At 27.3% G+C, this 47,887-nt stretch carries 44 protein-coding genes, 1 riboswitch and 1 other annotated feature; of the genes, 6 read left to right on the top strand and 38 right to left on the bottom strand.

Annotation, left to right across the window (positions count from 1 at the left end):
- Positions 1 to 175: 175 nt before the first annotated feature.
- The 7 genes from RDX53_RS03930 to RDX53_RS03900 form a co-directional block, all read right to left on the bottom strand.
- Complete coding sequence (locus RDX53_RS03930; protein ID WP_307993740.1) at positions 176 to 1,438, bottom strand: AAA family ATPase; 1,263 nt, start codon at positions 1,436 to 1,438, stop codon at positions 176 to 178.
- Positions 1,439 to 1,569: 131 nt separating this feature from the next.
- Positions 1,570 to 3,798 (bottom strand): AAA family ATPase, encoded by a 2,229-nt coding sequence (locus RDX53_RS03925; protein WP_307993739.1) that lies wholly within the window; start codon positions 3,796 to 3,798, stop codon positions 1,570 to 1,572.
- Positions 3,799 to 3,882: 84 nt separating this feature from the next.
- Positions 3,883 to 5,073, bottom strand: coding sequence for a restriction endonuclease subunit S (locus RDX53_RS03920; RefSeq protein ID WP_307993738.1), 1,191 nt, complete (start codon positions 5,071 to 5,073; stop codon positions 3,883 to 3,885).
- Entirely contained in the window at positions 5,063 to 6,724 is a 1,662-nt protein-coding gene (locus RDX53_RS03915; protein ID WP_307993737.1) for an N-6 DNA methylase, read from the bottom strand. The genes RDX53_RS03920 and RDX53_RS03915 overlap by 11 nt, the downstream gene beginning before the upstream one ends.
- A 32-nt stretch (positions 6,725 to 6,756) precedes the next feature.
- Positions 6,757 to 9,798: a DEAD/DEAH box helicase family protein gene (locus tag RDX53_RS03910; protein WP_307993736.1), complete on the bottom strand. Its 3,042-nt coding sequence runs from the start codon at positions 9,796 to 9,798 to the stop codon at positions 6,757 to 6,759.
- 267 nt (positions 9,799 to 10,065) lie between these two features.
- Positions 10,066 to 11,763 (bottom strand): phospho-sugar mutase, encoded by a 1,698-nt coding sequence (locus RDX53_RS03905; RefSeq protein WP_307993735.1) that lies wholly within the window; start codon positions 11,761 to 11,763, stop codon positions 10,066 to 10,068.
- Positions 11,764 to 12,255: 492 nt separating this feature from the next.
- On the bottom strand, positions 12,256 to 12,432 hold the full coding sequence (locus RDX53_RS03900) for a hypothetical protein (protein WP_195931214.1): 177 nt from the start codon (positions 12,430 to 12,432) through the stop codon (positions 12,256 to 12,258).
- Positions 12,433 to 13,541: 1,109 nt separating this feature from the next.
- Here RDX53_RS03900 and RDX53_RS03895 point away from each other — a divergent pair.
- Entirely contained in the window at positions 13,542 to 14,720 is a 1,179-nt protein-coding gene (locus RDX53_RS03895; RefSeq protein WP_307993734.1) for an IS1595 family transposase, read from the top strand.
- A gap of 291 nt (positions 14,721 to 15,011) precedes the next feature.
- On the opposite strand, the gene ilvB is transcribed toward RDX53_RS03895, so the two are convergent.
- From ilvB to RDX53_RS03770, 25 genes are all read right to left on the bottom strand, one after another.
- Complete coding sequence (ilvB, locus tag RDX53_RS03890; protein ID WP_307993733.1) at positions 15,012 to 16,694, bottom strand: biosynthetic-type acetolactate synthase large subunit; 1,683 nt, start codon at positions 16,692 to 16,694, stop codon at positions 15,012 to 15,014.
- Positions 16,695 to 17,391: 697 nt separating this feature from the next.
- On the bottom strand, positions 17,392 to 18,375 hold the full coding sequence (gene ilvC / locus RDX53_RS03885) for a ketol-acid reductoisomerase (RefSeq protein WP_334307470.1): 984 nt from the start codon (positions 18,373 to 18,375) through the stop codon (positions 17,392 to 17,394).
- 315 nt (positions 18,376 to 18,690) lie between these two features.
- A complete protein-coding gene (locus RDX53_RS03880; RefSeq protein WP_295572122.1) occupies positions 18,691 to 18,909 on the bottom strand; it encodes an ACT domain-containing protein in 219 nt (72 codons plus the stop codon).
- A gap of 120 nt (positions 18,910 to 19,029) precedes the next feature.
- Positions 19,030 to 19,285, bottom strand: a binding site (T-box leader).
- Positions 19,286 to 19,478: 193 nt separating this feature from the next.
- Positions 19,479 to 20,225: a SprT family zinc-dependent metalloprotease gene (locus tag RDX53_RS03875; RefSeq protein ID WP_307993731.1), complete on the bottom strand. Its 747-nt coding sequence runs from the start codon at positions 20,223 to 20,225 to the stop codon at positions 19,479 to 19,481.
- A gap of 150 nt (positions 20,226 to 20,375) precedes the next feature.
- Positions 20,376 to 21,716, bottom strand: coding sequence for a sodium-dependent transporter (locus RDX53_RS03870; RefSeq protein WP_307993730.1), 1,341 nt, complete (start codon positions 21,714 to 21,716; stop codon positions 20,376 to 20,378).
- Positions 21,717 to 21,890: 174 nt separating this feature from the next.
- Positions 21,891 to 22,463, bottom strand: a complete 573-nt coding sequence (locus RDX53_RS03865) for a hypothetical protein (protein ID WP_295676936.1) — start codon at positions 22,461 to 22,463, stop codon at positions 21,891 to 21,893.
- 153 nt (positions 22,464 to 22,616) lie between these two features.
- Entirely contained in the window at positions 22,617 to 23,147 is a 531-nt protein-coding gene (locus RDX53_RS03860; protein WP_331606689.1) for an SDR family oxidoreductase, read from the bottom strand.
- 9 nt (positions 23,148 to 23,156) lie between these two features.
- On the bottom strand, positions 23,157 to 23,726 hold the full coding sequence (locus tag RDX53_RS03855) for an HDIG domain-containing metalloprotein (RefSeq protein WP_195931565.1): 570 nt from the start codon (positions 23,724 to 23,726) through the stop codon (positions 23,157 to 23,159).
- 437 nt (positions 23,727 to 24,163) lie between these two features.
- Positions 24,164 to 25,126, bottom strand: a complete 963-nt coding sequence (locus tag RDX53_RS03850; protein ID WP_307993729.1) for a peptidylprolyl isomerase — start codon at positions 25,124 to 25,126, stop codon at positions 24,164 to 24,166.
- 6 nt (positions 25,127 to 25,132) lie between these two features.
- Positions 25,133 to 25,927, bottom strand: a complete 795-nt coding sequence (locus RDX53_RS03845; RefSeq protein WP_243269623.1) for a polysaccharide deacetylase family protein — start codon at positions 25,925 to 25,927, stop codon at positions 25,133 to 25,135.
- A gap of 197 nt (positions 25,928 to 26,124) precedes the next feature.
- A complete protein-coding gene (gene hisIE, locus RDX53_RS03840) occupies positions 26,125 to 26,790 on the bottom strand; it encodes a bifunctional phosphoribosyl-AMP cyclohydrolase/phosphoribosyl-ATP diphosphatase HisIE (RefSeq protein WP_307993728.1) in 666 nt (221 codons plus the stop codon).
- Positions 26,791 to 26,957: 167 nt separating this feature from the next.
- The gene (hisF, locus tag RDX53_RS03835; RefSeq protein ID WP_307993727.1) at positions 26,958 to 27,716 is read right to left on the bottom strand and encodes an imidazole glycerol phosphate synthase subunit HisF; all 759 of its coding nucleotides are present in this window, start codon (positions 27,714 to 27,716) and stop codon (positions 26,958 to 26,960) included.
- Positions 27,710 to 28,423 carry a 1-(5-phosphoribosyl)-5-[(5-phosphoribosylamino)methylideneamino]imidazole-4-carboxamide isomerase gene (gene hisA, locus RDX53_RS03830; RefSeq protein ID WP_195931449.1) on the bottom strand — a complete coding sequence of 238 codons (714 nt, stop codon included), beginning with the start codon at positions 28,421 to 28,423 and terminating at the stop codon, positions 27,710 to 27,712. The genes hisF and hisA overlap by 7 nt, the downstream gene beginning before the upstream one ends.
- On the bottom strand, positions 28,420 to 29,028 hold the full coding sequence (gene hisH / locus RDX53_RS03825) for an imidazole glycerol phosphate synthase subunit HisH (RefSeq protein WP_195931448.1): 609 nt from the start codon (positions 29,026 to 29,028) through the stop codon (positions 28,420 to 28,422). The genes hisA and hisH overlap by 4 nt, the downstream gene beginning before the upstream one ends.
- Complete coding sequence (gene hisB, locus RDX53_RS03820) at positions 29,028 to 29,606, bottom strand: imidazoleglycerol-phosphate dehydratase HisB (RefSeq protein ID WP_295778877.1); 579 nt, start codon at positions 29,604 to 29,606, stop codon at positions 29,028 to 29,030. Before hisB ends, hisH begins: the two co-directional genes overlap by 1 nt.
- Before the next feature lie 115 nt (positions 29,607 to 29,721).
- On the bottom strand, positions 29,722 to 30,753 hold the full coding sequence (hisC, locus tag RDX53_RS03815; RefSeq protein ID WP_295734344.1) for a histidinol-phosphate transaminase: 1,032 nt from the start codon (positions 30,751 to 30,753) through the stop codon (positions 29,722 to 29,724).
- A 33-nt stretch (positions 30,754 to 30,786) separates the two neighbouring features.
- A complete protein-coding gene (gene hisG, locus RDX53_RS03810) occupies positions 30,787 to 31,437 on the bottom strand; it encodes an ATP phosphoribosyltransferase (protein WP_295676949.1) in 651 nt (216 codons plus the stop codon).
- Positions 31,438 to 31,448: 11 nt separating this feature from the next.
- Positions 31,449 to 32,396 (bottom strand): ATP phosphoribosyltransferase regulatory subunit, encoded by a 948-nt coding sequence (locus RDX53_RS03805; protein WP_195931444.1) that lies wholly within the window; start codon positions 32,394 to 32,396, stop codon positions 31,449 to 31,451.
- A gap of 359 nt (positions 32,397 to 32,755) precedes the next feature.
- The gene (locus RDX53_RS03800; RefSeq protein ID WP_295676950.1) at positions 32,756 to 33,808 is read right to left on the bottom strand and encodes a Fic family protein; all 1,053 of its coding nucleotides are present in this window, start codon (positions 33,806 to 33,808) and stop codon (positions 32,756 to 32,758) included.
- Positions 33,809 to 34,140: 332 nt separating this feature from the next.
- Positions 34,141 to 35,358, bottom strand: coding sequence for a VanW family protein (locus RDX53_RS03795; protein ID WP_295572144.1), 1,218 nt, complete (start codon positions 35,356 to 35,358; stop codon positions 34,141 to 34,143).
- Between the two features lie 147 nt (positions 35,359 to 35,505).
- A complete protein-coding gene (locus tag RDX53_RS03790; protein WP_307993726.1) occupies positions 35,506 to 35,838 on the bottom strand; it encodes a hypothetical protein in 333 nt (110 codons plus the stop codon).
- A gap of 152 nt (positions 35,839 to 35,990) precedes the next feature.
- Positions 35,991 to 37,259: a dihydroorotase gene (locus tag RDX53_RS03785; protein WP_295676952.1), complete on the bottom strand. Its 1,269-nt coding sequence runs from the start codon at positions 37,257 to 37,259 to the stop codon at positions 35,991 to 35,993.
- 111 nt (positions 37,260 to 37,370) lie between these two features.
- On the bottom strand, positions 37,371 to 38,519 hold the full coding sequence (locus RDX53_RS03780) for a DUF362 domain-containing protein (RefSeq protein WP_307993725.1): 1,149 nt from the start codon (positions 38,517 to 38,519) through the stop codon (positions 37,371 to 37,373).
- An 81-nt stretch (positions 38,520 to 38,600) separates the two neighbouring features.
- On the bottom strand, positions 38,601 to 39,317 hold the full coding sequence (locus RDX53_RS03775) for a hypothetical protein (RefSeq protein WP_307993724.1): 717 nt from the start codon (positions 39,315 to 39,317) through the stop codon (positions 38,601 to 38,603).
- 98 nt (positions 39,318 to 39,415) lie between these two features.
- Positions 39,416 to 40,258 (bottom strand): putative ABC transporter permease, encoded by an 843-nt coding sequence (locus RDX53_RS03770; protein WP_307993723.1) that lies wholly within the window; start codon positions 40,256 to 40,258, stop codon positions 39,416 to 39,418.
- A gap of 324 nt (positions 40,259 to 40,582) precedes the next feature.
- Positions 40,583 to 40,684, top strand: a riboswitch (SAM riboswitch).
- Between the two features lie 111 nt (positions 40,685 to 40,795).
- Between RDX53_RS03770 and RDX53_RS03765 the strand changes: the two genes are divergently transcribed.
- The 3 genes from RDX53_RS03765 to RDX53_RS14020 all read left to right on the top strand — a co-directional run bounded on the left by RDX53_RS03765 (position 40,796) and on the right by RDX53_RS14020 (position 42,204).
- Entirely contained in the window at positions 40,796 to 41,605 is an 810-nt protein-coding gene (locus RDX53_RS03765) for a MetQ/NlpA family ABC transporter substrate-binding protein (RefSeq protein ID WP_195931558.1), read from the top strand.
- A gap of 228 nt (positions 41,606 to 41,833) precedes the next feature.
- Positions 41,834 to 42,025 (top strand): DUF1697 domain-containing protein, encoded by a 192-nt coding sequence (locus RDX53_RS14025; protein WP_330605605.1) that lies wholly within the window; start codon positions 41,834 to 41,836, stop codon positions 42,023 to 42,025.
- Between the two features lie 5 nt (positions 42,026 to 42,030).
- A complete protein-coding gene (locus RDX53_RS14020; protein ID WP_331606674.1) occupies positions 42,031 to 42,204 on the top strand; it encodes a DUF1697 domain-containing protein in 174 nt (57 codons plus the stop codon).
- Positions 42,205 to 43,097: 893 nt separating this feature from the next.
- Here the strand turns inward: RDX53_RS14020 and RDX53_RS03755 are convergent.
- Both RDX53_RS03755 and RDX53_RS03750 read right to left on the bottom strand, forming a co-directional pair.
- Positions 43,098 to 43,850 carry a TIGR02206 family membrane protein gene (locus RDX53_RS03755; protein WP_307993722.1) on the bottom strand — a complete coding sequence of 251 codons (753 nt, stop codon included), beginning with the start codon at positions 43,848 to 43,850 and terminating at the stop codon, positions 43,098 to 43,100.
- 175 nt (positions 43,851 to 44,025) lie between these two features.
- Entirely contained in the window at positions 44,026 to 44,163 is a 138-nt protein-coding gene (locus tag RDX53_RS03750) for a hypothetical protein (protein WP_307993721.1), read from the bottom strand.
- Positions 44,164 to 44,484: 321 nt separating this feature from the next.
- Between RDX53_RS03750 and RDX53_RS03745 the strand changes: the two genes are divergently transcribed.
- Together RDX53_RS03745 and RDX53_RS03740 are read left to right on the top strand one after the other, a co-directional pair.
- Positions 44,485 to 44,703, top strand: a complete 219-nt coding sequence (locus RDX53_RS03745; protein ID WP_307993720.1) for a hypothetical protein — start codon at positions 44,485 to 44,487, stop codon at positions 44,701 to 44,703.
- Positions 44,704 to 44,868: 165 nt separating this feature from the next.
- On the top strand, positions 44,869 to 45,045 hold the full coding sequence (locus tag RDX53_RS03740) for a hypothetical protein (protein WP_307993719.1): 177 nt from the start codon (positions 44,869 to 44,871) through the stop codon (positions 45,043 to 45,045).
- A gap of 45 nt (positions 45,046 to 45,090) precedes the next feature.
- On the opposite strand, the gene RDX53_RS03735 is transcribed toward RDX53_RS03740, so the two are convergent.
- From RDX53_RS03735 to RDX53_RS03720, 4 genes are all read right to left on the bottom strand, one after another.
- On the bottom strand, positions 45,091 to 45,855 hold the full coding sequence (locus tag RDX53_RS03735) for a hypothetical protein (RefSeq protein WP_307993718.1): 765 nt from the start codon (positions 45,853 to 45,855) through the stop codon (positions 45,091 to 45,093).
- Entirely contained in the window at positions 45,848 to 46,732 is an 885-nt protein-coding gene (locus RDX53_RS03730; protein ID WP_195931552.1) for an ABC transporter ATP-binding protein, read from the bottom strand. The genes RDX53_RS03735 and RDX53_RS03730 overlap by 8 nt, the downstream gene beginning before the upstream one ends.
- A gap of 1 nt (position 46,733) precedes the next feature.
- Positions 46,734 to 47,102: a GntR family transcriptional regulator gene (locus RDX53_RS03725; protein ID WP_195931551.1), complete on the bottom strand. Its 369-nt coding sequence runs from the start codon at positions 47,100 to 47,102 to the stop codon at positions 46,734 to 46,736.
- Positions 47,103 to 47,283: 181 nt separating this feature from the next.
- Entirely contained in the window at positions 47,284 to 47,826 is a 543-nt protein-coding gene (locus RDX53_RS03720; RefSeq protein ID WP_295571793.1) for an NADH peroxidase, read from the bottom strand.
- Positions 47,827 to 47,887: the final 61 nt, after the last annotated feature.

The raw sequence follows: 47,887 nt of genomic DNA, 5'->3' as shown, positions 1-47,887 counted from the left end.
AAAATCAATTAAATATATTTTTATCTTTTTATAAACGTTTTATACGTGTTTCTTTTTTAATAAGTTATTCATTTGCTAAATATTTAGATAATTTGTTTTCCTTTCCTAAAGATTTAATTTGAAACTATAATATAAGCACAACATCAGGGTTAAAGAGTTGTCAAGATAAACAATTTTAAATGATATACATCTGAATAAAATTATATATAAAGTCAATGCCTTCTTCAATATATAAAAATGAATCACTATAGGATTGTATCTCTTCTTGATTTAATGCTGATGAATATCTTTGTTTATTTTTACAAAAGTCCTTATATGTTGAAAATATGTTAGATTCTAATTTTTTTAATGAACTAATATATTTATTATAAATTTCTATTCCCTGAGTAGTTCCTATACTACTTACTATTTTCTGATTAAAATTGCATATATTATTTATACTGTTTTTTAATTTTTTTTCATATTTAAAATAAATTTTAAATGCACCATCGATTTTAACTCTTTTTTCTTCTTGCAAAACAAATAGTGTATACTCTAATTCTTGATTTATGTTATTTATTTTTTTATTTATAATATTATCTATAGTGTCCTTATTTATTTTTTCAAAATCCAATCTTAAATCACCTAAATTTTTAAATAAACCTATTACTAGTCCTATATCTATTTTTTTTAAACTAACATCTTCATTTGAGATATCTTCATATTTACTATTATATTTTTCATAAATATCATCCAATATATTAGATGATGTAGTTACTGGTTTTACTACTACTTCCTTCATTCTACTTTCTAATATATTATCAAATTTGATTTTTAAATCTTCATCTATATCTAAAGAACTAAAGATTGAATAAAGTTCTGATACTATCATATTTAAATCTTGAATATCCTTTGGTATTTCACTCACCTTACGTTTATAACGATAGTATTGTTTCATATTATTAAAACCTATAAAACTATCTATTCCACTTAAATAGACTCTAAAATTATTATATAAACTATGTAGTTTTGCCAAACTCATCGGAATTTCATGCGTTTCATCTATTAAATCCTTCCAAATTATATCAAAATCTTCATTGGATATATATATGTCACTAAATAAATCTAATATCTCGCAAGTCTTTTCCCATAAATTATTTTTTATATTCTCTTTTACAATTGGCTCTAATCTATTTTTAATTCTATCTTTTTCATCAGTATCTAACTTAAACTTTAATTCTATACTTGGCTTTTCATCACGATATTTTTTGTTCACTTTATTTAAATCTCTATTAGATATTCCATTTAACAAATCTATCTTAGATAAAAGTTGTAATAAATTAGATTTTCCACTTTCATTTTTCCCCACTATTACAGTTATATCATCTTCTACTTGCAAGTTGTTTGAATCTTCCCCAAATGATTTGTAATAATTTATCTTTACATTATTTAACTTCATCTATTTCCTCCCTTATTGAAGATGGTATTGTCAAAAATACTTACTGTATTTTTGACTAAGACATTAATTTTTATCTAAAACTATATAGGTTGTAATTTTCTTAGTTAATATAAATAAATATATTTTTTATATTAATTTTCTTTATATTTCCAAGCCCTATCACTAGATGTCATTGCCTCATAATGTTTGATATGACCCATTTTTTCAAAAATTAATTTGAATACTCTTTTATAATTTTCTAAATTTTCATAGCATAATACATAATCATCACTAATAAAATGAGACCCATCATTTATATACGATAATAAAGATTTACAGATTAACTTGTCTTCTCCTTCAAATTTATTTACACATTCTTGATAATCATATCCACATAATACATTAAAATAATGTTCTAATATTCTCCTCATTGCATTTAATCCTGTGGATATGTCTAGAACATTATTTTCATTTGATATATCTTCTATATTGTCTAAAGTTCTCCATAAAGTTTCATAAGTTGTTAGTATAGGATTGTTTTCAAATCTTTGTATATTAGATATATTATTTAGCTTTTGAATAATCCAATATGATTCTATGTTTGCAGAAGCATGTTTTCTTGAGCCTTTATATGTAACTTCTTTATAAAAATAAATATTATGAGTAAAGATAAAAACTTGCTTAATATCATTTTTATTATTAATACATTCATCTATAAGATCTTTTATCAATGTACTAATAATAAATAATGTATTACTATCTAAGCTAGAAATAGGGTCATCTATTACAAGTATTTTATCTTTTCTAATATCTGTAGGCTCATCACTACCGTTAACTAAATAATAAAAATATAAAAATGTTATAAATCTATATTCTCCTTCACTTAAAGTATCTTTTGCATTTGTTCCATCACTTCTCACAATTTTATAAGTACCTTTTTCTTCTCCTAAAGCTAATTTAAAACTATTAAATCCAAAATTTTTTAATATATTATTTATATCATTTACCACACTCTCTACATTTGCAATTTTTAAGCTTTCCTCACTTATATTTTTTTCTTTTTCCTTAATATTTTTTTGAAGTCCAAAAATTCTTTTTTCTAATCCATATATAGCTTTATCTTTATTTTCTATATCTTTAAAATATTTTTTTATATACTCTTTTAAATTATTTATCATCATAATCCATATATCATTTATAACTTTATCTTTTTCCTTTTTTAAATTATCAATTCTGTCATTATTTACTTTCAAATTTTTATTTATTTCATCTATAATTAATCTTATTCCATTTATTTTTTCATATAAAGATTCTATTTCTATTATTTTACTTGGCATATATATTTTTTCTTGTATTAATCTGATATTAGACTTATAAATTAATTTTATTTCTTCTATTTTATTTTTTAACTCATCAAGGTTATTGATTTTATAACTTTCATAATCTATACTATCCAATGATCTTATAAGTGAATCAAAACATCCTTGATATTCATTTTTAAATAAATTCAATTTTTCACAATCATTTTTATAGCTTTCATCAAAATATTCTTCAATATTTTCTAATATACTGTTATTCAAGCTTTGTTGACAAAAAGGACATTTATTATCACTATTTTCTATAAAACTTAAACCTTTCTTTACCCAGTCGCTATTAGATAACTTAGATATTAATTTTCCTATTTCTAAATCTTCTTTTCCTATAATTATTTTACCTAATAAACTACATTCTTCCACTTTTTTAATATCTTTGATATCTAAAATAGGTAAGTATTTATATTTTTTCAATTCACTACTATATAAATCTTTATATCTATTTAATACTTCATCTTCTTCAACTTCTTTCAACTCTAAATTCTTATAATTACCTAATAATCTTTCAAAAAAATTATTCTTACTATTAGCAACACCTGTAAAAGCCTCTTTGCATTTACTATAGTATTTTGTTTTTTGTCCCCAACAAAAGTCTATTGCATCACGTTTAATTTTATTTTTTTCTTCTTTTATTTTCTCTAAACTTTCTTTAGTCTTGTTAAAATTTTTAGATTCTTTTTCTTTTTCTTCTTTTAAATGTTCAATTTTTTCTTTTATATCAACTGATTCTTTTCCTAATGTAAAGATACCTTTAATCTCTTTTTTTTGCGAAAAATTTTCTTGTACAAAATCTTTATTATAAACCAACGTATCTATCTCTGAGGAATTTTCCCATAAAATATTACATTTCTCAAATCTCTCATTTTTAGAATCTTTTAGAACATTTGCTAAAGTAGATTTTCCACTACCATTATTTCCATAAAAATAATTAATCTTTGTTGGTTTTATAAGTGTTCCATTTTCTTTAGTATATGTTGCTACATTATCTAATTTAATTTCTTTTATCATAATATTTTCCTTTCTAATAAATTTAATAATTCTATTTAAAACATTATCCTATAAATAATTTATACTAAGCAGAAATTATTACGATTACTCTGCCAATGCTACTTGCTTGAATCCAACTTGACCATTCATGAGTAATGGTAGAAGAAAATCTCGAAGAGAAGTCAGTTCTTGATTCTGTTCTTTATTTTTTACAATTTTATTTATACAACTTACTATGTTTTGTTGTAATTCAAATCGTAATTCAGCATCTTTTGGTAAACATATTTTAAAATTATTTATATAGTTTTTATTTGCATGTGGAACTGTTGAACCAGTATTAACTTTTTTAAAAATTGGTTCAAGTTTTTTCATAATTAAAAATAAAAAGTTATTATCAACATAATTATTTTTTATTTCTAATTTACAAAATGTAGACCCTATTACGCCAATATTTCCAACATAAACATCACTACTTGCTGCACCATCCATAACCATTAAAACCTCTCCTGATGTTGTAACCATGGATTCTTTTGAGCAGTATTGTATTGTTTCTGAATTAACTGCTTCAATAGTTAAATATTCTATGAGTTCATCATCCCTTTTATCAAATAATTTATCAGGAGTTTTTCCTTTTATAAAATCAAATACTTCATTAAGTTTTTTACATTCCCATCCTTCAGGAATTTCTCTCTTTAATACTTCATTCCAAACCATTTTTCCACCACTTGATTTATATGGTTTACCTTCTTCATTTGGAAATTCAAATTGTAAAAACCAATAATCATAAATCGTTTTTGCCATTGACTCAAGTTGTACATTGATTTTGTTGTTGTTTTCAATTTTATTATCAATATTTTTAAGAAGTTTTGTAACTTTAATTTTGGTATCATCTTGATCTGGAATAATCATTTCCATATTTTCTACTATATCTTTATTTACAGAATCATAAGTTGTTCCATTACTTTGTTTTTTTAGATTTTCAATATTATATTTCAATGCATAGAATAAAAAATCATTATTTCCATCTTTAGCAGTTATAGATGATAATCCACGACCTATACATAAATCGGTTGGAGCAAAATTTAAATCTCCAACAGGTGCTCTTACACTCATTAAAATATCACCCTTTTTAGCCATTTTTGTAACCTTAGTAGTATATGTATCTATTTCAGGATAAAATTGACCAAAAGTTCTATTTCCTTGTAAAAATGGTGTTCCTTCATTCTCTGTGTAATATTTTGATTGAGGTGATTGACCTGCTACAAAATTTGCAATTTCTTTAAATTTAATTTTCATAACTCAATTCCTCCAATCTCTCTTTAATTTCATCTTCAAGAGATCTTCCTTCAGAGAAAAGTCTATCTAAATTAGATTTAAAAGAATTCATCTTCTCCTCAAATTCTTCTGGAGTTAATTCAACAAACTCAATTTTAACTTCAAAATATTGACCTGCTGACAATGAATAATTCTTATCCTTAATCTCATCATAAGTAACTTGTACACTAAAATCATCCACTACTTCTTGATTAATAAATGTATTTTCAATCTTTTCAATCTCTTCATAACTTAAAACTGTCTTTTGGTTTTTACCATCTTTAACTTTTTTACCTAGTTTTGAAGCATCTACAAGCATTACTTTTCCATCTTGATTGGATTTATCTATAAATAATACAGATACATTTGTTCCTGTATTGGCAAATATATTAGAAGGCATAGAAATAACACCTTTTAGCCAGTGATTGTCTATTATCTTTTGTCTGACTTTCTTTTCAATTCCGCTTTGTGCTGTTATAAATCCAGTCGGTACTACTATTGCTGCTTTTCCATCTTCTTTTAATGAGTAAAGAATATGTTGGATAAAGCATAAGTAAATTGCCATTGAATCTTTTTTCTTGTTTGGTATTTTAGGAATACCAGCAAAGAACCTATCTGTTTCTGACCATTTTTGTTCTATCAAATTTCTTGTGCTTGAAAAGTCCATCTTAAAAGGAGGATTTGAAGTTATATAGTCAAATTTTTTAATTCCTGAACTTGCATCATGTGGAATATTGTAATGTGCTGGTGTAACTAGTGTGTCCCCTTCTATAATATTGTCTAAGCTATGAGTTAAACCGTTTAACATCATATTAATTCTTAAAAATCTCGATGATTTACCAGAAATATCTTGTGTATATACTTGTGCTTTTTCTCCAAATGAACCTTGTCCTAATTCATTTGCAAGGTGAAGTACTAATGAACCTGAACCTGCTGATGGGTCGTATATTTCATATAATTTGTCTTCAACTGGTGTCATGTTTACAAGTATTTTTGAAATAATATTACTGATTGCCTGTGGTGTAAAGTACTCTGCATATACCCCACTTGCTACATTGTAGTCTTTTATAAGATACTCAAATATTGTGCTATAAAAATCAAAATTATTTTTAAATGCATTTCCAAAGTCAAATTTTTCTTGGCTTATAATACCGAATATATTTTTAGCAAAATTGTTTCTCTTTGAAGCTTCAACATTTTCTGTTATTCTTGTAAACAGTGGTTTTCTTTCTCCATCTGCTGTTTCTATACTAAATTCTTTATTTTCTTCATAATTTGATATCCTTTCAAGAGCATCATCAAATAATGAATAGAAATTATCCAGTGAAACTTGTTTTATTAAGCTTTCAATAGTATCTTCATATTTAAAAGCTACGTTTTGAGGATATGAATCATAAAAAGCACTTAATTCATCATTTTCATCTTTTAAAATTTCTTCTGGTGTGATATCTATTTCTTGTGCAAATTCTTTTAAATTAGCCATAAATTTGTCATTTAAAAATTTATATAGGAAAACAGAAGTGATTACTACTTCCTCACTTGCTTGGTTTGATAGGCCGTTAGTTTGACACAACCCTTTTAATTCATCTATGATTTGTTTTATTTTACTTTCTAATGTAAATATTTCTGTCATATACCTTCCCCCTTTTGTATATACACTTTATATTATTTAAATAATTGTAGATTACTATATAGTTCATTAAGTAATGCTTCATAAAATGGCTTTATTTTAGAATAAAGTTTTTCTTTCAATAGTAATTTTGTAACTTTAGATTTTACAGAATCCACAAAGTTTTTTCTCCCCTGAACTATTATAATTTCTTTATCCAAAACATCTTTTATCGCACCATAAATCAGTACTAATGCACGTTCCATTTCCTTATTATCAATTTTGTATGTTATTATAGCATCTTGATAAGTTTTTACAAAAGAATAATTTCCCCCATAAATCTTTGATAATCTTTCATTTTCATAATTTATATCTCTTGCTCTTTTTAATGCATCTAATAATTCATCTGTTATTTCATCTATATTTTCTAAATCTGATATAGATAAGTCATTAAATATCTTTTGTAATAATTCATCTAACTTTCTAATTTTTATATCATCTTTATTTTTATTGTTTTTTATTTCATTTTGTATTTCTCTTATAACCTCAAAGAATCGTTGGAGTTTAGGATTGTTTTCTGCCATTTCGCCCAAATTCATAATAATGATTTTAGTTTTTATAAATTCATACAGTATTTCTACTATTTCTTCGTTTGAAATTACATCCATCATATTAACAGTATTTGTAGATAAATTGATAAAGTTAATTCTTTCTTGAGTTGTTCTAAGTAATTTTTTAACCTTATCATAGTCTATTTGTTCTACATAATCCATAGCTCTTGATAATATAAATTCTGTATAACATTCTTTAACTCCATTTAACAATCTTCTAATCTTAAGTAATGTGTCTTTGTTAAGATTGGTAAGTTGTTTTGAGAATCTTTCCAAATTATCAGTAGATATAATATCTTCTAAATCATTAACGTATTTATTATATTTTTTATTTATATCTTCTTTATCGACTATTAGACCGTTTAATGAGCCTTCATTTTCCCCATTTTCATTTAAATCAGCTTCTAGTTCTTTTATATAAGCTTCTATTGTTCTATCGTATTCTTTTTCAATATCTACAAAATCAACGATATATCCATACTTATAAGTCTTTCCACAAGGCGATTTATAAGGTCTATTTACTCTTGATATAGTTTGAAGTAAAGATTGTGCATGTGGGCCACGAAGCAAATACATTTTCTTTAATCTCTTAACATCATAACCTGTTGTCAACATATAATTGACTATTAGAATATCTGGTATAAAGTTATCTCTAAAATCAAGTTGATTATTTTTATTTATCTTTGCTTGTTTTGGGTCATCTACATCAGTAATTACTAAACCAGTATTTAATTTTGAATTTTGTTTGAACCATTCATGTACTTTTCTTGCTTGGAGATTACTTCTACATACAATCATTCCACCAATAGATGGATCGTTATTTTGTAGTCTAAAATTATCAAAATCCTTTTCTATAAATTCACCTAGTGCATTTACATAAGCATCAGATTCATAAATATCTTTATCTTCTAATTGGTGTTCCTCTATATCCAGATTCTTTTTTATCTCTTTTCTGGCAACAGTATCTATATTTTCTTTTTTAATCCTCAATGTATATCCATCTGCAATAGATTTATCATAGAAATACTTATGAATATAATCTCCAAATTTCAAATTAGAACGTTCCTTTTTAGAAAGCAAAGGAGTTCCTGTTAAAGCAATATAAACTGCATCTGTATCACATATCATAAGATTTTTAAAGAATTCACCTGTTGAAGAATAACTTCTATGTGCCTCATCTATAAAGAATATTCTCTGTACATTTGTGTTATAGTCATTTTTAGCCTCTGGCATCTTACCCTCAAATTTATGTATATTTACAACACAGATTTCACCTATAGATTTATCATTAATATTTGTTGATAATGTCTTATTCAGTTCTTTTGTGAATGCTTTTTTATCTTCACAATTAACTACAGTTAGCCCCCTGTTCCTAAATTCGAGACTAGCTTGTGTAAGAAGATCCAATCTATCGACTACAAAGAAAAATCTAGCATTGACACCTTTCTCAGCATAATAATCTCTAATAATTCTATTAGAAAAGGCTGCAAGCCCTGTTTTTCCACTACCTTGAGTGTGCCAAATGATGCCACCCTTTCCACCTGATTCTAGACGTTCAATTATTTTTCTTGTAGCAAAAAATTGAGGATATCTCATTATATGTTTTTGTGGTACTTTTCCATCTACAAACATGATTCCATATCTCATAAAATACAAGAATCTTTCTTTATCAAATACTGAGGTTATAAAACTGTTGCAAGGTGTATCAACTTTTAAATTTTCTTTAAATTCTGGTGTATCTGTTTCTTTTGGATTATAACCACAATCTTTCATAACGTATTTAACCCTATCTTTGTTAATATTTTTGTATTTATAATTAGTTAAATATTTTATATCATCTTCCCTAAAGAATGAAAAACTCGTATTCTTTCCATTAGGTGTAGTATAAAAAGACCCTGCTTTTATATCTTCTATATCATCATTTTCTTCTTCATATTCCATATTGTTTGAAAATGATACAAACTGAATTAAGTTAAAAAACTTCTTGTAATCAGGATTTTTTAGTCTTTTTTTAATCATTCTATCGAACTCTTTTTGAATTCCCCCCTCATTATTGGGCTTTTTAACTTCCAAAAATGCAAGCGGCATCCCATTAATCAAAATATTGATATCAGGTCTAAAAGAACCTTCTTGACTACCCTCTTGCCCATTAAAAGGAAGTTCATCGACTACTGCAAAATCGTTATTTTCAATATTGTCAAAGTCTATTAACTTCACCTTCTCCGTCGGATTTATAAGCCAATAATAAAACTCTTTTCCCAAATCATTGTTTCTTATTATATTGTTAATGTCAGTCAAAATACTTTTTATCTCATCAAATGTAAACTCTCTGTTATTAATCTTTTCCAATGCTGGTTTGAATCGATTTATAAATATCTTCGTATTAAAATCTACATCGGCGTCTTTTAATGATTGATAATTATATCCCAATCTTAAAAACTGGATAGTAGCAGGTATTTTCACTCTTGTATCTTCATTAAAAATCATCCCCCAGAAAACCCCTTTCATTTATTTATGATTTTAATTATAGAATATATATTCATTTTACCATTATTTGGTTGAAATTTGTTTAAAATTGCCGTTTTATCTATAATTTATGTATGTTTTTAAACCAAATAACGCCATTTAATTATTAAAAAAGCAGGAACCTAAATTAGTTCCTGCCTTTTATCAAATTATTATATTTTAAATAGTTATTCGATTTACATAAAATCTTTATCTTACATTAAATCAATATAATTCTCTCTCAATCAACTATTTAACATTCTCAATAATCTTATTGATATCAGCCTCAATATTAGCTATCTTATCTAAACACTTAGCTTCATCTTCGCCTTTAACAGCAACATAGAATTTAAGTTTTGGTTCAGTTCCTGATGGTCTTACTGCTATCCAAGAACCATCTTCTAAGAAGTATTTTAATACGTTAGCTTTTGGTAGACCATCTATACCTTTTTGGTAGTCTTTTAAGTCTACAACTTTTGTATTATTAAATTCTTCTATGTCGTTTTCTCTGAAGTAAGTTATTATTTCTTTTATTTTAGCTAGACCTTCTATACCTTTTAAAGTTAGTGAGATTGTTTTTTCTCTGAAGTATCCGTATTTTTTGTATAATTCTTGTAATCCTTCATATAAGCTCATGCCTTTGTCATAGTAGTAAGCTGCCATTTCTGATATTAATAATGATGCTACTACACCGTCTTTGTCTCTTGCATGAGTTCCTACTAAGTATCCGTAACTTTCTTCGTATCCGAATAAATAAGTTTTATCTCCACTTTCTTCAAAAGATTTTATTTTTTGACCTATAAATTTGAATCCAGTAAGTACGTTTATAACATCTAAGTTGTTTGCTCTTGCTATATCTGCACCGAATTCTGAAGTTACTATAGTTTTAACTAATGTAGCTTTAGGGTCTAGTTTATTTTCTTCTTTAGAACTTTCTATTATATAATTAGTTAACATTGCACCTATTTGGTTCCCAGTAAGAAGTGCGTATTCTCCAGTTGTTGTTTTAACAGCAACCCCTACTCTGTCGCAGTCTGGGTCAGTTGCTATAACTAAGTCAGCACCTTCAGCTTTTGCAAGAGCTATACCTCTTGTTAGAGCTTTGTGTTCTTCTGGGTTTGGATATTCAATTCCTGCAAAGTTTGGATCTGGGTTTTGTTCTTCTGGAACTACTATCACATTTTTGAATCCAACTTCTGATAATGCACGAGTTACAGGCACGTTTCCTGTTCCACAAAGTGGAGTGTAAACTATTTTGAATTCTTGTCCAACTTTTTTAACTAATTCTGTTTTTATTACTTGAGTTTTTACAGCTTCTATAAATGCAGTGTCTTGTTCTGCTCCTAACATAACAACTAAATCTTTTTGTTCTTCTTTTATAGTTGGTATTGTTGAATAATCTTTTATTGAATTAACTTCATCAGTTATTGCACTTGCTATTTCAGGCATAACTTGTGCCCCATCTTCCCAATATACTTTATATCCGTTGTATTCTGGTGGGTTGTGGCTAGCAGTTATTACTATACCTGCTATAGTGTGTAATTTTCTAACAGCAAAAGATAATTCTGGAGTTGTTCTTAATGAATCAAATATATATGCTTTTATACCACAAGCTGCTAATGTGTTTGCTGCCTCTAAACAAAACTCTCTAGACATATTTCTGTTGTCGTGAGCTATTACTACACCCCTATTTTTTTCTTCTTCTGTAGTATTTTTTATTATGTAGTTTGCAAGTCCAAAAGTAGCTCTTCTAACAGTATATATATTTATTCTGTTAGTCCCCGCTGCTATTATTCCTCTAAGTCCTGCTGTACCAAATTCTAAATCTGTATAAAATCTGTCTTCTATTTCTTTTTCATTTCCCTTAATATTTTCAAGTTCTTGTTTTGTTTCGGCATCGAAATAATCACTTTCAAGCCATTGATTGTAAATTTCCATGTAATTCATCTGCATTCCCTCTTTCAAAATTTAAAACTTTATAATTTTTTACAAATATTCCAGAAACCTATCCACATATATCTAAGATAAACTTCTTCATATCAATATATTTCTCTTTATGTATATTGTATATTGTTTTTGGGTGATAGTAAACATAAATATTTTTAAAATAACGTTTTCCGACTTATTTTTACATTTTATGGAAAACTTTTTTCTTTTTCAGATATTGCCTTTCTCTCAATATATATTGTATAACAAAAATATATTTATAATAAAAAGTATGCATAAACAAAATTTTTATTTTATGCATACCTTCTTTATTGCTCAATTATTCAGCCTTATTACTTAATTACTAGTCTTTATCACTATTCTTTATCACTACATTAATAATCTACATTACTGTTCTTTATTAATTATGTAAAATTTAATAACTTCCGAATAATTTCATTATGTAAATAATTTATATAAATTCAATTATATAAAATTATAATATTCTATAACTTATTTACATCCAGTTATCTTATTGTATATTTTCATATAAGTTTCTGCCACTTCTTCAGGAGAAACATCATTCATACTTTCTTTATTTACTACAGTAGTATAGTATAATTCAGTAAGCTCATATGCAACATCCTTTGCATTTCTTTGAGAAGATCCTGTTACCCTTTGTTCAGCCATAATTATTCTGCCTCCTTAATTTTTACAATATTAATTTAATATACATTCTCTCTATTAACTTAATATTAAATCAACATATAATATATTTTTTCTTTATAGCTATTATATATTATTTAGGCAATATATAAATCATTTTTTTATAATTATTAAAAAAATCTTTCGTAATATTATAATTTTCGCTCTCCTTATAACTCACTCACTCAATATTTTCCTTAATTTCATATATAAAACTCTCAGAATATGCCATTAAAATCAGAGATTTCGTCGCAATTATAAACTATCTGCCACCTTGATAAGCTCGTTTATTAACCTAAAATATCTCAACCTTATTCCTATCTAACCTAACACCCCTAATAAACTGATTTATCTTCATATCATTCACACTATCACCTCTTAATTTCCCATTTTATTATCCATACTATTATCCCTTAATTGTTCTTATAATCTATATTAATTAGAACTTAATAATTCTTCCTGTCATCCTACTGCTATTATACATTATTAAATATTTTTAACAAACTTTAACCTATAATTGATAAAAAAATATCTCCATTTTACCTTTAATAAAAAAAAACACGATAATTTAATTATCGTGCAAGGGTGGGTTAAATTATTTAAGCTATTGCTAAATTTACATTTATATAACAACATTTCTTACTTATAATAGTATATTATCTTACTAATTAAATCAATTCATTATAATACAAATTCATTCCATTTAAGAATCGATTTTTTAGAATCAATTCTAATTTATAATATATTCTAATCTTTTGATAATAAAATAATAATATGATTTGTTATCCGACTAATTTTATATTTCTTCTTTTTATATTGTATATAAAATAATCCATTATATTCTCCATCCTTTATTCCTTTATTCCTTTATTCCTTTATTCCTTTATTCCTTTATTCCTTTATTATGATTATATTTAACAAGTTTGTGATAATTGAATATAAAATCTTTAAGTTGGATATAATCTACTTACTTATAAAGAATATATTCTATATATGTATAGAATTCGTTTTAAACAGTTTAAAATACTGACTTCAAGCAATGATTTTTAATTTAAAAATATATAAAAATAAATTTTAAAAAGGAGTATGAAAATATGTTTACCAAAAAACAATCTGTTGTATTTGAAACAAAAAATTTAGAATCTATGACTAACTGTCTCAATAAAGACGAACTTGAATCTTTAGTACATATAATTCAATCTAAAATAAAAATGGCTTATTATAATAAAATAGATCTTGGTTCAGACCACGAATTTTTAGATAATTTCCCGAAAGGTCAAAAAAGAGACCTCGAAATTTTGCGAGGAAAGTTTAAAAATAGCTTAAAATGTCCAAAATGTGGTCATTTAGAACTTAATAAAAATGGAATTACTAATAATCGACAACGATATATTTGCAAAAATTGTAGAACTACATTTGATGAAAGAAGCTTTTCTCCGCTTTCTAATACTAAGCTAAGTCTTGATACATGGTTAAAATATTGTCGTTTTATGATAAAAGGTGGAACTATAAAGTATTGTGCACAACAAGTTTCAGTCAGTATTCCAACATCATTTTTTATGCGTCATAGAATCTTAGATGTTTTAAATTTATCATTGAGAAATCAAAGTTTTGAAGGTCTTGTATATGTCGATGAATACCATCTAAATGAATCTTTTAAAGGAAAAAGTAATAACAAATCTATAGAAGAAGACCGTTATTTTAAAAATTTTGAATATGAAAATTTACCTAGAAGTATAACTTTCACTTTTATGAATTCAAATATTTTTCTAAAAAATCCAGCTAAATATCTAAAACCTATACAAGTCAAAATTAATACAGCAATGGACAGAAATGGTCATATTCTAACAAGAATAATAGAAAATCCATATTTTAGGTCATATAATAAGAAAATTTGTCAGGATGAACTATATTTCTTTGAAGGCAAACTGAAAAAAAATGTAACATTATGTTCTTTTTTAAATTATCCATATAGAATGATTTCGAATAAATTTAAAGTTAATTTTAAAAAAGCTAAAAGTCGAATGAGCGCTCCAATTTATACAGTACATCATGTGCTTATGTATCATACAAAACTATCTAATTGGTTGGCTAACTTCCATGGTGTTGCTACTAAATATCTAAATAATTATTTAGCATGGTACTCTTTTTTATTTAAAGTTCAGAAATTAACTAAAATTAGTAAAATAAACGACTTATTTATGGAATTTGCGACAAAAAATTTATCTATAACTAAAAAAGAAATTCAAACTAGAAAAGTAGAATTTATTTAGACTTAAAAAATATATATGTTTAATATGAAGATTATTATTTATTTATAAATTTAATTTATATTTTTAATAATTTTAATTACTTAATTATTATATTTTCTCTATTCTGTATTTTATCTCCCATACACTTTATATATTATTTATCACAAAGTTGTTTAATATAATCATAATGTATTGAAGTAATAAGTAATAAGTAATATTTTATTTTATACCATCAATTTTTAACAAATAAAAAGGAGCAAGTACAAAAATATATTTTTATACTGCCCCATTTTACATTGATTTTTATTTAGATTAATTACATATTAAATTAAGCAAATTATCGTTTGGTGGAACGATTGGGAATACATTGATGTCGTGATCTATCTGACATTCTATAAGGACTGGTTTGTCTAGTGTTAAATTTTCTAGAATTTGATTTAATTCTTCTAAATTTTGCGCCTTATGTCCTTCTATTCCGTATGCATTTGCTAGCATTATGTAATTAGTTTTATCGTATATATCTGTTTCTGAATATCTCTTATGTGAGAATAAGTTTTGCCATTGTCTAACCATTCCTAGTGCATTGTTGTTAAATAGGAGTATTACTATAGGCAAATCTTGAGTTGCTACGGTTGCAAGTTCGTTGCAGTTCATTTTAAAACTTCCATCACCTGTAACTAGTAGGACGTTTTTTTGCGGTGTTCCTAATTTTGTTCCGATAGCTCCTCCTAGGCCAAATCCCATTGTGCCTAAGCCTCCTGAAGTTATGTAACTTCTTCCTTTTTCAAAACTCCAATATTGTGCGGTCCACATTTGATGTTGTCCGACATCTGTTACTACTGTTGTATTTTCGCTTCCTAATTTTTTATTAAATGCTTCTAATATATTTTTAGGATGGAAGGCATTTTTATCTATTATGTGTTCTGTATCTTTAAAAGTATCTATTTCAGATAACCACTCTGAATTATTTTTAGGTTCTACTATTTCTAAAATACCGTTAAGAACATCTGTTAAGTCACCTATTAATTCAATTTCTGCAGGTATATTTTTGCTCATTTCTGATGAATCAATATCTATTTGTATTATTTTTGCATTTTTTGCAAATTCATCTTTATTACCAATTACTCTATCACTAAAACGTGCTCCTATAGATATTACTAAGTCTGAGTTTGATATAGCTAGGTTTGCTTCTTTGCTTCCATGCATTCCTACAAGCCCTAATGAAAGTGTATCCTGTCTGTCTATTCCTCCAAGTCCCATAAGTGTATTTAATACTGGTGTATTGATTTTTTGTGCAAAGTTTTTTAATAAATCATATTGATCTACTGATTTTATTCCACCACCTGCATATATTACAGGCTTTTTAGATTCTTTTATTAAGTTTGCTACATCTTTAAGCTTATTTTTTGTTTCATTTTCTTCTCTTATTTCAAACTCATCTTTTATTTTGGAGTTTTGACATGATGGTATATAATTTTCCATATTATAATCTATGTCTGTAACTTGTAGATTTTTAGGTATATCAACTAAAACAGGTCCTTTTCTTCCTTCATTTGCAATTGTAAACGCTTGGCTTATTATTTTTGGAAGTTCTTCTAAGTTTCTAACTAAAAAATTGTGTTTTGTTATAGAATAGGTTACTCCTGTTATATCAATTTCTTGAAATGTATCTTTTCCTAATAAACTTGTTCCAACTTGTCCTGATATTACTACAAGAGGTGATGAATCCATATATGCAGTTGCTATTCCTGTAACTGCATTAGTAGCTCCTGGTCCCGAAGTTATAACGCATACACCTGTTTTTCCAGAAGTTCTAGCGTATCCATCAGCCGCATGAACTGCGCCTTGTTCATGAGATGTTCTTATATGTTTTATTTGGTCTGTATAATCATATAGTGCATCATATATTGGTATTACACTTCCTCCAGGATAACCAAACATAGTGGTTACGCTTTCTTTTATTAGACATTCTATTATAAGATTAGCACCTTGCATCTTGATTTGTCCCCCTTAAATATTTCTTTTGTCAATTTAATTAAACTTTGTAATTTTTATATAAAGTATTTTTTCTTAGTTTTTATTGTTTTATTTTAAGTTTTTTCATATACATAAAAAATTATATTGATCCAAAAATTTTAAAAGAATATAATTTCAAGTTTTAGAAGAATATAATTTGCTATGTATTTTAGTATTAAAAAATACTCATATTAACTTTTATTTTTCCCATTATTTTTGCCATTGTTATTTAAATATATTAATTATTTATCTTTATATTTTTTTATATTTTATGCATATATTATAAATTAGTTCTTTTTGCTTCTTTATAAGTATAGATTTTTATCTTTTTACTTTTTATATAATATAATTTAGCTCTTTATACATATTTCCCAGTTATTTTATATTAATTATTTACCATATTATTAAAATTCAATTTGTAAAATTGAAATAAAAATTAAATTATTAAATAATAAATCTATAGTTATTATCTCTCTTGATTTTAGTTTATATAAATCACATGAGATAATATTTAATTCCCAATTATTTTAAATAAGTTTATATTTTTTACATTTTATATTAGTGTTATATTTGTCTAATTTAGTTATAATTTATTGAAAATTAAACTAAGTAAAAAGTTTAATTTTCAATATAGATTTATAACTGTTGTGCTTTTTAAATTTATAATTTTATCTTCTTATTTTTTTAAGAAAGTCATCATGCTTCTTAATTGTCTACCTGTTTCAGATATTTGAGAGCTATATTGTTCTTCTCTCATAGCGTGGAATTTTTTGCATCCACTTTCATTTTCAGCTATGAAATCTCTAGCAAATTTACCACTTTGTATATCAGCTAGTATTTCTTTCATTGCAGCTTTTGAAGCTTCTCCTATAACTCTTTTACCTGATACGTATCCACCGTATTCAGCAGTTTCACTTACTGAATAGTTCATTCTTTCAAGTCCACCTTCATACATTAAGTCAACTATTAATTTCATTTCATGTAGACATTCAAAGTATGCTATTTCTGGTTGGTATCCAGCATCTACTAGAGTTTGGAAACCTGATTTTATTAATTCTTCGCATCCACCACAAAGAACTGCTTGTTCACCGAATAAATCTGTTTCTGTTTCTTCTTTAAATGTTGTTTCAAGTACACCAGCTCTAGTTCCACCTATACCTTTTGCATAAGCTAAAACTGTTTCTTCAGCTTTACCAGTGTAGTTTTGGTAAACTGCGAATAAATCTGGTACACCGCTTCCTTCTTTGTATACACTTCTTACTAAGTGACCTGGTCCTTTAGGTGCAACCATTATTACGTCTACATATTCTGGTGGTGTTATATATCCAAAATGTATATTAAATCCATGAGCAAATGCTAATGTTTGTCCTTCTCTTAAGTTATCTTTTATGCTTTCAGCGTATACTACCCTTTGAACTTCATCTGGTAATAAACACATTACTACATCTCCTGCTTTAGTAGCATCTGCTACACTTAATACTTCAAAACCATCTTCTTTAGCCCTAACTCCTGATTTTGCTCCTTCGTGTAATCCAACTACTACATCTACTCCACTGTCTCTTAAATTTTGTGCATGAGCATGGCCTTGACTACCATATCCTAGTATTGCAACTTTTTTCCCTTTTAAAGCATCCATGCTTACATCTTTGTCATAAAACATTCTCATTAGTGAAAATCCCCCTTGTTATTTATATATATTAATTATTTTTAGTGATAAAACTATAAAAATAGATTATCTTCTTAAGTATAAAACTATAATTCAATTTTCAGATAATAGTTTTAAGTTTTAAACTATAACTTAGTTTTTATTTTATATTTTAAAGCAATTAATTATTTTCATTTGTTTTTTACAAGTATTTTTTACTCTTTGCTTTTTTTAGAAGTATTATATATTGTATTTCCATTTTTTTCAATATTTTTCTTTGTTAATATTTTATTTTTCTTATCTTTTTAAATATTTTGATTATTCTCTTTATTATTGAACATGTAAATCAGTTACATCATATAATTTTCTCATATGGTTTACTACTTCTTCTAAAGATGTTTCATCTTCATTTATTGTAAGATACATTCCTGATTGTTCTCTATTCATACTTATTTCTTCTATAGATAGTTCTTTTCTTCTTAATGTCATGGCTACTCTTAAAAATGAATCCATACCTTGATTTAATTTTGCATATACGTTTCTTCTCATTGTTTTTACCCCCTATAAATTAATTCATTGAAATTTAAGTATTTTTTTCAAATCTGTGTGCTTTATAGGAATTTTTGCAATAAAAAAAACTTTCTCCTATATAAGCAACACTTTATTACTCATAAGGACGAAAGTTATATTCCGCGGTACCACCTTACTTATAGCCATACAATAAATGACTATCCCTCATTTTTCTAGTCAGAGCAAATCTTAACTATAGCTATGTAACGTTAGCAGACGTCCATATTTAATAAGTTACCTGTTCAATACGGAAGCTAGGAGTGATCATTATATGCTCAAATTAACACCGGCTCTCAGCAACACCGACTCTCTGTAATTAATCAACGAACATTTTTGTCTCCGTCAAAGCTTTTATTTTTTTCTCATTTATTATATTTATATTATATTTGTATTGGTATATTAAGTCAATCATTTTTTCTAAGTTTTTAGAAAATTTATCATATTCACAAAAAACTTAATTTTAATTAACTTAAAATTCACAATTTATAATTATATTTTTAATTTTTAAATTATATAAGTATATTTTCAAAAAACAAGAATAACAACTACTATAATACAAATTTATAATTATTTTCCTTAAGCCATAATACTATTTCTTTGTAATTAGGTATAATATTTTGAACTAATTTATAAAAATCCTTTGAGTGATTCATATAAATTATATGACAAAACTCATGCACAATTATATAATCAACCGCATCTAGTGGCAGCATTGATATTTTAGAATTTATATATATGTTCTTAGATGTATTACAACTGCCCCAAATTTTCTTTTGTTCTTTAACTTTTACTAAGTTGGGCTCAATTTTTCTAAAGTCATCACTTTTGCTTCTTAAATGGTCAATTCTATCCATTATTATCTCTTCACTTCTCAGTTTATACCACTTTTTTAGACTTTCTTTTATATAATCTTTTTCCCAATTATTTGTTCTAATTTCTATATTGTCGCCTTTTAACTCTATATAGTTATAGTTTTTATTATTTTTATTTTGTAAATTCATATCTTTTAATATTTTAAGTTTATATTGTTTGCCCATATAATAATATATTTCATCATCTTCATAATCTCTTTTTATAATAGTGTCATCAAAATGTTTAAATTTATTTAATTTAGATAGTATCCACTTTGAATTATCTTGTAGTACTTTTTTTAATAAATCTGAAGAAACTTTATGTGGTGCTATTATTTGTATATTTTCTTTTGGACTTACTTTTAAAGATATGTTTTTTCTTTTTCTATATATAATATCAACAGCCAACTCTCGCCCTTCATAATTAAAGCTTATTTTGTTCATCTTTTCACCTCATTTTTTACATACATATATATCAATTACACTTATCCATAATTTATAATGCTTATCTATAATTTTCTCTGTATTATAAAAATCCCTTCTAGATACTAGAGGGGATTTTTATATGATTTTATTTAATTATTTCTATTATATTTAGCCTATTCCTCCTAAAAGAATACCAGCTATAAGTACAAATACTGTTAAAAATACAAATACATATTTAGCACTTATTTCAAACAATTTTCCTAATTTTTTCTCTGAGCCACATTCTATTTCTGATTTTGCTTTTTTAATTCCTATAACCCAGAAGAACATAACACCTGATATAAATGCACCTAGTGGAATTATATAAATTGATACGAAGTCCATTAACATTCCTAATGCATCTCCATCTTCAGCAAATAATCCTAATAAGAATGCTGCTATCACTACTATTGCAACTGAAACTTTTCTATTTAATTTAAATGTACTTTGTACTGCTTCTATTGGTACTTCTAATAAATTCATTAAAGAAGTTATTGAGGCGAATAAAACAGATACAAAGAATATTATTCCGAAAAGTCTACCAAACGGCATTAATTTAAATACTGATGGTATTGTTATAAATAACAGTGGTGGTCCTGATGCTGGGTCTAAATTAAATGCAAAAACAGCTGGTATTATAACTAACCCTGCTAAAAATGCACCTAAAGTATCAAATATTACTGTATTTTTTGCACTAGATATAATATCTACATCTCTTTTTAGATAACTTCCATAAACTATCATCCCAGATCCCGCTAGAGAAAGTGAGAAAAATGCCTGTCCTAATGCATAAATCCATGTTTTAGGTTCTGCTAAAGAAGCCCAATCTGGCACAACTAAATATTTAAGTCCATCAATCGCTCCATCTAACATAAATACTCTTACCATAACTATTATAAATAATATATAAAATGCCGGCATCATTATCTTATTCATTATCTCGATACCTTTTGCTACACCTGAAACAAGTATTATAGATACTATAATAAGAGCAATTATATGCCATATTATACTACCAAAAGGTCCTGCTATTTCTCCAAAATAAAGGGCGCTATCTGAAGATGCCATTGCACTTCCAGTTATAAATCCAACTAAAAATCTTAAAAACCATCCTACAACAACTGCATATCCAACAGCTATTCCAAATGCTCCTAAAACTGGTATTGCACCTAGAATCTCACCCCATTTTTTATTTTTTGTTTCTAATGCTTTTTTAAACGATCCTATTGGACCTGTTTGTGTCATTCTACCAAAAGCGAACTCCCCCATAAGACCTGTATATCCTAACAGGATGATAAATATTAGATAAGGAATTAAAAACGCAGCTCCACCAAATTGACCTACTCTATAAGGAAATAGCCATATATTTCCCATCCCTACTGCAGAACCTATACAAGCAAGTATAAATCCCGTCTTCGATGTAAAACTGTCGCGCGTTTCATTATTCGTTTGTTTTTCATTGTTTGACATTAACTATCCTCCCTTTGATAAATATTTATTTATATTCTTTACTCAGCAAAATATATAATAAACATATTCTATCATAATAATAAGTATAGCTCTATATAAAATAATTTAAAAACGCCCCACTAAATTATAAGAGGGACGTTTTTATTATTTTATTAAAATATAGGAGATGGCAATTTAATTTACATCTTGCTTTTTTATTTTAAAGTAATAGTATGTTGTCGCGATAATACTTCCAACTAGACAGTCAAGTATATCAAACATAGTATCTGTAAGACCTCCTGCTTGACAGTCAAATCCTAAATACTTATCAAGCCCAAATTCAATAAGCTCCCATATACTTGCAACACCCATACTAAACATAAACATATATATAACAAAGAATAATCTCTTTCTACGTGTATTTGTTTCATTTTGGCTAAAATAAAATATTATTTTTGCTGCCATACATCCAATAAAACCAGATGTTATATGCAAAACATCGTCAAAATGATTAAATCGATAGAAATCAAAACAAGTACCGCCGATTATTGCTATTGGTATAAAAATAATTAAGGTCGTTACAAGTAAATTTCCAAATAGATGATTATACTTTTTATTTAGTATAACTAAAATTATAATTCCGATTAAGCTTAAAATTGATAAAATAATTGATCGAAAATCTCTTACTGTAACAAAATATCCTATGCATAAAGCATAGATTAAATATATTATCACGTGAATTATATTAAATATATTTTGCTTTTTCATAGTAAAATATCTCCTTAGCATGCTTATTATATATAGTATTTGGTTAATATTAAATATTATTCAAATTATTTTATTTTCTATATTTTAACTAAAAAACATCTCTAAGTATTTATGATATAGAGATGTTTTTTAATTTATTTAATAATTTATATTCTATTTTTCTGATTTTAATGCCCCATAGAAATAAGATGCTGTAGCGCCTCCATCTATTAAAAAGTCACTTCCTGTTATAAATGCACCCTTAGGACTCATCAATAATTCGGCTACATTTGCCACTTCGTCTGCAGTTGCCGGTCTTCTCGCTGGGCATTTTGCAAACATATTTTTATAAAAATCGCCTCTTGGACCGTTGAATTCGTCTATTGCTAAAGGTGTAACAACTATTCCAGGTGAGGTAGAGTTTATTCTTGCTCCTTTTTCTCCCCATTTTACAGCACAACCCATTACACGTTTTGCAAGTTGATATGCATGTAGAGTATCTTTTATATTTTTAATTTGTAAAACTTCTAAATCTAAAAGTTCTTCTGTTGGTGTTGTCGCTAGTCGATTGTCAATTTCTGCTCCTAAATCTTTCATTTTATGTCCTGATTGGCTAGATATCGTTACTCCAACTCCACCTTCTTTTATCACTTTACCTACTTCTTCTAATAATACTGCTGTTCCATAAAGGTCTACTTTTAAAATAGACTATATTTAAAGATCCCCTTTAAGACCTATTTCTTCTGCAACTTCGCGCATACCTAAAATAGTCTCTTCTATAACTTCATTTAATTCTTTTCCTAACATCTTACATCCATTTTCGATTACTTCTCTGTTTACCCCTGCTGCAAATCCTTTTGATTTATATTTCTTTTTAACAGATTTAAGTGTTATATCTAATACACTTTTTGATGGTCTCATTATAGCAGCCGCTGTTATAAGACCTGTCAATTCATCTACTGTATATAAAACTTTTTCCATATCTGTTTCTGGTTTTACATCGTTTACAAGACCATATCCATGGCTTATTATTGCACGAATTACTTCTTCGTCTATACCTTTATCTTGTAGTATTTCTATAGTTTTTTTGCAGTGTTCTTCTGGATATAATTCATAATCGACATCATGAAGTAATCCTACAACTCCCCATTCATCAGGATTGCCACCATATAAGTTGGCGAAATGTCTCATTACCCCTTCTACAGTCAATCCATGTTTTATTAGATGTTCATCTTTGTTGTATTCAGTGAAAATTTCCCATGCTTCTTCCCTTGTTGGATACATTTTATTACCTCCCAGTTATATTATTTATTAAATCATATAATTCTTATTATAATAATAGGAAAACAAAGCTATACTTTGTAAATATTTTCCTATTTGGATTTATTAAATAAATTATATTACTTATTTACATTTTTATCAATAAATACTGCTTTTTACTATAAAATCAATATTTATATATTGTATCCATAAAATTATATATAATACATACTAAAATTCACTTCGTTCATATCGCCAACGACTTCATTCGTTGCTTAAAGTTTGGCGTGGGCGACTTCATCCTTTGCTCAAAGTTTAGCGTCAATGATTTCATCTATTACTCAGAATTCAGCGCGAAAGACTTCATCCATTGAGTTAAATTCACGTTATTTATAATAATGTCAACTAAAAAAAGACATACTCCCTATGTAATTTGGCAGTATGTCTTTTTTATATTTATCTTAATTTCTTTCTATAGTAGTATCGTCTTTTAATTTTTCTATATGTTGTAGATATTTTTCTGCAAGTATTCTATTTACGATCTCTTCTCTACAATCTTCTAATGATTTTTGTTTTGTCTTTTTATCTGTCACCTTTACTATTTCATAGCCATAAGGTGTTTCGAATACATCTGATACTTGACCTTTATCCAGACTAAATACTTTTTTTGTAAATTCAGGATTTTTATCTTCCTTTGTAAAATAACCTAGATATCCGCCATTTTTACCAGTACTTTTATCATCAGAATTCTCTTTTGCTAGTTTTTCAAAATCCTCCCCAGATTTTATTTTCTCTGCTATTTTATTAGCTTTTGATTTTAATTTATCTTTTTCAGAATCACTTACTTGTTTATCTTCATCATCTAAAATCGAAACTAATATATGATAAGCTTCTATTGATTCTTCTTTAAAGTCTGATTTATTTTTGTTGTAATAAGTTTCTATTTCTTTATCTGTAACTTTTAAATCTTCTTCATACTTCTCTTTATATTTATTTATTACTAAATCTTTTTTTATAGTTTCTTTTAAATATGCTTCGTCTATATTAGCTTTTTCTAGTGATTTTTTATAATCACCATTTGCATCTAACATAGTTTTAATTTGATTGTATTTTTGCTCTACATCATTTTCATCTACTTTTATTCCTTCACTTTGAGCCTTTTGGTATACAACTTCGTTGTCTATCATATAGTCTATTACTTTACTTGTTATTTCTTTATTATCTTTTGAGCTTTTAAAATCAGAAAGATAATTTGCATCTGTGTAGTTTGAAGTGGCTGTCAATATAGACTCAACCCTCTCTACATCTTGATTTAAAAATTCAATATCACCTACTTTAAATGCATTTTTACTGGAACATCCTATCATAGATAGGCATAATAAACTTACTAATCCTAAATATAGCGTTTTTTTCAATTTATCCACCTACCTCTAACCTTGACTTCCTAATTTTTCATTCCAATAATTTTGCTCTTCTTGTGTTTGAGTTATTGGAACTATTTCATATCCTTGTGATTTTAAATACTTGATTATCTGATCTAATACAGCAACAGTTTGTTTTCTTTCATGAATAAGGATTACTATCTCATTTCCCTTTGCATTTTGTTTTATACTTTGAACAATTTGTGGTGATGTAGACTTCCAATCTTCAGTGTCTAAAGTCCAGTCCCATATTTTGTATCCAGCATTTACTATGTTGTCATATGATGCTTGTGAAGTATATGGCTTACTTCCAAATGGCAGCCTTATAAGATTTGATGTCTCTCCTGTTATTTTTTCAAAAGTCTTTTGACAAGTATCAAATTCTTTTTTGGCAGACATAGGAGTTTTATACAACTTGTGTATATCGTGACTTACACTGTGAAATCCTATACTATTTCCAGCTTCTAATGCATTTTTAACTTGATTTGGATAAGATTTCATATTCCCATCTATCATGAAAAATGTAGCTTTTACATTATTATCTTTTAGTATTTTTACCATTTCATCAGTATATTGAGACGGTCCATCATCTATAGTTAGGTAAGCTATCTTCCCATAGGTTTTTGTTGGGCCCTTGTTTATTTCTTGTGATGAATTGTAAATCATATCTGATAATGTTGTAGATGCTAGTGTTGCATTTATATTATTTTCATCTTCACTTGTTTTTTTATTACTACACCCTGTCAGCGAAAATAAAGACAATGCAACTAAAATGATTACTGTCAGCTTATTTTTTAATCTCAAGATAATCCCCCCTTATAATTTTTTTATAATATTTATTGTTCTCATTTTCCTATATTTAATTTCTATAATCAATGCTGAATTTTTAGTAATCTTGTCATAAAAAGGCACATTTTTAAATACTTAAAATAAAAGTAGACAATAATAAAACTATAGCTTCTTATTATCACCTACTTTTATTTTATATAAAAAATCTAATTTTATTTTTCTCTACTTATTAATTCTTTTTTTATATCTTCAATTTTTACACCTGAATTGACCATAAGAACTAATGTATGGTAAACTAAATCACTTATTTCATAAGTCATTTCTTCTTTGCTTTTATTTTTTGCAGCGATTATTACTTCTGCACTTTCTTCGCCTACTTTTTTAAGTATCTTATCTAATCCCTTATCAAATAAGTAATTTGTATAAGAACCCTCTACTGGATTTGATTTTCTATCTTCTAATAATGCATATAATTTTTCTAATACGTCTTTTGTATCTATTTTTTCTTTTTCCATAATTGGGTTAAAAAAGCATGAGTAATTACCAGTATGGCATGCAACCCCACTTTGTTTTACTAAAACTAATATTGAATCTGCATCACAGTCGTAATATAGTCCTTTAACTTCTTGTATATTGCCTGAAGTTAAACCTTTAGTCCAAAGTTGTTGTCTACTTCTGCTATAGTAACATGCTCTTTTTTCACTTAAAGTTTTTCTTATTGATTCTTCATTCATATAAGCAATCATCAACACTTCTTTAGTATCTATATCTTGTGCAATTGCTGGAATTAGTCCTTTCTCGTCAAACTTTAAGTTTCTTATGGCGTCTAAATCAATTTTTCCCTCTAATGTCTTTTCTGTAATTAAATTATCTCTCATATTTATCTCCCCATATTTTTTAATTTTATACGTATGAAAATTTATATTTTATAATTTATTTTTAACATATTCTTTTTATCGTAATTTTCACCATATCTATATTTTAACTCAATATTCGCTATTTTTCCATTTACTTCCATATATTTATCTGTTAAATTTCATATTTTTTATATTCTAACTTCTATACCTTGTTTTTTCATATATTGTTTTAAATCGTTTATCTTTATTTCGCCAAAATGAAAAACTGATGCCGCAAGTATTCCATCTGCATCTGCTTGTTTTGCAGCTTTTACAAAGTCATCCATATTTCCAGCACCTCCTGATGCTATTACTGGAACATTTACAGTAGAAGTTATCTTGGACAATAATTCTATATCATATCCATTTTTCATTCCATCTTCATCTATACTGTTTACTACGATTTCGCCAGCCCCAAGTTCAACTCCCTTTTTCGCCCACTCAATGGCATCTAAGTCTGTTTTTTCGCGACCGCCTTTTACGTACACACTCCAAGAGCCTTTATCGTTTTTCTTTGCATCCATAGATAGTACTACACATTGTGCTCCAAACTTTTCTGATGCCTCTCTTATAAGATTTGGATTTTTTACAGCAGATGAATTTATAGATACTTTATCAGCTCCTTTTAAAAGTATGTTTGTAAAATCATCAATAGTACTAACTCCACCGCCTACACAAAATGGTATATTTATCTTTTCTGCAACTCTTGTGACAAATTCGAGCGAAGTTTTTCTCTCTTCACTAGATGCAGTTATATCGTAAAATACTAATTCGTCAGCACCACAATCACTATAAAATTTGCCCAAAGTCGCTGGGTCATCTACATCAACTATATCTTTAAATTTCTTTCCTTTTACTACTCTTCCATTTCTCACATCTAAGCATGGTATTATTCTCTTTGTTAACATAAGTCAATTACCTCCTTAAGATCTAGTTTTTTATCATAAAGTGCCTTTCCGATTATTGCACCATACATATTCATATCTCTAAGTTTTTTAATATCATCTATAGATGTAACCCCTCCTGATGCTATTATGTCTAGTGAAGTTTTTTGTGATAATTCTTTGTATATATCGAAGTTTGGTCCTTTAAGCATTCCATCTTTTGATATATCTGTGTATACGATTGTCTTAACACCGATTTGTTCTAATTCTTTGCATAAATCAACGGAATCTATGTCGCTTAATTTTTCCCAACCATGAGTCGCAACTTTTTTATTTCTCGCATCTATTGAAACTACTATTTTTTCTTGACCGTATTTATTGATTAATTCTTTTAGCAAGTTTTTATTTTCAATCGCCATAGTCCCTACAATTACTCTATTTATTCCTAAATCTAAAAGCTCTTTTACTCTTTTCTCATCTCTAATTCCACCTCCAACTTGGATTGGTATATCTACTGATGTTGCTATTTTTTCTAGTGTCTCGTCATTTATTCCTACTTCATCTCTTGAACCATTTAAATTTACAACATGTATAAATTTAGCTCCACACTCTACCCATTTTTTAGCCATAAGATATGGGTCCTCACTGTATATATTTACTTTGTCAAAATCGCCTTGTGTAAGTCTTACACATTTATTATCTTTTATATCTATTGCTGGGAAAATTATCATTTTAAAATCAACTCCTTATACGCTTTTAATATATCTGCTCCTACTTGACCGCTTTTTTCTGGATGAAATTGTAATCCATATACGTTGTCTTTTCTAACTATTCCTGGTATCTTCTTTTCATATTCTGAATAAGCAATTAATTCTTTGTTATTAGAATTTGCGTAATATGAGTGAACATAGTATACATAGTCGCCTTCTTTTATATATTTTAAAATTAAGTCGTCCTTTTTCTCGAATTTTAAATCGTTCCAACCCATATGTGGCACTTTTAAATTTATATCTAAAAAATCTACAGAACCCTCTATAAGACCGAGTCCTTTGTGAGTTCCATATTCTGTTCCTTGTTCGTACATTATCTGCATCCCGAGGCAAATACCTATCATGTACTTCCCTGTTTTTGCAAAATCTTTAATTGTATCTACTAACTCAAGCTCATTTAATTTATTCATTGCATCGCCAAAAGCTCCAACCCCTGGCAAAATCAGCGAATCTGCATTTTTAATTTCTTCTAAATCTCTAGATAATTTTGTATCTATACCTGCTCTATTAAACCCTCTAATTACAGAACCCAAATTTCCCAAGCCATAATCAACTATAATATTCATTATAAAACCCCCTTTGATGAAGACACCTCATCTGAAACTATTTTTATTGATTCTTTTAATGCTCTTGCAAAAGATTTAAATATCGCTTCTATTTTGTGATGGTCATTTTCCCCATATAATAAGTTTATGTGTAGCGTAACTCTTGACTCATTTACAAATGCTCTAAAAAATTCTTTGACCATTTGTGTCGTCATATTTCCAACTCTTTTATCTTTAAATTCTGCATTAAATACTAAGTAAGGTCTATTGCTTATATCAATTGAGGTCTGTGCTAGTGATTCGTCCATAGGAATAAAAACTGTAGAATATCTTTTTATTCCTCGTCTATTTCCTAGGGCATTTTTTACACACTGCCCAAGTGCTATTCCTATATCTTCAATTGTGTGGTGATCATCTACATAAGTATCGCCTTCGCATTTTATATTTATATCGAATTTGCCGTGAAACGCCATTAAGGTAAGCATATGGTCGAAAAAACCAATCCCTGTATCTATTTCTGATTTACCACTTCCGTCTAAATTTATCTCAACTGAAATCTTTGTCTCCAATGTATCTCTATTTATTTTGTAAGTTCTCATCTTATCCCCCGCGATTAACTTAATTTATAATTTTATCTCAATCTATTATATATATATCATTCAATATCTATATTTCATTTAATATATATTTCATCTACTTATATATCTCAAAATCCTATATAACTTCTTTTAATGCTTCTAAGAATTTTTGATTTTGCTCTTTTGTACCAATTGACACTCTATAAAATCCCTCTAATTTAGAACTAAACTTTCTAATTAAGACGTCTTTTTGAATTAATTTCTTTTGTAAATCTTCTATATCGCTTTTGAAAAATATAAAGTTTGCACTTGATTTATACGCTTTAACGCCTAAATCAATTAACGTCTTATACATCTTTTCTCTCTCTTCTTTTATACTTTTCACATAATCATACATTCTATCCTTTTGTCTTAAGGCTTCTGTAGCTATATATGTCGATAGAGAATTTAAATTGTAAGGAGCTCTAACTTTTTCGATTGAATTTATTATATCTTCATTTGCAACTATATATCCCATTCTTATTCCCGCTAGCGAAAATGCCTTTGATAGAGTTTTTACAATTAACAAATTGTCGTAATTCATAACTTCATCAATTAGAGATTCATCTCCAAACTCCATATAAGCTTCGTCTAAAGCTATTAATGCATCTGTGCTTTTTACGATTTTTCTAACTTCTTCTTTTGTAAGAACTGAGCCTGTTGGATTGTTTGGATTACAAAGGATGATTAACTTTGGACTATTTTTTTGAATATCTTCAATTATACTGTCTACATTTAATTTGAAATCGTCCTCCGTCTTAGCGCCCACATATTTTGCACTAAAAACTTGTGCATAAATTGAATACATACTAAAAGTAGGATCTAGGCTCAGTATCATTTCGTCTTTATCTAAAAAAGTCTTTACACATAAATCCAATAGCTCACTTGAACCATTTCCAACAGTTATATTCTTAGGCTCATATCCGACATAATTATTGATTTCTTTTTTTAACTCGGTATACGAATCGTCTGGATAGTAATTTAATTTAAGGTCGCTATTTCCTAATTTTTTTAATAAATCAAGATATAGATCTTTATCGCCTTCATTTGCGTCTAATTTTACTGAACATACTGTTGGATTTGTAACATACGGTTCTAAGGTTCTAATACTTTCTTTTTCTCTATTCATATCACCACTCCTCACTTTAAATTCTTTATCTAATTATTTATAGTCGCTTGCTTTTACTGTTGAATCGAATAAATCTATTATTTTTTGAATTTTTTCATAATTAAACTTATAACTAACTCTATTTGCGATTATTCTGGCGCTTATATCAAATAAATCCTCATATACTTCTAGTCCATTTGCCTTTATTGTATTTCCTGTTTCGACTAAATCGACAATTACATCTGATAGACCTACAATAGGGCCTAATTCTACTGAGCCATTTAATTTAATTATCTCTATCTTTTGCCCTCTTCTTTTAAAGAAGTTTTTTGCTATTACAGGATATTTAGTCGCCACCTTTAAATTTTCACAAGTCAAATACTTATCCTTTTTGCCCTTCATACCAGCTACTGAAAACTTGCATTTTCCAAATCCCAAATCGTAAAGTTCATAAACTTCACTTTTGTTTTCATTTTCTAAGATTGTATCCTTACCTACAATGCCCAAATCTGCCACACCTTTTTCAACATAAGTCACAACATCACTAGGTTTAACATGAATATACGTTATGTGATTTTCCTCATCTGTAAATATTAATTTTCTAGAATCTCTATCTATCCATTTCTCCATATTTAAATCTTTAAGTCTTCTATAAATATCTTTTTCAATTCTCCCTTTTGCAATTGCTATTGTTAAATTGTCCATAACCCCATCTCCTATCTATTAATAGCTTCCATCAATGCGTCAAAGTAGATTGTAAATCCTATAGCAGGGACTCTTTTTCCAAATGACTCTGTAAGAGAATCGTATCTACCTCCGCTTAATATTTCTTTATATAAACTTTTATAATACCCCTTTAACATTATTCCATCATAATAATCTAGCTTAGATACCATAGATAAATCGAATAATGTATATTTGTCTAAGTCTTCTTTTGAAATTAAAGTACTTATTGTATTTAATTGATCAATTCCTTTTTTCATTCTGGCATTTGTAAAATATTTATTTGCTCTTTCTGTAACTTCTTTTAAAGTACCCCTAATGCTCAAAATATTTACCATTAGTTCTTTTAATTCTGGTTTTATATCTAATTTTTGTGCAAATGCCTCTAGTTCGGGTTTATTTTTTCTATACAGCAATTTTTTAAATTGTCTTTCAGTATCAGAATCTATATTTAATGCTTCAACAAATCCATCTATATAGTTGCCGCTTCCTATTTCAAGTAAAAATTCATCTGTAAACTTTCTCAAAATATTAAAAGCTAAATTTACAACTTCTCTATCTGCATCCATTGATGGTTCACCTAAATACTCACATCCAAACTGTCTACATTGTATAATTCCATCTCCATTTCTTTTGTTTTTATAAACTGTTGAATGATAAAATAATTTCAAACTCAAATCATCTTCCCATCTAGGTATTAAGTTTTTCATAAGACTTATAGTTATATCAGGTCTAAGTACCATAACTTTATTGCTAACTACTTTTACCATAGACTTTGTCGAAATATTTTTATCAATTTGTGTAATTTCGTCATATTCTTCAAATATCTCGGGTTTTATCTGTATGAAACCTGCATCTACAAAAGATGTCTCTATTTTCTTTGTTAGTTCATATCTCTTCTTTGCAAAGTTTAATTCATCTTGTATTCTTAAAAACTCCATTTCATTACACCTCTACTTTTTATATATTAAAAAACCATGTAGGCTTTTACCTACATGGTTTTAACTTTATCCCATCATAGATACAAGCCTTTAGCTAACACAAATAGGGCTTGTATCTATGAAAAATATTCTCCATAATTACAATCCCTAATATCTATGATGATGGTGATGATTTAATTTTTCTATATTTAATTTATTAAATTGTCTGCTTATTAAATTCATCTTCCATTCCTCCACTTCAATTATTTACTGTAATTTAATTTATGTCGAAAACTGTATTTTGTTAAATTTTCTAATATTTATTTTGATACTTTAAATAGTAGTACACTTCTTTTTAATTTTCAATAATTTTTTATTATTTATATTCTCTTCCACTTTGCACTTCTACCTTTTGCCACAACTTCAATTTTCCCGTCTTTTCTCATATTATTAAAAACTCTATTTATTGTAGGCTCTGGTATATCTGGGCATTGTATTTTTATATCATCTTTTGTAAAATAACCTAAAGTAGAATTGACTATCTTTTCAATTCTCTTTGTTTTAGTTTCTTTTTTGATACTATTTAAGTTAAGTTCTTCTCCTAGATTTAAATATGCATCTAATATAAATTTTAAAAAATATTCTATCCATTTATTTATACTATAATAAAACTTCTCTGTGTCGTTTTTTCTAGCAAATAATCCTTTAAAATAGACCATTTCACTTTCATCATAGATTTTTCCTAAGCTTTCGTATTTTGAAATTGTATATCCATTTTTATTGAGCAATAGCACAGTCAATAGTTTGGCCATTTTTACATTATCTTCTTCAAATGGTGAAATTAATATAAAATCTAGTATAAATGCTGCAACTATTATTAAATTGTCTATTTCATTTTCTCTAATCAATCTATTGTATTCTCTGCACAAATCTTCTATGTATTGATCTAGTCTTTCTTCTATGTTCTTCTTGATTAATACACCGTGATTATTAAAAATATCGTCTCTAAAAAAATCTGTACGTAGAAGGTTATTTTCCTCAGTTCGATATTTTCCTCCTCTAACTAAAGAGAGGCGATGTAGATATCCATGTAGCTCTAGTATCGTCTGTGAACTTAATGACATATCTTCATATGCACTATTTACAGTTTTTAAACTATCCCTAAATTCCATTATGCTGACTTGTTCTCTTGTTTTTGGTTTTACCTCATTTAAAAATATATTTCTTATTTCTTCTCCCTTTAATATGATACTTTCACATGAGTCTATAGTAAAATCTAATACTGCTTTTTCCGTTAATTTTTCTAATACTTCTTTGGGCTGCTTCTTATAAACTATTTGTTTGCCTTTACATTCATTTATAATCGATATCATTTTGACAACTTTCATATTAACAGGTGTATCTAGCAATTTTTTCCCTATAATGTATTCCATAAAATCACTCCAAACCTAAATTTCACTTTTTATAATTAATCACCTTATTTTGACTTAATTTTAGCATATTTTTACATTTCTTACAATTTGATAGTGATTCTATATTTTTTCTAACAATTTAAAAAGTATAGTATTTTTCAAAAAAAGATAAAAAATCAAGGTAATATACTAAAAATCGACTTAATTTTCTTTATTTAAACTTAGTTTTGTTTATTCTATTTTATCAATAGTTTTTTAATATGAAATTTTGTAATCTTTGTAAAAATAAACATCCCCCTTTATACATTTTAATTATATATTGTAATTAATTTTGTATTTAGAGGGATTTTATTTTATTTATTGTCGTATTTATTAGTCGATATCAACTCTTCTTTTATTTTTTTATTTTCTTTATCTAAATAAACTCTATATGTCTTTATTATTATTTTATCTTTTTTATATTCATGCTCTGTTCTTACGTATATTCTTTGTGCATCATCTCTACACCCATAAATCTTACTTGTAATAGATCCTTTGCCCACTATATTTTTTATATATATTGGATGAGAATATGGATTTTTAAATTTTAGATCATAATATCCATAAGCTACTGTCGCATCTCTTCCACCTGAAACATAGTGAGATAAGTAAGTGTGGTTGTGAACTTCTACTATTTCTAATCCAGCGAGTAGTGCTGCATTGTATATTGTTGTAGATACTTGGCACACTCCGCCGCCTTCACCATTTATATATTTTCCTCCGACAATTACTGGTGCATATTTGTATCCTTTGCTTAGAACTCTAGGTCCAGTTGCATTATTGTATGAATATGTTTCCTGGGGCATGATGATTATATCACTTGAACTCTCGCCTGCAACATGAATATTGCTACCTCTAGATGTTTCATTATTAAAAGCAGTTGAAAATTGTCCTAATATAGAATTTACACTTTCTACGTCCTCTGTTTTTAATTTAGGTATTGTAGTTTTTACTGGAAGATTTAGATCCATGATATTTTTATTTTTTATAATATCGTCTATTTCTTTTTTTATTTCGTCTTTTTGAAGTTCTTTACCATCTTTTGATGGTAACTTTTTAAAACTTCCGTCATTTTCTATCGCCAAAGTAGCACTCAAAGCCTCTCTATCTATTTGCTGTGCAATACAGTCGATTATCACATCTAATTTATCTTTGTCATAAGTGGCTTCTAGTGCTATATGATGCCTCTCATTTAAGATAAGTTTTGATTTTCGTTTTAAATTTTCTAGTTTTTTAGCTGTTCTTGTGTAGGAAAGTGCTTTATTAGTCGCTTCTTTCACCTTATATCTAAAATCTATATCAGAAGGATGTATTGTCCACACTTTTGAGTTGTATTTTAAATTTATATCTTCTAGTGGATAAGCTTCATTTAAAATATCTATACATTGTTTTTCTGTCATAGATTCCATATTTATATTTTCAATATATACATTTTTATAAATTTTCTCTTCTTTATTTTTTATTATAGTGTTTCCCAAACAACAAGTTAGAATAATAAAAGTAAAGATAACACTTATAATTTTTTTATACATATAAAATCCTCCCGTTTCAATACACAAGAAATTTGTGTATTTTCTTTTACATATTTATTATTCTTCCTTTTTGTTTCTTTAATAATACAAAAAAACTATTAGATATTATCAAATGTGATATTATCTAATAGTTTTAATGCAATTTATTTAAATCTTCTTACGCTTTTTTTCATTTTTTTCTTCTTCTAGTATTTTCTTTTGAAGTTCTTGCATATGTCTTATTATATAAAAATCAATATCGTCATTGTCGCTATCAAATCCCCAATGAGTTTCTAACATACGTATACTTCTATAACAAAGTCCTGAATTACCTTGTAATTTAAAGTCGATTAAGTCAAATAACCAACATTCTCTAGTGTTTACATCCCACAAATCGTGTTTTTTTATGTACTCATCTAAAATATTTCTGTATTTCATAAGTGTTGGGTAGTCAATTGTCACATGTTCCATAAAAACATTGAATTTTTTCCCTCTAGCCATATCTAAATCCCCCTCAAAATATATTTCATATTCCATATAAATTATATCATATTTTTACATATTTTGTTAATTTAGATAAATAGCTATTTATACATAATAATTTAGATAAAATCACTATTTATATATAATTTAAGCTGAGTATTTATATCAACTTACCCTTTATATACTACTTTTCCTTCAGATATAGTATATTTTATCTTTGCGTCTAATATTTCTCCTATAAATGGTGTATTTGTAGCCTTAGATGCAAATTCTTTTACTTCCCATTTTTCATCTGGATTGAATATTACTATATCAGCAAATGAGCCTTCTTTTATAAAACCTCTGTCTAGATTGTAAAGTTTTGCTGGATTTATAGTCATTTTTTCTAATAAATGCATTAAATCTAAATGACCACCTTTAACTAAAGTTTTTACCCCAAGACCTAAAGCTGTTTCAAGACCAGTTATACCACTTGGACATTTAGTAAACTCGTTGTCTTTTTCTTCTTTTGTGTGTGGAGCGTGGTCTGTCGCTATTATTTCTATTGTATCGTCTTTTAATCCTTCTATTATAGCTAGACGGTCTTCTTCTGTTCTAAGAGGAGGATTCATCTTTGCCAGTGAACCGTATTTTAAAACTGCTTCTTCATTTAATGTAAAATGGTGTGGACTAGCTTCTGCATAGACATTAGCACCTAAAGACTTTGCAAACTTGACAGTTTTAACGGCTTCTTTTGAGCTTATATGTTGAATATTTACTTTTGCCCCTGTTTCTAAAGCTATCATAACATCTCTCGACACCATTATATTTTCAGCTATAGATGGTGCTCCACCTTCAAGCTTTAATGCTTTTGATACTTTACCTTCATTTACCCCTGCTTTAGTTATAAATACTGGATTTTCTTCGTGTAAACTTATAGGTACATTTAATTCTTTTGCTTTTTTCATAGCTTCATACACAAGTCTAGTGTGTTTTATTGGGATACCATCATCACTAAATCCTACAGCTCCAGCTTCAAACATTTCATCAAAATCTACAAGTTCCTTTCCTCTAAGTCCCTTTGTAACAGTCGAAACTTGAAGTACATTTATATCAGACTCTTTACCTTTATCTAATACATATTTTAAAGTTTCTGGATTATCTACTACTGGTTTTGTATTTGCCATACATACAACAGTTGTAAAACCACCTTTTGCTGCTGATTTTGCTCCTGTAAATATGTCTTCTTTGCGTGTAAAACCTGGGTCTCTAAAGTGCACATGTATATCTATAAGACCTGGAGAAACTACACATCCACTTGCATCAATAACAGTTTCAAAATCTTTTTCAGATAAATTTTTCCCTATTTCTTTTATCTTTTCATTTTCAATCGCTATATCTACTATTTCATCTCTTTTAGAAAGTGGATCTATTAATCTACCATTTTTTATTAAAATCATAACTCACTTATTAACGTATAATTTATATAAATAACGTTAATTACTCCTCTCTATATGTATATTTTAATTTTCAAGTTTTAATTGATTATATCTATTTTATATTGTATTTAATCACTTAACAAGTTTAAAAAATATATTTTGTTTTATATGTATAGCTTTTTTAGGACAAAGCTCGTGACAGCAATAACATCTTATACATTTTTTTAAATTTATTTCGGCGCCCTTGTCTGTAATTTGTATTACTTTGGAAGGACAAGACACCTTACACTTCCCACATTTTACACATTTTTTATAATCTACTATCGGCTTTGGAGTTATTATTTTATCTACTATATCGCCTAAAACTTTAGGTAGTTTTAATGATAAAAGTCTAAAATCAGAACTTGTAATCGGAATTTTAAAATCTTTTACTATAAAGTTTTCTATACTATCTCCTAAAAACTCTATATCAGAAAAATCATCTTTTATTAAGTTTCTCTTTATAGAGCCCCTTACTGTTCCAACTTTTATAGGGTCTAAATTTATAAGTTTGCATCCAGCTATATCGAGTGCATATGGGCTATAAGATGCTAATAAAACACCTATTTTTCTAATATCACCAGCAGTAGGCCCCTCACCTTCCATTCCATAAACTCCATCCATAATTGTAAGGCTTGGATTTATATATTGACATATATCTAATAGTACATTTTCGCAAAATAGCTCTTCTGTCTGAAATCTATAATGTATTTCCGTCTTTTCTAAACCTGCAATTACACCGTATAGATTTTTTACACCACCTGTGTATTTTGCCATCTTGTGTGTCTTTAATTTGCATAAATTTATAACATGGTCGACTTTAGTTATTGGACTTATAATATTCATACTTTTTAAATATATCGCGTTGTCATTTTGAACTTTTGTTTCAGAAGTATCGTAATTAAACTCTACATCTAAGCCTTTTAGCTCATCTATCAATCCACATGTTTTATAAAATCCTTTTAAGTTGTTTTTTGTATATGGACCGCCCGGACTTTCAGCAATTATCACCTTACAATTTAATTTTAATAATTCTTCACAAACAACTCTAACAAGAACAGGGTGAGTAGTCGCCCCTTCTTCTGGAGATTTTTTTATTACTAAATTAGGCTTTATAAGTACCTTACTGTTGGGTTTTATAAAACTTTCAAGAGGTCCTATATCACTTATCAAATCTTCAAATGATTTTTTCAAAATATCATAATCATAACTTTCACATTCCCTAATACTCACTTGTTTCATATTCGTTTTCCCTTTCGTTTTTTATTATATATTCTAAAAAAATGTTGGAATAATATATCCCAACATTTTATACTTTTCTATTTAATTTATATACTCAATATTTGATATACGATAATTAAATTTCGATGTGCTATCATTATCGACTAATGAAACTTTATATTGTCCTATATAATCATGGTCTCCACCATTGGATTCAAAATATGCATCTACAATAGCTGTATATGTTTTATCGTTATTATCATATGCGTCTATTACTTCTATACTAATCCAAGGCCCTCCATCTGCTGGTGTTATATAATACATATCTTCTGATTCTGAATAATATAATAAATTTGAAAAATCATTTATTGTGTCATTTAATCTAGCTCCATTAAATTTACTAGATATAACTTTAATATATTGATTTGCATCATCTCTAGCTATACAATAGCCATTATTCGACATTATAAAATAGTCGCCACCTACATAAGTATTTAAGACCATATACGCTGTATTTGGCAGATATGTTGAATTTACTGCAGTATCGTAATCTATATTTTCTTGGTACATATTATATAAAACTGATGATATAATAACTTCTTCTGAAGATATATCTATTTTTTCTTTTACAGTATTTTGTGTAGAGCCTGATTGATTATCACTGCTAGATAAGTCGTTATCACTACCTGCTAAATTTTCATTGTCGTTTATCTCTGAAGAAGTATTCGTATTAAAATTTTCTCTCGAACTCAAGCTGTTTTCACACCCTATTGTAATTAATCCTATGCATATAATAAGTGTAAAAATTAATTTTTTCATTTTATTTCTCCCCTTCATTTCTTATAAATTATACCCTTTTTAAATATATCTTATTTCTATCTAAATAGATATATTCCCTCGTATTTATAGTATAAGATTTATTTATTTTTTTCTCTAAGCATCTTTTTAATATATTGAAAATGTGCATCTCTTTTTTTATTTCCTGAAGATCTCATATTGGGGAATGCATTTATCAATCTTCTGTGTATAAATGCCTTTTGTTTTAAAGAACTAAATTTAAATTGTATATCATCAATTTTATCTTGTATTGCTAAATCGCCGTATTTTGATGAAGCCATTTTTAATTTCTGAGCGACTTCTTCTGGACTTTTCTTTAATTTACTTAAAAACTCATCATCTTCATATAATTTAAATTTTGAATGTATTTTCTTCATATCATCTACAAGCATTGTCAGTGAATCTACTTTTAATGTCAATGTTCCTAATGCCCTTGCTGTAACTATTAAATCACTAATCATAGTGATAATAGCGAAAATTAAAAGCACATACAACACTGTAGTATTCATTTTTTCTAAATTATTTATAATAAATGGATGCAAAAATTCAACAACAAATACACTCATAATTCCAAACATAGTAGAATTTAATAAACAAACCTTGCCATTTATATTGCATTTATGATTTGAATAATCCCACCATTTTGCATGAAATAACTTTTCTAGTATAGTTGCTGTTATATATTCAAGCATAGATGTCAAAATCATTCCCGATATAAATACACCTATCATGCTATCTCTATAAGACCAGCACCCAATAATTATAATCAACGCTCCTACACCATAAACTGGGCATACTGGTCCATTCAAAAATCCTCTATTTATCACCTTTTTCTGTAGACAAGAACAGTATATACTCTCGCAAACCCAGCCTAAAAATGAATATATAAAAAAATACAACATGTAATTATACACTATACTCATAAACTCCTCCTTAATATTTATTTATATTCTACCTTATAATTATTAACTCTTCATTACTTTTTACAATTTTTAGAAATAAACAATATTTTAATTATACTATATAAATACATGTTTATATTAAATTATGATAATTCTGCCTGAATTTTTTTTCTTTTTCTCCAACTATAATAACCATATAAATCATTTATAAGAAATACTAAAAAACAAACAACTATCGAAATATAAATAAATTATTTTTAAATTTAAGATTTTTTCAAATATTTCCAAAAAACCAGTTGACTTTTCAAAATATTTGTAATATACTTCATAACATAAATTAAATAAGTCTTATCAAGAGCGGTGGAGGGACTGGCCCTATGAAACCCGGCAACCAATATAATTTATATATGGTGCTAAATCCTGCAGCATTGTGCTGAAAGATAAGTATAAACTGATAACGTGGTCTGAGTTTATACTCAGACCTTTTTTAGTTTTTAAATTCTTTATATAAGAAGATAGACTTATTTAAAAAATTACAACAAGGGGGTATTTCTTATTATGAAGAAATCAAAAAAAATTATATCTATTGTATTATGCTTATTAGCAGTATTATCACTTTCAGTAGGTTGCTCTAAATCAGATGCCGAAGACAAAGTAATTAAAGTGGGAGCAACTCAAGTTCCTGGTGGAGATTTATTTGAGTATTTAAAAGACGATATTGAAAAAGAAGGTTACGAACTTAAAATAACAATATTTGATGATTACAACCTTCCAAATGAAGCTTTAGACAACGGTGAAATCGATGCAAACTTATTCCAACATGAGCCATATTTAAATAAAGCAAAAGAAGAAAAAGGTTATAAATTATCACCAGTAGTTGGTTTATATGAATCTCCATTATACGTATATTCTTATAAAATAAAATCTATTGATGATTTAAAAGCAGGCGACAAATTTGCTCTTCCAGATGATCCAACAAATGGCTCAAGAGCTCTTAAATATCTACAAGATGAGCTAGGTTTAATAAAATTAAAAGATGGTGTTGAAAATCCTGGAGTTAAAGATATAGTTGAAAATCCTAAAAAAATCGAGTTTATCGAAGCAAATGCAGCTCAACTTCCATCTCTTTTAAGTGATGTAACTTGCGCATTTATAAATGGTAACTACGCTGTTGCAGCTAACTTAGATGCTAATAAAGACAGTATCTACTGCCCAAAATTAGATGGAACTTATACAAATATACTCGTAAGTAGAACTGATGATGTAGATAGTGAAAAAATTCAAGTTCTTAAAAAAGTTTTAACTAGTGAAAAATCTAAAAAATTCTTAGAAGAACATTATAAAGGTGTTATAGTACCTGTATTTTAGACAAGAAAACCTCGCACAAAATGCGAGGTTTTTTTATTGTATTTCATTTTTATGAAATAGCCTTCATTAAATATATTTTAGTGTTAAAATATTAATAAGATAAATTATAAAAAACAAATCGTTCTTAAATATAAATACGCCAGTCTCTTAGAAAGACACTTAATCATTTGTCATACGCTATGTCTTAAAGAAATATTTAAATTATAATTATGGAGATAAAATTGTTATATGAACAGATATATTGCTTTATTAAGAGGAATAAATATAAGCAGAAAAAATAAGATAGCTATGTCTGAATTAAAAGAAGGATTTATTAAACTTCATTTTACAGATGTTTCTACATATCTCAATAGTGGTAATGTTATTTTTTCAAGTGATATTGATGATAAAAATATTCTTTCAGTCTTTCAGATAATATAAAATCCATGATAAAAGACAGATTTGATTTAGACATACCGATTTTTATTATTTTACAAGAAGAATTAAAAGAAATATTAAATAATGCACCTAATTGGTGGTCAAGAACTACTAGTTCTAATATAAGTGATAATATTACAATTAGAACTGCAAATACTGTAAGGAAAATTATTAATAAATAATATTAATGCTAAAACAAAGCTTGATGAGATAATTAAGTTATCATCAAAATATCTTGATGAACTTAAATGTTAATTAAGTAGGGGGGCTTTATACAAAAGGTACAAGTTAGAATTAAAGAAAAATACTAAGCAAATTAATTCTGTAGATGATTGGTACAACTTTGCACCACCCCAAAATTCAAGTCTACACTGGAAAGATGGAAGAAGTGCTAAAGAATTAGCCAAATATATAATAGGTGGAAATGGATGTATTCCAAAAGAAATAGAAATTATACTGTCTCAGTTAGGATGCAATCCAAATAGCATATTCTATGGTGAACCCGAAGCAGTAACAAGTCTTGAAGGTAGAGGTAGTGGTCGTCACCATGACTTATTACTTGTTAAGGAAAGTGAAGTTGTAATAGGAATTGAAGCCAAGAGTGATGAAGATTTTGGGAAAGCAGCTCATGAAGAGTTATTTGGAAATAATGATTATAAACAATTACTTTATAGTATATCTGACAATAAATTTACAAGAGTAAATAGTCTATATAATGATATTTATGGATATGATTTATATAAAAATATAGAGATAAGATATCAACTTTTAACATCTACAAAAGGTGTCTTAAAAGAGGCAAAAAAAACAAATGCATCTAAGGCAGTTTTGCTCATTCTTACATTCAAAAAGGAAAACTGCTATTCAGAAAGAAAGATAAAATCAAATTTGCAAGATCTAAATAATTTTATCGATAGCTTAGGTACTCCTTTAAAAAATGGACAGTACAATTTACCTGGATATCCTAATATAGATTTTATGTAAAACATATTGAGATAGATGTTTAAAAAATAAAACTAGCTAAATTTATAATAAATTAGCTAGTTTTTTCATAATGCGCCCAAATTTTTACTACTTATAAAGCATTTGCATCAAGGTTTAATTCTACTAAAGATTCTACTGTTTCACTACTATTTTCTTGTCTATTTATCAATACATTCATGAAAATCATTAATAAATTAAATATACCTATAACTATAAATCCATATACTAATGGATGCAAATTATTACCTATACCAATAGGTGACACTCTCATAAAGCCATAATTAGATCCTATTATATGATTTAATATAAACATAGATACATGGTATATATTAGTGAAATATATAGCTGTTTTAAAGTCCTTTTTATCAAATTTAACACATTCTATAAATATGCAATAAACAGAACCCCAAAGAAGGAATAGGTGTCCTATGAAGAAAGAAAATTGAGTTATATGAGGAAATAAAAATGGGTCTAATCCTGATGGATATATTAATGCAAATACTGCACCTATCAATCCCCACATAGAACCTAATTTTCTACAGATACTTTTATTAAATAATAGTCCAATTCCCATAAGTATTATTGCAACTCTGCAATGATATAATGGTAGACCTTCAGTTAATACATGGTATTTTGATAGTAAATACCATGCATATAATATTATTTGTTGTGATAATAATACTATACCTATAATTTTTTCGAATTTCCTATTTACAGCAATTCTCTTTATCATAGATATTATACCCAAAGTACCTATGAATAATATAGCTATATGCTGCCATCCAAACATCTTAAAATTACAGTATTTTGATGTTTTTCTAAAAAAGTATTTTAAAAAATCCATTTTGTCTAACTCCCAGTTTTATTTATTAAAATAGTTTATATTATAATAAAACTATTTTTAAAACACATATATATAATTTATAATTTGCAGCTATGTATAAATTAATATAATTCATATGTGTTAAAAAAGGAGTGAATACAATTAAAAATTTGTGATTCTATTCACTCCTTTTTTACTACATATTTTCACTGATTATCTTCAATTCTCGTTTCAAAATACTATAAAGTTCTTCTGCACTTTCCTTACAACCATTCTCTACCCAAATTTCAAGTGCTACGAAGGCTATTTGATTAAGTATGGGAGTACAATACATCAAATCATGCTTATTCATTTCAACTTCTATATTCTGTATAAGTTGACTTTCTTTTTTTCTTGTAGAAAATAAAAATATATCATATCGTCTACTTTTTACAATTGCTGTAATATTTCACTTTTAACATCTCTGCTAATCCATCACATATAAGATTTGCTGACTTATATACACGTTTATCATGCTTGATATGATACAATTTATATCGCCTCCGTTTTATAAGTTGTGATACTATTGTAGCATTTCTTTTTGTATATTAAAATGACTTTACCAAATATATTTATTATTTTTAATAAAGCATTTTTGCTTAAAATGGAGGTTATTATGAAAGAAAAATTAAATGTATCTTTTAAAATGGAAGATGATTACTTACCACCACTTAAAACCTTGGCTACGATATCCTTTGTGATATTACTATGTTCTATGCCACTTTTTGCATTAAACGGTGGAATTGGCGAATATGTAAGAGAATATTTCGGTATAATATGGCACATTTCTATGTTTTTCTTTATCAACAAATTAGCAACTCCTAAATGGGGTTAAACAGCTGGTATCTTTTGGATTGTACTCGATATATTAAGCGGTATTCTCTATATAAACAATTTTTATAGCATCCTTGGAGATGCTTCTCTTGGCATTGCAGTCCAAAATGGTCTTTCTTTATGTCTAACAATAAGACTTACTGCGCACTGTTTTGAAGGAATTTGGTTGATATCATCTGCATTTACAACAAGTAATAAAGTTATTAAGGTGTGTGGTGTACTTGCTGGAATCTTTATCGCAGGCTATAGCATAATAAGTCCTTTCGCCCCATCATGGGTGCTAATGCTAAATGTACCGTTTATGATTATATGGTTCTTTATGATTGTTATAGGAAAATATTAAAAAAAGTAGGTATTACATCACTTAGTATAATACCTACTTTTTTGTTTATATTAAATCGTGAGCATATTCTGCAATCGGAGCATTTTTTAAGAATTTATTTCCGATTATTATAAACAATACTGTAAATAAAATTTCTAAAATAATAGTTATAATTGGCTTTTCAACAAAACAAGTTATACTCCACATTATTGTTTCAAGTTTATCCCCAATATATCTATTACTAAATAAAATATTAAATACAACTCCCAATAATATACCCGGAATTAATATAAAAACTAAAATATTGTATTTCATTTTTAATCTATAAAACATAGAACCACAAATATAAGCTATAGACATAACAAATAAACTGCTTATAAATCTAATTCCTAAAATTATAAATATATTGTCCATGCCTTCTCCAAGCCACTCTATTGTGCTTGTTCTAGTATAAAACTCTGCTTTAACATTATATAATTTACATATATAATCTAAAGAAAATTCAACTACCACTCCAGATACTACAGCTATTATTATAACAATTAGCATCATCTTGAAAAATGATTTTATACATGCATCTCTATCACCTCTTATATTTAACATCTGTGGTAGGAAGTTATTCGTAAATATTAAAGTTAAAAGAAATACTCCCATATAACATATATCAGACGTTCTACTTATAAAAATTAACCCATCTCTATTATTTGAAAAATAATCTCTCATACCGCTTATAAATGGGATTATATTGTTCACAGCAATCAATATAAATATTATCATTATAAGTTTTGGAATATATCCTTTGAAAATTTCATAAAACGGATTTTTATTCATATAAAGTCACATCCTTTCTATTCATGCTTAAAAATAACTCATTAAGCGATATATTTTCATAAGATATATTAAAATCGTCCATCTTATTTTTTATAGTTTTATTCAAATCGCCGTAATACCAGTAAGTATAATTATCTCCAAAATGTTTTAATGGCCTTTGATCTTTAAGCTCAAAAATATTATTTATCTTATTTTTATTTCCGCTTATAAAATAAGCCTTTTGTCTTATATTTTCTAAGTTATCAGTAATTTTTACATCCCCGTCTTTTATTATTACAACTTCTTCTAATAGATTTTCAACTTCTTCAATTAAGTGAGTTGCAATTATTATTGTTCTTGGATTTTCACTATAACTTTCGATAAGAACGTCATAAAAATAATTTCTATTTACTGCATCTAGCCCTACTGTCGGCTCGTCAAATATTGTGATAGGACAGTTTGAACAAATTCCGATTATATTTGAAAGCAAGGTCTTTTGACCTCTAGACAAACTTTTATATGTAAGTTTTTCGTTTATTTCAAACAATCTACATAATTTGTTTTGTAAGTTATAATCATAGTTTTTATAAAATTTAGAATGCATATTAAAAATGCTTTTAACCTTATAATCTTTTAGGAAAAACTCCTTCTCTCTTACAATACATATATCCTCCAAAACTGAAATGTCTTCTTTAACAGTTTTTCCAAATATCTTAATTTCACCACTTTTACATACAAGCTGATTGCCGATTAAGTTGATAAGTGTACTCTTTCCAGTACCATTTTTCCCTAAAAGACCATAAATCTTTCCGTATTCAAAGTTTATATTCATATTATTACAGATTATTTTTTTCCCAAAGCTATGATTTAAGTTTTTTATTTCTATTGCCAAATCCATATTACTCCTCCTTAAAATCACTTATCATATCTAAAAGTTCTTTTTTTGTAATTCCAAGCTTTTTTGCTTCTGAAATCAAATCTTTTAAATAAACTTCTTTAAAATTATCTTTTCTTCCATTTTTAATTATCTCTTTTGCACCTTTAGATACAAACATACCTATACCCCTCTTTTTAAACAAAATCTCCTTATCGACCAATATATTCACACCTTTCAAAACTGTAGCTGGATTGATTTTATAAAATTTTGATAACTCTGTAGTAGACGGAACTTGCATCTCCTCTTTTATTGAATCTGATAAAATCTCATCTTCTATAGCTTTTGAAATTTGGATAAATATCGGCTCATGATCATTAAGTTCTAACTTCAAAGCGCCACCTCCTTATATAGTTAGTTACTTGAGTAGTTAACCACACGTCTATATAATATTCTATTTTCATATATTTGGCAATAGTTTTTTATTAAATATTTTTAAATTAAAAAAAGACCATGCAAATTGGCAAGGTCTTTATCTATATAAATCTCTATTTTTATATTTAAATCAAATTTTATTATCCAAAATATCTTTGTAATAAACCTAAGAATGCTTTACCGTGTCTAGCTTCGTCTTTACACATTTCATGAACTGTATCGTGTATAGCATCTAATCCTAATTCTTTAGCTTTTTTAGCTAGTTTTAATTTTCCATCAGTTGCTCCGTATTCAGCATCAACTCTTACTCTTAAGTTTTCTTTTGTATCAGCTACTACACATTCTCCAAGAAGTTCAGCAAATTTTGCAGCATGTTCAGCTTCTTCGAAAGCTATTCTTTTATATGCTTCTGCTATTTCAGGATACCCTTCTCTATCTGCTTGTCTACTCATTGCTAAATACATCCCTACTTCTGTACATTCTCCAGTAAAGTTAGCTCTTAATGCTTCTACTATTTCTTCGTCTACGCCTTGTGCAACACCTATTCTATGTTCATCAGCCCAAACCATTTCGCCTTTTAATTCAACGAATTTTTCACTTCCTACATGACAGACTGGACATTCTTCTGGTGCAACATCCCCTTCATATATATATCCACAAACTTGACATACCCACTTTTTCATAACGATTCCTCCTAAATATATAAATTATTTTATTAAATTAATATATATAATATACTTTATA

The sequence above is a fragment of the uncultured Intestinibacter sp. genome (assembly GCF_902468165.1).
Lineage (GTDB): Bacteria > Bacillota > Clostridia > Peptostreptococcales > Peptostreptococcaceae > Intestinibacter.
The sequence above is the reverse complement of the archived record's forward strand: the minus strand, read 5'-3'. Positions and strand labels throughout refer to the sequence as shown.

Excerpts from the sequence above, each read along its gene's own strand:
- RDX53_RS03930 (WP_307993740.1), bottom strand. The coding sequence starts at position 1,438 with ATGAAGTTAAATAATGTAAAGATAAATTATTACAAATCATTTGGGGAA.
- RDX53_RS03925 (WP_307993739.1), bottom strand. The coding sequence starts at position 3,798 with ATGATAAAAGAAATTAAATTAGATAATGTAGCAACATATACTAAAGAA.
- RDX53_RS03920 (WP_307993738.1), bottom strand. The coding sequence starts at position 5,073 with ATGAAAATTAAATTTAAAGAAATTGCAAATTTTGTAGCAGGTCAATCA.
- RDX53_RS03915 (WP_307993737.1), bottom strand. The coding sequence starts at position 6,724 with ATGACAGAAATATTTACATTAGAAAGTAAAATAAAACAAATCATAGAT.
- RDX53_RS03910 (WP_307993736.1), bottom strand. The coding sequence starts at position 9,798 with ATGATTTTTAATGAAGATACAAGAGTGAAAATACCTGCTACTATCCAG.
- RDX53_RS03905 (WP_307993735.1), bottom strand. The coding sequence starts at position 11,763 with ATGAATTACATGGAAATTTACAATCAATGGCTTGAAAGTGATTATTTC.
- RDX53_RS03900 (WP_195931214.1), bottom strand. The coding sequence starts at position 12,432 with ATGGCTGAACAAAGGGTAACAGGATCTTCTCAAAGAAATGCAAAGGAT.
- RDX53_RS03895 (WP_307993734.1), top strand. The coding sequence starts at position 13,542 with ATGTTTACCAAAAAACAATCTGTTGTATTTGAAACAAAAAATTTAGAA.
- ilvB (WP_307993733.1), bottom strand. The coding sequence starts at position 16,694 with ATGCAAGGTGCTAATCTTATAATAGAATGTCTAATAAAAGAAAGCGTA.
- ilvC (WP_334307470.1), bottom strand. The coding sequence starts at position 18,375 with ATGTTTTATGACAAAGATGTAAGCATGGATGCTTTAAAAGGGAAAAAA.
- RDX53_RS03880 (WP_295572122.1), bottom strand. The coding sequence starts at position 18,909 with ATGAGAAGAAACGTATATGCAAAATTAAATCAAGGTATGGATTCATTT.
- RDX53_RS03875 (WP_307993731.1), bottom strand. The coding sequence starts at position 20,225 with ATGAACAAAATAAGCTTTAATTATGAAGGGCGAGAGTTGGCTGTTGAT.
- RDX53_RS03870 (WP_307993730.1), bottom strand. The coding sequence starts at position 21,716 with ATGTCAAACAATGAAAAACAAACGAATAATGAAACGCGCGACAGTTTT.
- RDX53_RS03865 (WP_295676936.1), bottom strand. The coding sequence starts at position 22,463 with ATGAAAAAGCAAAATATATTTAATATAATTCACGTGATAATATATTTA.
- RDX53_RS03855 (WP_195931565.1), bottom strand. The coding sequence starts at position 23,726 with ATGTATCCAACAAGGGAAGAAGCATGGGAAATTTTCACTGAATACAAC.
- hisIE (WP_307993728.1), bottom strand. The coding sequence starts at position 26,790 with ATGAGAGATAATTTAATTACAGAAAAGACATTAGAGGGAAAAATTGAT.
- hisF (WP_307993727.1), bottom strand. The coding sequence starts at position 27,716 with ATGTTAACAAAGAGAATAATACCATGCTTAGATGTGAGAAATGGAAGA.
- hisA (WP_195931449.1), bottom strand. The coding sequence starts at position 28,423 with ATGATAATTTTCCCAGCAATAGATATAAAAGATAATAAATGTGTAAGA.
- hisH (WP_195931448.1), bottom strand. The coding sequence starts at position 29,028 with ATGAATATTATAGTTGATTATGGCTTGGGAAATTTGGGTTCTGTAATT.
- hisB (WP_295778877.1), bottom strand. The coding sequence starts at position 29,606 with ATGAGAACTTACAAAATAAATAGAGATACATTGGAGACAAAGATTTCA.
- hisC (WP_295734344.1), bottom strand. The coding sequence starts at position 30,753 with ATGAATAGAGAAAAAGAAAGTATTAGAACCTTAGAACCGTATGTTACA.
- hisG (WP_295676949.1), bottom strand. The coding sequence starts at position 31,437 with ATGGACAATTTAACAATAGCAATTGCAAAAGGGAGAATTGAAAAAGAT.
- RDX53_RS03805 (WP_195931444.1), bottom strand. The coding sequence starts at position 32,396 with ATGGAGTTTTTAAGAATACAAGATGAATTAAACTTTGCAAAGAAGAGA.
- RDX53_RS03800 (WP_295676950.1), bottom strand. The coding sequence starts at position 33,808 with ATGGAATACATTATAGGGAAAAAATTGCTAGATACACCTGTTAATATG.
- RDX53_RS03795 (WP_295572144.1), bottom strand. The coding sequence starts at position 35,358 with ATGTATAAAAAAATTATAAGTGTTATCTTTACTTTTATTATTCTAACT.
- RDX53_RS03790 (WP_307993726.1), bottom strand. The coding sequence starts at position 35,838 with ATGGCTAGAGGGAAAAAATTCAATGTTTTTATGGAACATGTGACAATT.
- RDX53_RS03785 (WP_295676952.1), bottom strand. The coding sequence starts at position 37,259 with ATGATTTTAATAAAAAATGGTAGATTAATAGATCCACTTTCTAAAAGA.
- RDX53_RS03780 (WP_307993725.1), bottom strand. The coding sequence starts at position 38,519 with ATGAAACAAGTGAGTATTAGGGAATGTGAAAGTTATGATTATGATATT.
- RDX53_RS03775 (WP_307993724.1), bottom strand. The coding sequence starts at position 39,317 with ATGAAAAAATTAATTTTTACACTTATTATATGCATAGGATTAATTACA.
- RDX53_RS03770 (WP_307993723.1), bottom strand. The coding sequence starts at position 40,258 with ATGAGTATAGTGTATAATTACATGTTGTATTTTTTTATATATTCATTT.
- RDX53_RS03765 (WP_195931558.1), top strand. The coding sequence starts at position 40,796 with ATGAAGAAATCAAAAAAAATTATATCTATTGTATTATGCTTATTAGCA.
- RDX53_RS14025 (WP_330605605.1), top strand. The coding sequence starts at position 41,834 with ATGAACAGATATATTGCTTTATTAAGAGGAATAAATATAAGCAGAAAA.
- RDX53_RS14020 (WP_331606674.1), top strand. The coding sequence starts at position 42,031 with ATGATAAAAGACAGATTTGATTTAGACATACCGATTTTTATTATTTTA.
- RDX53_RS03755 (WP_307993722.1), bottom strand. The coding sequence starts at position 43,850 with ATGGATTTTTTAAAATACTTTTTTAGAAAAACATCAAAATACTGTAAT.
- RDX53_RS03750 (WP_307993721.1), bottom strand. The coding sequence starts at position 44,163 with ATGTATTGTACTCCCATACTTAATCAAATAGCCTTCGTAGCACTTGAA.
- RDX53_RS03745 (WP_307993720.1), top strand. The coding sequence starts at position 44,485 with ATGAAAGAAAAATTAAATGTATCTTTTAAAATGGAAGATGATTACTTA.
- RDX53_RS03735 (WP_307993718.1), bottom strand. The coding sequence starts at position 45,855 with ATGAATAAAAATCCGTTTTATGAAATTTTCAAAGGATATATTCCAAAA.
- RDX53_RS03730 (WP_195931552.1), bottom strand. The coding sequence starts at position 46,732 with ATGGATTTGGCAATAGAAATAAAAAACTTAAATCATAGCTTTGGGAAA.
- RDX53_RS03720 (WP_295571793.1), bottom strand. The coding sequence starts at position 47,826 with ATGAAAAAGTGGGTATGTCAAGTTTGTGGATATATATATGAAGGGGAT.